This window comes from Brachybacterium sp. B718/18 (assembly GCF_055454375.1).
Genome location: NZ_JBVDDO010000001.1, coordinates 557741 through 613400 on the forward strand (window position 1 = coordinate 557741; position 55660 = coordinate 613400).

The window sequence follows — 55660 nt, forward strand, 5'->3', positions numbered from 1 at the left end:
CCCTGCCCCGTGCTCGAGCATGAGGGAGGCCGCGGCCATCCCCGTCATCAGGGAGATCTGGGCGTTGGCGTCCTCGATCGGGGCAGGCCGGCGCCAGGTGAGCCGCACCGTGTCGTCCTCGGCGATGACCTCCTGCTCGGGGACGTTGAGGCTGGCTCCGCCGCGCTCGGCCTCGAGCGCCGTGCGCAGGCCGCCGATCTCCTGCAGCAAGAGCATCGTGGGGTGGCCCTCGCCCGTCTCCAGCTCCTGCTGCACCTGGTCGTAGGCGAGCTTCGCGGTGGAGCGCACCAGCGCCCGCTCGAGGTCGACGCTCCGCACCTCACCGCGCGCGTTTAGGTCGAGCACCCACACGAAGGCGGGGCAGGTCTGGTCCGGCAGCAGCGAGGCGACACCCTCCGAGAGCACCTCGGGGTGGAGCGGGATCCGTCGGTCCGGCAGGTAGAGGGTCTCGCCGCGGCGGCGGGCCTCGTGATCGATCGGGCCGTCGAGGTCGACGAAGAACGGCACGTCGGCGATCGCGTAGAGCACCTGGAAGCCGTCGCCCTGCCGCTCGAGGTGCATCGCCTGGTCGAGGTCCGTGGACGAGGCGGGGTCGAGGGTGACGAAGGGGACGTCGGTGCGATCGACCCGCTCCTCGGCGGCGGGATCCCGGGCGGCGGCCGCCTCGGCCGCGGCGAGCACCTCGGCCGGGAAGACGAGCGGGACCTCCTCACCGTCCTGGGCAAGCAGGGCGTCGATCCCCTCGCGGATCACGTCGGCGGCGACCGATCCTCGCGGGGCGTGCACGGAGACGGGGCGATGCGGCACAGGACCTCCTGGGCGGCGGCTGGGGTGCGGTCAGTCTAGGGGCGCCGCGGCCGGTCGGTGCCGACCCCGACGCCCTGCTGACGATAGGCTCGGAGCATGTCCGTCGCAGCTGCCTCCTTCTCCGATGTCGTCGTCCGCCGGAGCGGTCGCAACATCCTCGATTCCGTGTCCCTCGAGATCCACGAGGGCGAGCGCTGGGCGGTCCTCGGCCCCAACGGCGCCGGCAAGTCGACCCTGGTGCGGCTGCTCTCCACGCGTCTGCACCCCACGAGCGGCACCGTCACCATCCTCGGCGAGCAGCTGGGGCGGGTGGACATCTTCGAGCTGCGCCCGCTGATCGGCCTCGCCAGCCAGGAGCTGGCCGACACCATCCCCGTCGAGGAGAAGGCGCTCGACGTGGTCGTGACGGCGGGCTACTCGATCGTGGGCCGCTGGCAGGAGTCCTACGACGAGATGGACACCGAGCGGGCGAGCACGCTGCTGGCCGCCTTCGGCGTCGGCCACCTCGCGGACCGCATGTTCGGCACCCTCTCCACCGGCGAGCGCAAGCGCGTTCTCGCCGCCCGGGCCCTGATGACCGACCCGGAGCTGCTGCTCCTCGACGAGCCCGCGGCCGGCCTCGACCTCGGCGGCCGCGAGGGCCTGGTGCGCTCCCTCGGGCGCCTCGCGAAGGACCCGGCGACCCCTGTGACCGTGCTGGTCACCCACCACGTCGAGGAGATCCCCCCGGGGTACACCCACGCGGCACTGGTGCGCGAGGGGAAGATCGTGGCGGTCGGCCCCATCGCCGAGACCCTCACCTCCCAGAACCTCACCCGCACCTTCGGGCTGCCGCTCGTGGTCGAGCAGCGCGGGGAGCGCTTCACCGCCCGCTCGCTGTCCCTGGACTGACCCGGTGACGGAGGACCGCAGCGAGCAGCTGCGACCGATCACCGATCTCGCCGACCCCGCCCTCGACGACTACCTGCGGATGACGGACGTCAAACTCCGCTCCCGCGTCGAGGTCGAGCGCGGCCTGTTCATGGCCGAGAGCTACGAGGTGATCTCCCGCGCGATGGACGCCGGGATGACGCCCCGCTCCTTCCTCATGAGCGAGAAGTGGCTCCAGAGGTTCGCACCGCTCTACGAGCGCTTCCCCGAGGTGCCCGTGTTCGTGGGGGAGGAGGCCCTGCTGGAGCGGCTCACCGGCTTCCACCTCCACCGCGGAGCGCTCGCGGCCATGCAGCGGCCCGAGCTGCCGGACGTCGCAGAGCTGCTGGCGCGCGCCCGCACCGTCGCCGTGCTCGAGGACATCGTCGACCACACGAACGTCGGCGCGATGTTCCGCTCCGCCGCCGCGCTCGGCGTGGACGCGGTGCTCGTGACCCCGCAGTGCGCCGACCCGCTCTACCGCCGCTCGATCCGCGTGTCCATGGGAACCGTCTTCCAGGTGCCGTGGGCCCGCCTGCCCGCCTGGCCCGGCGAGGGGATCGACGTGCTGCACGGGGCGGGCTTCGACGTGCTCGCCCTTGCGCTGACCGACGGAGCCCGCTCCCTCGACGAGGTCGATCTCGGGGCGGATCGGAAGGTCGCGCTGGTCCTCGGCGCAGAGGGCCACGGCCTGAAGCCCGCGACCCTGCGGGCCGTCGACGAGCACGTGGTGATCCCGATGGCCGGGGGAGTGGACTCCCTGAACGTCGCGGCGGCGAGCGCCGTGGTGTTCTGGCAGCGTCGGGCGATGCTGGGCCGCGCCTGAGTCGCCCGGGGGCACCTCCTCCTACGGTGCCGTCTCCGCGGAGGTCTCCTCGGACTCCGTGGACTCCTCGGGCTTCGCGGCCTTCGTCGTCACCGGGTTGAGCAGCTTCAGCCCCACGACGCTGCCGACGATGCCGGTCAGCATCAGGACCTTCAGCACGGTGACCGGTTCGGTGCCGGCGAGCATCGCCCACAGCACGGTGAAGGCGGCGCCGAGCCCGGCCCAGAGGGCGTAGGCGGTACTGATCGGCATCCGCTTCGCGACCCAGGCGAGGGAGACCATCCCCGGGATGACCGCGGCGATGAACACGAGCGAGGGGAGCAGCTTCGTGAAGCCGTCGCTCGCACCGAGCGCATTGGCCCAGACCGCCTCGAGGAAGGCGCTGGCCACGAGCACGATCCACACCATCACGCCACCGCCTTCAGGCCGACGATGGAGCCGATGAGGACAGCCAGCAGGAATCCCCGTGCGGCCCCGAGGGTCTCCTCGCCACGGAGGATCGGGTAGAGCGCGGTGAGCACCGCGCCGATGCCGACCCAGACCGCGTAGGCGGTGCCGACGGGGATCGTCTGCATGGCCAGGGACAGACCCACCATGCTCAGCACGAGCGCGACGGCGAACAGCACCGTCGGCCCCTTCTTCGTGAACCCCTCGCTCACGCCCAGGGCGCGCGCCCAGACGGCCTCCAGCATCCCGGAGGCGATCAGCACGATCCAGCTCATCGGTCCTTCACCCTCTCTCGTTCGTACGACTGTGCGACATCTCAAGAGTCGCACAGTTGTACGAGCTTCGGGAAGCTTCTGCCAGAGAGATCACCATCTCGCACGGCTGTGCGAGGATTCCCGCATGACGAGGAGACCCCGATGACCACGCGCGACGAGCTCGAGCACCGGCGGCGGGAGATCGCCGGCGCCGCCCTGAGGGTCCTCGCCCGGGACGGGCTGGGAGCCCTGTCGGTGCGCAACGTCGCCGCCGAGGCCGGGCTCGCCCCGAGCTCGCTCCGCTACGCGGTCCCCACCCAGGCGAGTCTGCGCGAGCAGGCAATGGAGCTGCTCCTCGAGCGGCTCCGGCAGCGGATAGGGGCCGCCGGGGAGCCGGCCGGGACACCCTGGGTGCGGACGGTGCTCCACGAGCTCCTGCCGCTGGATGCGACGCGCCGGGCCGAGATGGAGGTGACGCTCGAGCTCGGCACGGCGGCCATGACCGACGAGGCCCTGGTGCCCCTCCACCTCCAGCTCCACAAGGCGATCCGCGGAGTGTGCGCGGAAGCCCTGAGCGCCCTGTGCGGCGACGAGGACCCGGCCGTCAGGGCGGTCGAGACAGCCCGCCTCCACGCCCTGGTCGACGGGCTGGCCCTCCACGTGGTTCGGCGTCCGCCCGGGACCGGCGAGGACGAGGCGATCGCGGCGCTCGACCGGCACCTGGCATCCCTCGCCACCCGCTGAGCACCGCGCCGCGGACGCGGCGGCCAAGGGGGAACCGACAGGTCCTCCCTCCGGTCGTCGGGCCGACCTAGCCTGGCGGGATGAGCGAGACGCACTACGGTGCCCCCATGGACCATCGAATAGAGGTGAGCGACTTCCTGCGCACACGTCGCGATCGGATCACGCCCGAACAGGCGGGGATCCTCGGCGGCGGTAGGCGGCGCGTCCCCGGGCTGCGCCGCGAGGAGGTCGCCATGGCCGCCGGCATCAGCGTCGAGTACTACGCGCGGATCGAGCGCGGTGACCTGCGCGGCGTCTCCCCGGAAGTGCTCGAGGCGATCTCCCGCACCCTGCAGCTCGACGAGGCGGAGTCCGACCACCTGCACGACCTGGCGGAGGCCGCGGGCCCGCCGGCGCGCCGACGGGTCAGACCCGCCGAGACCGAGGTCCCGCCGAGCCTGCAGCGCTTCGTCGACGCGATCCCCGTGCCGGTGTGGATGCGGGACCGCCGCATGGACCTGATCGCCGCGAACCCCATCGGCCGCGCCCTGTACGCCCCGGTGATCAGCGACCCTGCCGCCCGGGGGAACACCGCGCGGTTCGTCTTCTTCAGCCCCGCATCCCGCACGTTCTTCCCCGACTGGGAGGAGAACGCCGCCGGCATCGTCGCCACCCTGCGCACCTATGCCGGCCAGAGCCCGCGGGACAAGCGCCTGACCGACCTGATCGGCGAGCTGGTCACACGCAGCGACGACTTCCGGGTGCGCTGGGCGGCGCACGACGTGCGCCACCATCGCACCGGCATCAAGCGCATCCGCCACCCCGAGGTGGGCGACCTCGAGCTCGGCTACGAGGCGATGGCCCTGCCCGCCCATCCCGACTGGTTCCTCTTCGGGTACACCGCCGCGCCGGACACCCCGAGCGCGGACCGGCTCCGCCTGCTGGGCAGCTTCGCGGAGACCTCACCCGCCCCGGCCTCCAACGGGAGCGCCGCGGCGGAGCGCGCCTGAGCGCCGGGGGCGGGACGCCTCGGGCCGGGTCCTGGAGCACCGGGCCGGCTCACCCGGCGGGCGCCGGCTCCGGTGGGCCCGCGAGCCGCTTCGCGAGCGGGATGAGGGCGAGGCCGGCGAGAGTGAGGACCGCGCAGATCACGAAGACTCCCCGCTGCCCGAGCAGCGGCAGCACCCCCGCGGCGATGATCGGCCCGGACAGCACCGCGCCCACGCGCCGCGCATTCATGAACAGACCCGTGGACACGCCCGCCCCGGGGATCATGTCCTGGAACAGGGCGAGGCCGATCCCCGAGATCGCGGCGAAGCCGAGGGCGTTGGGGATCTGGAGCACGAGCAGCAGCACCGGCTCGGTGACGACCACGAGGCCCGCGTAGTAGATCGCGGAGAGCACCGCGCCGGCGGCGACCAGCGTCAGGTGCGACACGCGATCGCCGAGCCGCCCGACCATCACCAGCGCCGGCACCTCGAGCGCCGCGGTCAGTCCGAGCGCCACGCCCGCCCACAGCACGGGCAGGCCCACCGTCTGGGTGATGTAGAGGGTCATGAAAGTCATCGCCGTCGCATTGGTGGCCTGGAACAGCACGAAGGCGCCGATGATCAGCAGCGTCGCGGCACGGCTGCCCGGCGGCAGGCCGTGCGGGGAGCGCGCCGGCGCGGCGACCTCACCGCTCTGCGTCCGATGGCGGCTGATCATCAGGGCGGTGGTGGCGATGTTCGCGACCGCGATCACGACGAGCGCGAGGAGGATGCCGCGCGGCCCGAGCCAGCCGATGATCGCGGTGGCGAGCGGCGGCCCGCCCATCCAGGCGGCGGAGATGATCGCGCGCGTGTTCACGATCGAGGAGGTGCTCTCGCCCGCGTCCCGCAGGTGCGCGAAGAGCATCGTCGTGCCGAGACCCGCCGGTCCGCCGAGCACCACCAGGGCGAGGGTCGCCCACGGCAGGGTGGTGGCCACGGCGAGGGCTGCGGCGAGCGCGATGGTCAGCCCCGCGGCGGCCATGAGCAGCGGCAGGTAGGCGCGGCGCCGGTCAGCCCAGGCTGGCAGCACGAGCGCAGCGAGGAAGCCGCCCGCGTTGTAGATCGCGAGGGTCCAGCCGATGTCCGCCGTGGAGGCGTCGTAGAGCGTCGCCAGGATCAGGGCGAGCGCGGGGCTCAGCAGCGAGGAGTGCAGTCCCCACAGCAGGGCCGAGGCGGGCACGAGCAGGCGGGGAGCGGGGGAGTGCCGGTGGGCGGCGGCGGTCATGGGGTCCTTCGACGGTCGGGAGGGGTCTCGGGGCACCTTAGAAGAGTTCGACCCGGCTCGGGAGGACCTGGCAGGGCACCCCTTCCTCCGGCCGTCAGGCGGGCTGTCGGTCCCGCCGCCGACGCCCGAGCAGGCTGATCGTGTTGGGCAGGCGGCCGTCCCAGGCGGCGGGTTCCTCCCCGTCCGGCTGCCAGAACGGCTCGGGGTGCTCGGCCAGGTGCAGCAGCTCGAAGCCCGCGCCCTGCACGGTCATCACCAGCTCGGCGAGGGTGCGCTGATGCTCGGTCGCGCCGCGCGCCGGGAAAGTGTCGTTGACGTGGCTCGGCGCGAAGTAGCCGCGGTCCGGTCGCACGCGGGCCTCGTCGACGTCCCAGGCCCACAGCGGCACGAGCGGATGCGCCTCGAGCACGAACAGGTGCCCGCCCGGTCTCAGCAGGCGGTGCATCTCCCGCGCCCAGGCGTCGAGGTCCGCCATCCAGATCAGCGCGCCCTTGCCGGTGTAGACGAGGTCGGCGATCCCGTCCTCGAGTCCGGTCTCCGGCAGCTCGACGACCTCGTAGCGGTAGCCGGCACCGAGCTCGTCGGCCCGGCGCTGCGCCGCCGCGACCGCCGTCGGGCTGTAGTCCAGGCCGTGCACCGAGGCGGCGCCGAGTCGCAGCAGGGCGTGGTCGTCGAGGCCATGACCGCTCTGCGGGTGGAGGACCGCGGAGCCGGGGAGCAACGGGCCGAGCATCTCCTCCTCGACCGGCAGCAGGCGCCAGGTGCGGGCCTGCTCGAGATGCTCGGCGTACTCCCGCACATGCTTCTGGGAGGCGTCCTCCCAGGCGGCGCGGGTGTGCTCGTGGGTGCTCATCGCCCGAGACTGGCACCGCCCGCCGCGCTCGTCCAGCGGATTGCACCGCCCTGGTACCGTTCCCGCCAGCGTCGCGTGCCGGTGGCAGACCGTGTCAGGCATGGAGGCGCCGAACCGAGGGAGACCGACGATGACTTCGTCGCCCCCCGTGGTCCGCGCGTGACTGAGCGCGAGACGACCCGCCTCATCGCCTGGAGCCACGAGATACGGCGCGCGCCTGCGCGAAGCCCTGCGCATCACCCGCGAGGCCGTGGATCGGGGGGATCCCGCCGAGGATCCCGCCCGGGAGCTGCTGCTGTTCTGCCACGGGTTCTGCAGCGCGCTGGATGCCCACCACCCCGGCGAGGACCGCACCCTGTTCCCGGCGATCGCGGCCGCCCATCCCGATCTCGCGCCGGTGCTGCGCGCGCTCGAGCAGGACCACTCGATGATCGGCCACCTGCTCGGCGGTCTGCAGGCGGCGGTGGCCTCGCGCTCCTCCCCGGCGGTGCTCGCGGGCCATCTCGAGGGCATCGCCGCGATCATGGAGAGCCACGTCCGCTACGAGGAGCGGCAGCTGCTCACCGTGCTCGAGGGCCTCGACCTCGACGCGGACCCGGGGGAGGCGCTGGGGACGCTGTGAGTAGCGTCGGGGCCGCTCACAGCGGCTCCGACGCCGCTCCTCGGGCTCCGCTCACGAGAGCGTGCAGGAGATCCGCCGTGGTCGGTGCGGACAGCGTCGGCTCCCACGGGTGGGGCCACGACCGCCCGTGGGTGACCCAGCCGGTCGAGAACCCCGCAGCGCGGCCTCCCTCGATGTCCGCCGTCGGATGATCGCCGATCATCCAGGTCTCGCCGCTCTGATCCATCCCGTCGACGGCGAGGGCGAAGATCCGCGGATCCGGCTTCGCCAGCCCGGCCGCCTCCGAGATCACCACCCGGTCCAGCAGGCGACCGAGACCCGTGCGCTCGAGCTTCGCCGTCTGCTGCACGACCGTGCCGTTGGTGACCAGCACCAGCTGCGCACCGATCCTGCGCAGCGCCTGCAGCGCCAGGATGATCCCCGGATAGGCGGAGATGCCCTCCACGACACCGAGGCGCAGATGCTCCTGGAGCTCCTCCGCCGTCACCTCCGGGCGTAGCCGCCGGCGGATCTCCGCCGCGAGCTCGGCGCGCGGTCGGTACCCGCCCCGATCGGCCTCCACGAGCCAGTCGAGGTCACCCGGACCGGCACCGACCCCGTCGAGGAAGGACCGCGCCCAGTCCTCGAAGGCCCGCTGCCGGTCCACCAGGGTTCCGTCCAGGTCCAGGAGGACCAGCGGCGGCCGCCTCACAGCGTGATCTGGATCTTCACGTCCGTCGGGCGGCCCTCGAGGAAGCGCTCGAAGGCGGCGACCGAGTCCTCGAAGGCGAAGGTCTCGCTGACGAAGCGGGAGATCCCTCGGGCTTGGCCTTCGATGCGCTTGAGGCGGTTGAGGTAGCGGGGTTTGTCTTGGATGTAGCCGTGAGGCCCGCTGTGGCAGGCCTGGTCTTCTGTGGTTTCCGGGACAGTGGACACGATCGATTCCGTTCGATGAGAGAGGGTCAGCTGCGAGTTCGTACGGCGGCGACTGTCGCCTCGGGACGCAGGTCGAGGCGTCGCAGGAGCTGCGCGTTCAGGGCGACGACGACGGTGGACAGGGACATGAGGATCGCTCCGACGGACATCGGCAGCACAACTCCGATGGGAGCGAGAATCCCCGCTGCCAGCGGCACGGACAGCAGGTTGTAGCCGGCGGCCCACCAGAGGTTCTGCTTCATCTTCCGGTAGGCGGCGCGGGAAAGCTCGATGACCGAGAGTACCGAGCGCGGATCGGAGCTGGCGAGCACTACGCCTGCGGAGGCGATCGCGACGTCGGTGCCGGCACCGATCGCGATGCCGACATCTGCTTGGGCAAGAGCGGGGGCGTCGTTGACGCCGTCGCCGACCATCGCGACCTTCTTGCCCTCCTTCTGGAGCTTGGCGACCTTGGAGGACTTGTCCTCGGGGCGCACGCCAGCGAAGACGCGGTCGATGCCGAGCTCGCGACCGACACTGTTCGCGACGGCCTCGGCGTCGCCGGTGATCATGACGACTTCGACCCCGAGGCCGTGCAGCGCGTCGATCGCCTCACGCGACTCGGGACGCACCTCGTCGGTGAGCTTGAGGCCGCCGATCACCTCCCCGTCACGCAGGACGTGCAAGATGATCGCGCCCTCCTCACGCCAAGCCTCGGCCTCCTCGATCTCGCCCACGCCGGTCTCCTCGAGCAGGCGGGGACCGCCGACGCGAATCTCGTGCCCGCCCACCCGGGCGCTCACGCCGAGGGCGGGGGTGGAGCTGATGTCGGAGCCCGTAGGGATCTGGATTCCGTCGGCCTGGGCCTTGGCGACGATCGCGCGGGCGAGGGGGTGCTCGCTCTCCGCCTCGGCGGCGGCCGCCAGGGCCAGCACCTCGGCCGCCTGCGCATGGCGATGGATGATCTCGACAAGGGCGGGCTCGCCCTTGGTGAGGGTGCCAGTCTTGTCGAACAGAATGGCGTCGACGGTGCGCATCGCTTCCAGTGCCAGGCGGTCCTTCACCAGGACGCCGCCGCGGGCAGCTCGCTCGGTGGCGATCGAGACGACCAGCGGGATCGCCAGTCCCAGCGCGTGGGGGCAGGCGATGACCAGCACGGTTACCGTGCGGACCACGGCGTCATCGGGCATGCCGAGCAGCGACCAGGTGATCGCGGTGATCACGGCGGCGCCGAGAGCGAACCAGAACAGCCACGCTGCTGCAGTGTCGGCGATGCGCTGAGCTCGGGAGGAGGAGTTCTGCGCTTCGGTCACCAAGCGCTGGATACCGGCCAGGGCAGTGTCATCGCCGGTCGCGGTGACCTCGATGCGAAGGCTGGAGTCGGTGGCGACGGTGCCTGCCACGACGGGGTCTCCGGTGGAGCGTGTGACCGGACGGGATTCGCCGGTGACCATGGACTCGTCCACATCGGCGCGTCCCTCGCGGATCGTGCCGTCCGCGGGAACGCTCGCCCCCGGGCGCACCAGGACCAGGTCACCGTGCCGCAGCTCGCTCGGCGAGACGCTCACGAGCTCGTCGCCCTCGATGCGCTCCGCCTCATCGGGGAGCAGCGCGGCCAGGGAGTCCAGTGCGGAGGTCGTCTGCGCGAGGGAGCGCATCTCGACCCAGTGCCCCAGCAGCATGATCACGATCAGCAGGGCCAGCTCCCACCAGAACTCCAGCTGATGATCCAGGAGCCCGAGGGTGGCTCCCCAGGAGGCGATGAACGCGACCGTGATCGCGAGGCCGATGAGGAGCATCATTCCCGGCTGGCGGGAACGGATCTCGGAGACAGCGCCGGTGAGGAACGGGCGGCCACCCCAGACATACATGACGGTGCCGAGGATCGGGGCGATCCACAGGGCGCCGGGGAAGTCGGGAACGCTGTATCCGAGGAGCATCGCGAACATCGGGGAGAAGACGACGACGGGCACCGCGATGAGCAGGTTGAGCCAGAACAGCTGCCGGAACTGCGCGACGTGGTCCCCATGACCGGCGTGCCCTGCGTGACCACCATGTCCCGAGTGGTTCTCGTGTCCGGAGTGGCCCTCATGGCCGCTGTGCGATCCATGGTCGTGGTGTGCGCCGGGGGCGTCCTGCTCGGCGATGGCGGTGGGGCTGTCGTGGGGTGCTGGGGAATGGTGGGCGTGCTGCGTGCCGGGTTCCCCGTGGTCGTGATGGTGGGTGTGGTTGCCAGCGTTCATACCCCCGAACATATACCCCTAGGGGGTATGTGTCGAGGGTGTGGATTCAGCTGTCGGAGTTGATGCGAGAGAGGTGTGGAGGCGCGGCAGGCGGTTCATCACTTTGGCGCTGGCGTCTAGGCCGCTGACGCCGACGAGTTGTCCAGCTCGCTCATGGATGAGGACCAGAGGATCTGTGGACGTGGTCTGCGCAGTCCCGGAGCGGCCGGTGTGTCCCGCGGCGAGGTAGAGATGCTGGTGGATCTGTGCGCTGTAGAGGGGCGCGTGGGCCCCGCTGGCTCATAGGTCCCCGACGTCCGCCTCCTTCGGCGTCGGGGACGAGAGCGTTCGGGGACGTCAGGAGGCGTAGTCGATGCCGGTCATCATGCCGACTTCCTGGTGGTAGGCGTTGTGGCAGTGGGCTGCCCATCGGCCGGGGTTGTCCGCGTCGACGTCGAGAGCGAACGATTCCATCGGTGCCAGCATCACCGTGTCCTTACGCAGTCCCGACGGCAGGGCGAAAGTGTGGCCGTGGATGTGGAGGGGGTGGCTCATCATCGTCTGGTTGGTCGCGATGATCCGCACCCGCTGCCCTTCACGGATACTCAGCGGAGTGTTCTGTCCGTAGGGTGCTCCGTTGATGGCCCACTGGTAGGGCTGCATCGAGCCCTGGAGCGCGAGTTCGAGCTCAGTGTCGACGGCGCGGTCCTCGAGTCGCGCGGCCTCGGCCGGTTCCAGGGTGGATCCGATGAGGATCTCCCCGTCGAGCTCTGGGACCTGGATATCCGGAGCGGGCACTTCCCCGGCACCGGACTTCAGTACGGCGAGTCCCTGGCCGCCGCTGGCCTTCCCGACGGGGCGCGCTACGAGAGGGAACATGCCGTCCTTCACGGTGACGATGACGTCGTAGCGTTCGCCCATGCCGAGGTAGACCGCTTTGGCGGTGACCGGTTGGACGGGGAATCCGTCCGAGTGGGTGATGGAGAGATCGTGGTCTCCGAGCGCGAGGGCGAAGATGGTGTCGGCGGAGGCGTTGATCAGGCGAAGGCGCACTCGCTGGCCGGGCTTCGCCTCGAAGATCTCCGGCGCTTCCGGAACCCGGCCGTTGACGAGGAAGTGTGGGTAGGCCACATCGCCGGCGTCGCCCCAGGGCTCATCGCCCATCGGCATCTCCCCATGATCCATACCGCCGGACCTACCTTCGCCCATGGGCATGTCGCCGTGGCCCATGCCCCCGCCGTCCGAGGCTCCGGCGCCGGTCAGCGCGGCCAGGACGTCGTCGGGAGTCTGTCCGGTGCCATCGATCCAGTCATCGAGAGTCACGATCCACTCGGCGTCGTAGTCACCGGGTTCTTCGGGGTCATCGATGATCAGGGGGGCGTAGAGCCCGCGGTCGAGCTGCAGGCCGACGTGGGAGTGGAAGAAGTAGGTGCCGGGATCGGGGGCGACGAACTCGTAGGTGAACGAGGTGTCCGGTTCGACTGGGTCCTGGGTCATTCCGGGTACGCCGTCGGCAGCGTTGTGCAGTCGAATTCCGTGCCAGTGGATGGTGGAGGTCTCGGGCAGGCGGTTCTCGAGCGTGATGCGCAGCAGGTCACCGGCCGTGGCTCGGATCAGCGGCCCGGGGAGATTTTCGCCGTAAGCCCAGGTCGAGACCGTCTTCCCTCCGAGATCCACCGTTGTCGGTGCCGCGGTGAGGGTCTGGGCGACGACGTTCTGACCGGTTTCCGGCGTCAGGGCAGGAGGAGGCGGGAATGCTCCTGTGTCGGGCGGGGTGGTGCGATTGCCGCATGCGGCGAGCGTCAGCGTTGCGGCTCCGAGACCTCCGGTGAACACGGTGCGGCGGGAAATTCTCTTCACAGGTGCAGTCCTTCTATGTGGAGGTTCGGGGTCGGTCCGGGAACGCGTCCAGGACAATTTGTCGGCGCTGTTCGAACTCGTCGGCCGTGATCTCTCCTCGAGCGAGGCGCAGTGAGAGTTCTCCGATCGCCTCGTTCTCGTCCCGAGCCCGTCGGGGACGTCCCGGCAGCACGGCGCGCGCCAGCAGCAGTGCGGAGGCCCAGAGGAGAATGAGGAGGATGGCGACCATCACCCACATCAGCCACTGCAACTCGTCAGTCGGCATCATCTGAGGTCTCCTTGGTGGGTCGAGTTCGTACGCGACACGGTCCCCACCAGGATCTCCGCGGCGAACGAAGGTCTCGTCGAGAGTTCCTCAAGATCTGGTCCAGATCCCCTTTGAAAACCGGGGCGGACCCCCGGCGTCCAGGATCGGAGACCACACTGGTGCTCATGAGGAGTGAAGTGGATCGGGCGGCCGCGATGGTTCTCGTCGTCGAGGATGAAGCGGCGCTGTCGGATGTGGTCCAGGCCTATCTCGTGAAGGCCGGTTACGGGACTGCGAGCGCGCGGAGCGGACCGGAAGCGGTGGAGATGGCCCGCACCTTGTCGCCGGACGTGATCGTGCTCGACCTCGGCCTTCCGGGTCTTGACGGACTGGAGGTGATGCGGAGGATCCGAGAGTTCTCCGACTGCTACGTGCTGATCACGACGGCACGATCCGAGGAGGTGGATCGGCTGGTGGGCCTGTCGGTGGGGGCCGATGATTACCTCACCAAGCCGTTCAGCGTGCGTGAGCTCGTGGCCCGCGTTCAGGCCGTGCTGCGCCGGCCGCGCGGCGAATCCGGGGGTGCGTCCATGAGCGCTGTCCGCACGTTTGGCGAGCTCGAGATCGACACGACTGCGCAGGAAGTACGGCTCGCCGGCCGCACACTTCCGCTGACTCCCACCGAGCGCGGCCTGCTAGTGACCCTGGCTCACAGCCCGGGCCAGGCGTTCAGTCGCCGCCAGCTGATGGAGGCGGTCTGGGGTGACAGCTGGGTCGGGGATGACCATCTCGTCGATGTGCACATCGCCAACCTCCGACGAAAGCTTGAGGAGACGGCCGAGACGGCACGGTTCGTCACCACGGTGCGGGGTATCGGCTACCGCATGGGAAAGGGATGAGATCGTGACCCCTTCACGTTCAGCCGTTCGACCGGTTCGCTCAGGCACCAGCTTGGCCTCCCGCCTGATGATCGGACAGCTCATCGTGCTGCTTGCCGGGGCGCTCACGATCGCGGTCCTGACGGTGCTCATCGGGCCTGCGGTCTTCCACTACCACCTACTCCAGACCGACCTCCCCGTGGGCAGTTCCGAGCTCTTCCACATCGAGCGCGCCTACCGTGACGCGCTCGCACTCGCCCTCGGGGTCGGATTGGTGGTCTCGCTTCTGGCCGCGGGTGTCGTCACCTGGAGCCTGGCGCGACGACTCCGCCAGACGCTTCACGGCCTTACCTCGGCCGTCGATGAGTTGTCCCGTGGCCACTACGCCAACCGCGTGCCGTCCGTCGGGGCCGGGGCGGAGCTGGATTCTCTGGCCGCCACGCTCAACGACATGGCGGCACGTCTGGATACGGTCGAGGAGACTCGACGCCAACTGCTCTCCGACCTCGCCCACGAGCTGCGCACCCCGATCGCCACCCTTTCTGCGCACCACGAGGCGATGGCGGACGGTGTCATCAGGCCCGAGATCGCCATGCCCATTCTCGCCGGGCAGACCGTTCGACTGTCCCGACTGGCCGACGACATCAGCGAGGTGTCCCGGGCCGAGGAAGGTCAGCTTCCGGTGGAGCTGCGACCCATCACGGTTGATGGCCTGCTGGCATCAACCCTGCAGGAATGGGGGGAGAGGTTCGAGACGGCCGGAGTGGCATTGCGACAAGACATCGACCTCCACCAACCTGCGACGATCCACGCGGATCCCGACCGCCTCGCCCAGGTGCTCGGGAACCTGCTGAGCAATGCTCTTCGGCACACCTCTCCCGGAGGCACCGTCACCGTCTCGGCAGCCGTCCACAGCGGCACCGTGGAGATCGCGGTGACCGATGACGGCGAGGGGTTCATCGCGGAGGACCGGTCCCGCCTGTTCGAACGGTTCTTCCGCGCCGACAGCTCCCGCGCCCGAGAGAGTTCCGGGTCAGGCATCGGCCTGACCATCAGCCGAGCCCTGGTCGATGCGCATGGCGGGACCATGACCGCCGCCAGCGACGGGCCCGGACAGGGTGCAACATTCACCATCAGACTTCCTCGAGCGAGCTCAGACCGCTGACGTCGTCGTCGCGCCCGGTCGGTTACGTCCTCAGACGATCGTGGTGAAGTTGCCGATCCGCACCTGCAGCAGAGCCATCCACGTTTCCCACACCCCCGTGACCAGCAGGATGCCGATCGCGATGAGCACGGACCCTCCGACGAACTGGAGCATGCGTCGATGCCTCGCCAGTGCTCGCGAGATCCCCAGAGCGCGCCGGAACACGATCGCGAAGAGGATGAACGGGATCCCGAGTCCGATCGCGTAGCCAAGAGCGAGAAGCGCGCCGCGACTGGCAGAAGCCTCGCCGAGACTGAGGGCCGCGACCGCAGCGAACGTCGGACCGATGCATGGGGTCCAGGAGAAGCCGAACGTGATCCCGAGCAGCGGGGCGCCGGCGAGCCCGGCGTCGGGGCGTTTTCGGATCCGCTTCTCCCCAGCGAGCTGCGGGAAGATGCCCACAAACACCAGGCCCATGAGAATGACCAGCACTCCGGAGACCCGATTGATCACGCTCGTGTACTGGACCATCAGTGAACCGAGAGCGCCGACGAACCCGCCGATCACCAGAAACACCGCGGTGAAGCCGCCGACGAACAACACCGCACCGGCGACTAGGCGCCACGGACGTTCCCCGGGACCGCTGGCGTCGCGCGATCCTGTGCTCTGCCCGGTGAGTCCAGTGATATATCCGAGGTAACCGGGGACTGCCGGGAGCACGCACGGGGACAGGAACGCGACCAGACCGGCCACGATCGACAACAGGTGTGCCACGGCCAGCGGCCCACTTAGAACGGTGGTAGCGAATAGCTCCCCCATCAGGCACCTTCCGCGAGAACGGTCTCCAGGAGACTCTCGAGGGTGCTCTGCTCGGCCGCGCCCGAGATCCGGGCGGCGACTCGTCCCTCGGCATCCAGGATCAATGTCGTGGGGACCGCGTTCGGTGAGACGCTGCCGTCCATGGAATAGAGCACTGCCCCATCGGGGTCCGGGATCGAGGGGTACGTGATGCCGAATGTCTCCTCGAATGCAGCGGCCGGTCCGGCCTTGTCCCGTGTGTTCACCCCCACGAACTCCACCCCCTGGGCGCCGTACCCGGCGTGTACCGCCTTCAGCGCTGGGGCTTCGACCCGGCACGGTGGGCACGAGGCGTACCAGACGTTGACCACCAAGCGGGCGCCACGCAGCGACGTGGAGTCGAAGTCGTCTCCGTCGTAGGTCGTTCCCTGGAACGCCAGGGGGTCGGCGCGACCTTCTGGGGGGATCTCGACAACGACACCGTCTCCGGAGACGTATCCGGCACTTGCATCGCTCGCTGCATCCGAGGAACCGCTGCACGCCGCAAGGAGGGGAACAGCGACGAGCAGACCCCCGCCAAGTCGGAGCACGGACCGACGACTCGCGCCGGGCTGCGCCCCGCTCCACGCATCGGGGCTGGCCGTCGAATGCCTAGAAGAGGGGGGGGGGAGAGCTCCGCCGGGTCAGGCCAGCTGGAGACTGGTCAGACAAGTCAGATCATCCTCCGCCTGGGTCGAGATGGCGGCGGACCCCGTGAGCTCGTCGAGGGTGCACGTGAGCTCCGCGGCTATGCCGCGCGGCAGCCAGAGACCGAGGAACCCGTTGTCGTGCGTGGTGCGAGTGCCTTCCTCGAGGATCTCTCCCGAGCTGCTATCGACCACGTTGACGGTGATCTCGCGGTTGCGGAGTTCCCCGCGGCACGTGGTCAGGCTGTGGAAGGCGCACTCGTGGGTGGTCTCCACGAAGGGGGCCACCGACAGGTAGAACTGGTCCGAAGGAAGGGGCAGTTCAGCTTCGCGCCCTGCATCGTCTTGGAGCTGGAGAGACGTCGCGGTGACGCTGGCGATCAGGTCCTGCGGTCGCTCGGCCACCGGGAGCGCTTCGAGCTGATCGATGATCTCGGGCCCGTCGGCGTCAGCGAATCCGTGATCCTGGAGCAGGTCCGGATCACCCGTGACGGAAGCGGACTCGGCTTCGCGGGTTCCGCAGCCGGCGATCACGAGTGGGAGCAGGCCGGCGCCGATCACGAGGGATCGTCGGGGGACTCGGGCGGCGGGCGGACGCGGTCCACCGTCGGAGAGGGCGAGCGGGCCGCGGCGGCTGGACGGGGTGGTCACTGGAGGGGCTCGATCTCGCTCTCGACGACCCACTTGTGGTTCGTCATCATCATCCCGTCGGCCTCGTAGTCGACCATGTACACGGTCTCCTCGGTAGCACTGTCGATGGTGGCTTCAGCACCCTTCATGCCCGCCATGTGATCGGCGGTGATGACTACCTCGGTGCCCTCCGCCAGCGGTGCCTCGCCCGGGTTCTCGAGCTCCTCGTGGACGACCCACTTGTGGTCAGTGACCGGCTCGCCGCCATCGGTCGGCGTGAAGCTGACCGAGTACGTCGTGGTGTCGAACGCACCGGAGATCGTCGCCGTCGCCCCCTCCATACCCTCCATGTGGTCCGCCGTGAGCGTCACCTCGGTGCCGACCGGGAACTCGGGGTCCTCGGCAGGTTCGATGCCCTCGGGTGCAGGGCCGCCATCCATCGGATGCTCCATGCCCCCGTGGCCACCACCATCGGAAGCCTCCGAACCCTCGGAGGTGCCCGGCGCCTGATCCCCGTCAGACCCGCTGTCGGTGCAGCCGGCGAAGACGATCGCACCGGTAAAGACGACGGCCGCAAGACGACTGAAGGATCGACGAGAACGCATAATTTCTCCTAGTCAGAGGACACTTTGCACCAGAGTAGGTCTGCCAGATCAAGTTCTCCTCAAGGTCAGATCTTGATTCCTTGAGCGCCTCGCTGAGCAGGCATTCCGCGCTGCCTCCGAACGTGCGGTCTACTCACTTCCTTTCATCGGTGCGACCTGGCTAACGTCGTCGGAGCGGGCTGGCATCCGCCGGTCCGTTCGGAGCGAGAAGGAGCAGGACCATGACCCATCACGTCGCATCAATGCTGCAGACCTACCCGAAGGACCTCGGCACCATCGACCAGCAGAAGCTCGCCGAATGCATCGAGGCCTGCTTCGAGTGCGCCCAGACCTGCACCGCCTGCGCCGACGCCTGCTTGGCCGAGGACATGGTGGTGGACCTGACCCATTGCATCCGCCTGAACCAGGACTGCGCCGACGTCTGCGAGACCACCGGCCGGGTCCTATCCCGTCAGACCGGGAAAAACGTCGCACTCAACCGAGCCCTGCTCAAGGCGTGTCAGGAGGCGTGCCGGTCCTGCGCCGAGGAGTGCGAAAAGCACGCCGGCATGCACGAGCACTGCAAGGTCTGCGCCGACGCCTGTCGTCGCTGCGAGAAAGCCTGTGCCGAGCTGCTGGCCTCGATGGACTGACCCGCGGCGTCGCTGCACGCAAAGGCGGAGCCCCGACCGATGGTCGCGGCTCCGCCTGCGTCAGCGCCGTGGTGTGCGGTCAGCGGAAAGTGACAAAGGTGGGATTGCCCCAGATCGTCCGCTCAGTGACGGAACCGGCACTGTTGCCAGCGTCGATGACGGTGTCGCCACCGGCGTAGATCCCGAGGTGGCCGGGCCACACCACGAGGTCACCGGGCTGGGCCTCGGACTTCGAGATCGTGGTCCCGGCCGCTTCCTGCTGCGAGGAGGTGCGGGGCAGGTCGATGCCGGCCTGCGCATACGCGTACGAGCTCAGGCCCGAGCAATCGAAACTGACGCCCGGCTTGGAGGTGCCCCACGAGTACGTGACGCCGATCTGGCTACGGGCAGCGTCGACGATCGCCTGACCCGAGCTGCTCGACGAGGATGCAGGGGCGGGCGCGGACGTGCCACCGCCCGAGAAGGTGGCGCCGCCACCGTTCAGAGCGCCCTTGGTCTCAGGGCCCACCACGCCATCGACCTGCAGGTCATGCGAACGCTGGAAGTCCTTCACCGCGCCATGGGTGAGCTTGCCGAACTTGCCGTCGACATCCAACGTGGCGCCATGTTCGTTCAGCGAGATCTGGAGCTGCTCCACTGAGTAGCCCTGCGAACCCCAGCGCAGCTTCTCGGTCCCGAACGCAGACCCCACAAGGGCGGGGGCCGGCGTCGCCGGAGCGGCAGACTGCGCAGTGACCGTGGGTGTAGCGGGTGAGACGACGGGGGCAGCCTGCGCGGGCCCCGCCAGCAGGGCAGAACCGACGACGACCGTGCCGAGCACAGCTGCCCCGCCTGTGTTCCGCAGGGCTCGTCCCGTAGTCCCGAAGGGCGTGACAGCTCGGCCGAAGGCGCGGTGGGTGTTGTTCTGGGCCATGGTTTTACTCCGTAGCTTTCCCGCTCGGTACGAGGGGGAGTCGATGATCTCTTCAGTGCCACAGCGACGGCGGGGCGAGCGTCGAAGCGCCAGCTCATGTCGTGGGCAGCGAGATCAAGGTACGGGCCGATCCGGCGGTTCTACAGACGCAAGGGCCGCCCCGTTTGAAGTTTTAGGTGCGCCTTTGCGTTTGCTCCGGGGCGTCTCCCGGCGGTAGGTCTCGTCTTTACTGGTGCGGTCGAAAGGATGACTCGAGAGATCGAATGCAGCCTCTAGGTTTCCTTTAGATTCTCAAGGTTATCTCTAGGCGTCGCTGTGCCGGTTGGCGAGTTGGTTTTGCTGAGGGATGCGGACGCACAGCGGCCCGGCACCCCGAGTTTGGGTGCCGTGCCGAGCAGGGGAGTGAGAAGTCAGTTCGCCTTGGCGTAGGCCTCGCGGACCTCGGCGGGGATGCGGCCGCGCTCAGAGACCTCGTAGCCGTTCTCGCGCGCCCACTCGCGGATCTTCGCGGCGTCGCCCGCGTTACCGGAGCCCGTGCCGCGCTTCGCACGGCCGCCGGTACGGCGAGCGAGTGCGGTCCACTTCTCGAGGTCGGAGCGCAGCTTGCTGGCGTTGTCGTCGCTCAGGTCGATTTCGTAGGCGACGCCGTCGAGGCCGAATGTGACGGTGTTGTTCGCGTCGGTGCCGTCAATGTCGTCGACGAGGAGAACTTGGGTCTTGCGAGCCATGGTGACCTCCAAAGATCGATGGAATAGCGGTGACAGTATATGCACAACTCTTTGAACGGTCCGAGAAAACTTTGTGTTCAGGTGTTGATTCGGTAGTCCGTAAAGAGTTGTCGGGAGATCGTCATGATCTCGGTGAGGTGGGTTCCGATCTCGCGGGACACCTCGGCGGCCTCGTCGACTCCGGACACTGCGAACCTTCACCGCTGGAAGAACCCATTGGTTACTTGGTCGGCGGCGTAGCGTGCATCGACGGATGAGGGGTGGATGTATCCGCGTGTGGATCTCTCCTCTGCGTGGCCGACCATCGTTTCGATGATGCTGGAATGGGTGTTCGCGCGCATCAGCTCGGTGACGAACGTGTGTCGCATCTCGTGCGTGTTCCAGCTTCGCCCTGAAGGGTGTTTCGTCTCGGCGCGTTGGAGCACCGAGACTGTGTTGACCCATGGGACCGCCGATGGCGGTGAGCAAGACGAATCGCGGGACACCGTTCCAGCTTGATGGTCGATCAGCCGCTTGCAGCTTCAGTAGATGATCAGCCAGTTCATCGACAATCGGAACCTCTCGTCGCCCGCGGGCAGTCTTTACAGGCCCCAGCACGAGTGAGCTTCGGGGGATCACCTCATACCCGAGATGCGCAGGCGCTGCGACCCACCGTTTCGGACATGACCGTGGCGTTCTGCCACAGCTCTCATCGCAGCCATGCGACCATCCGAACCTGGTGAGCTGCCGGTCAATGACGAGAACTCCACGGTCCATGTCGACCCGATCCCAGGTGAGCCCGGACATCTCGCCGCGGCGAAGGCCTGCCAGGAATCCGAGGAGGACGATGGCGCGCGCATCGTGTGACTCGAGCTTGGATGCCTCGAGGATTCTGCCCACGGTGTCTTTCGGTATGGCGATCCGGTCGTTAGCCGGCACCGGTGGTCCTTGCACGATCAGGGCCGCTGGCGGTACCTCCAAGCCCTCCAGCACGGCAGCTTTCAGCATCGCCTTCAACCGGTCGTGCAGACGCAAGACGCTGGAGGGGGAGAGCCCCTTCTTCGCTCCGAACTCATGGACGCGTCGGAAGTCAGCGGGGCGCAGTTTGGCCAGTTTCACGTCGCCGATGGCCTCGACGATGTAACTGATGGCCCAGTTGACGCTTTTCGTCGTGCTGTTGCGATTCCGCAGGGCGTGCTCGGCAAGATAGGTCGTTGACCATCCTGCGACGGTTGTCGGATCGGCGGGTGTCTTGCCGCCCGCAACTTCTCGCATCTTCGAGCGCATGCGCGAGCGTGCTTGTTGCTCGGTGCTGGCGACCACTGTGAGCCGGCGACGTTTGCCGCTCCTGGTGTGCCCGGCGGGGAAGGAGCCGATCCACTTGCCGTCGGCGCGCTGGTAGATGGAGCCGCTCCCGTACTCGCGGCGTTGTGCGCTCGTGGCCATGTGTCTGCCTCCCTCGCAGATGGCTATCCGGACACTCCCAGGCGGGGATGCGGATGGCCATTTGGATAGCGATCGTGGCACATTTCCACGCCTGTCGACGCATCTACCCGCACGGTGGGGAGCCCGTCCAGGAGGCCCGATCTGAGGGTTGAAACGCAGGATCTTGAAGGCTTCGGAGCCCCCTCAAGAGCTCCCTCAGGAGGGGCCGTACCATCACTCGGCGACCACTCCAGATGGTACCTATTTTTACAGCGTGATCTGGATCTTCACGTCCGTCGGGCGGCCCTCGAGGAAGCGCTCGAAGGCGGCGACCGAGTCCTCGAAGGCGAAAGTCTCGCTGACGAAGCGGGAGAGGTCCACGGCATCGCTCGCCGCGAGGTCGATCGCCTTCTGGTGCACGTTCGCGTAGCGGAACACCGTCTCGAGCGAGATCCCGCGGCTCTGCGCGGTCGCGATGTCGAAGGGGACGGGGTCCACCGGCATGCCCACCAGCACGATGCGGCCGCCGGGAGCGGGAAGCGACCACAGCGCCCGGTACGCGGGCGCGGCGCCGGTCGCCTCGAAGACCACCTGCGGGCCCCAGCCGCCGGTCGCTTCGCGGACCACCTCCCCGAGGTCCTGCTCCTTGGCGTTCACCGTGGTGATCCCGGCGATGCCGTCGAGCAGCGCGAGCTTCTCGGGCAGCACGTCGGAGAGGAACACGTGGCTCGCCCCGCCGGCGAGCGCGGCGAGAGCGGTCATGATCCCGATGGTGCCGCCGCCGACGACGGCCGCGACGTCCCCGGGGGAGATCTCCGCCTTGGTCGCCGCGAACATGCCCACGGCGAAGGGCTCGATCAGCGCTCCCTCCGCGAAGCTCATCGACTCCGGCAGCCGGTAGGTGTAGGCCGCGGGGTGCAGCACCTCCTCGGCGAGGCAGCCGTGCACCGGCGGGGTGGCCCAGAACTCGACGCCGGGATCGACGTTGTAGTTGCCCTCCTTGACGGCGCGGGAGGCGGGGTCGGGCACGCCCGGCTCCATGACGACGCGGTCGCCGACGGCGAGGCCAGTGACGCTTTCGCCCACCTCGAGGACGGTGCCGGCGCCCTCGTGGCCGAGGATCATCGGCGCCTCGACGACGAAGGGACCGATCTTCCCGTCGGTCCAGTAGTGCACGTCCGAGGCGCAGATGCCGACGGTGTGCATCCCGATGCGCACCTGACCGGGTCCGGGCGCTCCCGGCGCGGGAACGTCCTCGAGGGCCATCCGGCCCTTCTCGTGCAGCACCAGTGCTCGCATGCTCTTCTCCTCCATCGGGGGTGGGCGTCCGCCCATCATGGCACCGGGCGAGGCGGGGACGGCAGGACCGTCCGTCCCGGCGGGACGGCTCCTCGCCCGACGAGCGGACGCTCCCGGGCCGGTATCCGGGCGGCGCTGAGACGCTCCGACGCGTCGGCGCCCTCCCGCCTAGGATCGGGCGGTGACCACCGCTGATCCGTCCCGCTCCGCCTCTGCGGCACCCCGGGGCGCCGGCGGTGCCCGGATCACGCTGACCCTCGCCGCGCTGGGCATGCTCGGTCCGTTCACGATCAACACGATCTTCCCCGCCTTCGCCCAGATCGGCGGGGAGTTCGGCGCCTCGGACGTGGTGCTGCAGCAGCTGATCAGCGTGTATCTCGCGTCCTTCGCCGTGATGAGCGTCTTCCACGGCCCGCTCTCGGACGCGCTGGGCCGCAAGCCGGTGATGCTCACGGGGCTCGCGATCTACATCCTGGCGATGTTCGGGGCGGTGCTCGCCTCCGGCATGGGCATGCTCATCGCCCTGCGCGTGCTGCAGGGCGTCAGCGCGGGGGCCGCCACGATCGTCTCCCGCGTGGTGATCCGCGATCTCTTCGAGGGGGCCGAGGCACAGCGCCTGATGGCCCGGGTGATGATGATCTTCGCCCTCTCCCCGGTCATCGCGCCGATGCTGGGCGGCTGGCTGATGCTGCTGGGGGACTGGCGGTGGGTGTTCGCGGGCGTGGGCCTCTACGGCGTGCTCGTCCTGGTGCTGACGGCGCTCATGCCCGAGTCGCTGCCCCGCGCGCAGCGGATCCCGCTGCGGATCGGGGCGGTGCTGGGGTCACTGTGGGAGGTGGGCCGCTCGCTGATGATGGTGCGGATCGCGCTCGCGACGGCCTTCGGCTTCGCCGCCCACTTCGTGTTCGTCGCCGCTGCCCCGATCGTCGTGGTGCGCCTGCTGGGCCTCGGCGAGCAGGACTTCTGGGTGCTCTTCGGCCCCCTGATCCTCGGGATGATGGCCGGGTCCTTCGTGGTCGGTCGGGTGGCCGAGTCGATGGACCGCAGCCGTCTGATCACCCTCGGCTTCCTCGGCACGCTGATCACCACCGTGCTCAACCTGGTGGTGGTGATGCTGGTCCCGGCGCCGTCGGGCGGCCTGGACCCCTCCCTGATCCCGGTGCTCGTGGGGCCGATGCTGATGACCTTCACGGCCTCGCTGTTCTTCGCCCCGATGCAGCTGGAGATCCTCGACCTGTTCCCGCACCAGCGCGGCGCCGCGGCCTCGCTGGGCACCTTCTTCACCCTGGTGATGAACGCGCTGCTCTCCGGAGTGGTCGCCCCGCTGGTCACCGGCAGCCTCACCGTGCTGGCGCTCGCGGCGCTCGGCTATGTGGTGGTGGGCGCGCTGCTGTGGGGCTGGCACCTGCTGGACCGGCGGCGCCTGCTCGACGCCCTCTGACGGGCGCGGGGTCGAGCTCCGGCCTGTTCCGCCCCTGACGGCTCAGCGGACCAGTCGCAGCTCCTCCAGGTCGAGCACGGCATCCCGGACCTGCACCCCGTCGGGGGCGAAGCCGTTGCGGGCGTAGAAGCGTCGGGCGCGAGGGTTCTGCTCGGCGACCCACAGCTGGGCCGGGGTGCCCGCCGGGAGGGCGGCCTCCAGCAGGGCCTGACCCGCGCCGCCGCCGTGATGCGCGGCCAGCACGTAGATCGAAGAGGCTCGGGACGCATCCCCCGATCCTGCCGCAGGCGCCCCCGGCTCGTCTGTCGGACCCCTCCCACAGACTTCGTACATACGTTCGACGTCACGACCAGGACACCTTGAGAGCCACCCCTCCGGGGCGTACAGTTCGAATCCCTGTTCGAACAAGTGTGCGAGGAACTGGCGCATCCGGGAGGAGGAGCACGATGAGCACCGCCCTGCAGAGCGAGGACCGGGAGCAACGGCTCTCCCGGGCCCGTGCCGCGCTCAGCGCCGCAGAGCGCTCCGCCGCCCGCTGGGGCGGGCGGATCGACCGCACCGCGCTGCAGCCCGCGGCGCCGTCCGTCCCCGGCGCGTCGGCTCCCGTCGGCCCCGCGACGGTGGGGGAGAGGCCGACGGCGGGGGAGACCGACGGGTCCGCCGCGGGCCTCACCGCCGCCGATCCCACCGGCACCCGGCTGCCGGTCCCCGCCCCGCTGGCCCCGTTGTTCCCGCGCACCGGTCTGCGCGCGGGCAGCTCGGTCGCGATCGAGGGCGCGGGGAGCACGTCGCTGCTGCTCGCCCTCGCGGCCGCCGCCGCGGGGGAGGACTCCTGGTGCGCGCTCGCGGGCCTGCCGGACCTCGGGCTGCGCGCCGCCCTGGACGCCGGACTGGATCCTTTCCGCCTCGCCCTCGCCCCGGCCGACGGGGACCGCGCCCCGCAGGTGCTCTCGGCCCTCGCCGACGGCGTGGGGGTGCTCGTGCTCGGCCCCGGCGCGCTGCCCACCCCCGCCCTGTGGCGCACCCTCCAGGGCCGCGCCCGCACCGCCGACACCCTGCTGCTGGCCGCCTCCCCGCCCGGACGGGCGGATCTCGTGCTGCGCACCGAGAGCCGCGGCTGGACCGGTCTCGGCCAGGGCTCGGGACGGCTGCGTCGGCGGCGCCTGGCGGTCACCGCGAGCGGGCGGGGGATCGGCGCGGGCCGCGGCGTGGAGGTGCTGCTGCCCGAGGTCCGCGGGCTCCTCTCCGCGATCCCCGGCCACTCCGCGGCCGGCCGCGTCACCGCCTCCGGCAGGGCCGATCGGGCCGCCTCCGGCTCCGTCGCGGCGGAGGCACGCCCGCTGCAGATGATCCCGAGGGCCGGCTGATGAGCGGCCCGACCCCCACCGCCGCGGCCCTGGCCGCCCCGATCCTGCCGGACACCGGCTCCGCCCCGTCGGCCGCACCCCTCGATGCCACCCGCACGGTCGCCGTGACCGTGCCCGATTGGCCGCTGCTCGCGGCGCTGGAGCGTCACCAGCGCCGCGCGGAGGCGACCGCCTCGGGAGCGTCCCCCGAGGGATGCTCCGCCGACGCGGGAGCGAGCGCCGTCGCACCGTCCACCGCCACGGCGCCGCCCGCGGCCGGGGCGGGGGAGGAGGGCGCGGGCCCGCCGGGGCCGGTCGACCCGTCGGCCGTGCCGGTGCTGCTGCTCGAGAACCATCGCGTCACCCACGTCGGTCCCGCCGCCCGGGAGGCAGGGGCGCGGCCCGGCATGACCCGTCGCGCGGCTCGTGCCGCCTGCCCCGAGGCGCTCGTGCTGGAGACGGACCGTGACGCCGAGTCCGCCCTGTTCGAGCTGGTCGCCGCCGCCGTGGACACCATCGCCGCGGGGGTCGACGTGCTCCGCCCCGGAGTGCTGCTGATGTCGGCCCGCGGGCCCGCCCGGCACCAGGGCGGGGAGGCGGCGCTCGCGGAGCGGATCCTCGACGCGGTCGCCGAGCTGACCGGCTGGGAGTGCACCGTGGGCATCGCCGACGGCCCCTTCGCGGCCCTGCTCGCCGCCCCGGCCGGGAGGGTCATCCGCCCCGGCCGCAGCGCCGACTACCTCGCCCCGCACCCGATCGAGGCGCTGCGGCACGCCCCCGTCGGCCCCGGCTGGGGGCACCGCGGCCAGCCCTCCGCGACGCGGCCCGAGAAGCGTCTCGAGCTCGCCGAGACCGTCGACCTGCTGCAGCGGCTGGGGATCCGGACCCTCGGCGATCTCGCCGCCCTGCCCGCGGCCTCGGTCGCCGACCGCTTCGGCCCGGACGTGGCCGCCCTGCACCTGCTCTCCCGCGGCGGCGAGCCGACCCCGCCGGCCGCCCACCACCCCACCCAGCCGGTGCTCGCCGAGACCGCGCTGGAGACCCCGCTGGTGCGCACCGACCAGGCGGCCTTCGTCGCCCGCCCGCTCGCTGAGCAGCTGCACGCGATGCTCACCGAGCGGGGACTGGTGTGCACGCGGCTGCGGATCGTGGCCCGCACCGAGAGCGGGGAGGAGATGGAGCGCACCTGGCGGCACGACGGAGCCCTCGGCGTCGCCGACGTGGTCGACCGCATCCGCTGGCAGTGCGACGGCTGGATCACCCGCGCGCGCCTCGGCGGGCCCCGGACCGGGGCGATCGTGCACCTGGGCCTGCACCCCCTGCAGCTGGCCCCGGCCGGGGAGGCCGCGCCCGCCCTCTGGGGCAGCTCGGGGGAGGCCGCGCAGCGGGCCGCCCGCGCCTTCGCCCGTGCCCAGGGTCTCGCGGGGGAGGACGCCGTGCAGATCCCCGTCCCCGTCGGGGGCCGGCTGCTCGCAGACGAGGTGGTCGCGGTGCCCTGGCGCACCGAGCGGCCCGCCCGTCGCGAGGGCCCCTGGCCGGGCTCCCTGCCCCGTCCCGTGCCAGCCACCGTGTTCCGCACCCCGCCGCCGGTGCGGCTCGAGGACGCCGCAGGCGAGCCGGTGGTGGTCACCGCCCGGGGCCTGCTGAGCGCCCCGCCCGCGCGCCTGCTGGTCCCCGCCCCGGGGGCGCCCGCGCTGCAGGCGCTCGGGCTGCGGGTCGGTACGGCCCATCCCGTGCTCTCCCACGGCGCGCCGACGGTGCTCGACGAGCGCTGGTGGACACCCGCGGGCACCCGCGCCGCCCGCCTGCCGCTCGTGCTGCGCACCGCCACGGGGGAGGAGACCGCGGCGCTGGCCCTCTCCCGCACCGGCGCCTGGACCCTGGAGGGGATCTATGACTGACCCCTCGACTATCGCAATAATGGATAATATCCTCCGTTATATGAGAACACAGGCTCCGCTGCTCGCCCCGATCTTCCGCTCCGACGGACAGGCCCGACTGCTGTCCGCCCTCCTGCTCGACGGAGAGGAGCGCAGCCTCAGCGCGCTCGCGGCGACGACCGAGCTCGCCTATCCGACGGTCCACCGCGAGGCGGCCCGCCTGGTGGAGGCGGGCATCCTCGCGGAACGACGAGTGGGGCGCACGCGTCTGCTCCGGTCCGATCCGAGCAGCCCGCTCACGGCACCGCTGCGGCAGATCCTGCTCGTCTCCACCGGGCCGGTCGTGCTGCTCGCCGAGGAGCTCGCGTCGATCGCCGGCATCGAATCGGCCTTCCTCTACGGATCGTTCGCCGCCCGGGCGCGAGGCGTCGAGGGCGCGGCTCCACAGGACATCGACGTGATGGTCGTCGGCGACCCTGATCCGGAGGCGGTCTACGAGGCCTGCGAGCGGGTCGAGGACTCGGTGGGCCGTCCGGTCAACCCCACCATCACCACTCGTGAGCAGCTCCTGCAGGAATCCGGCTTCATCACCCGCGTGAGAGAGAGCCCGACCGTCCAGATCATCGGAGAGACGCCATGGCCATGACCCCGCTGACCGGCGAGCAGAGCCGGAAGTTCGACGAGCTCGTCGCCGCCGGACGGCTCGAGCGCGTGCCCGTGGACCTCCGACGCGCAGCGCTGTTCCTCGAGAAGGCATGGCGCCGACTGCACGACGTCGACAACCTCACCTGGCCGGAGAGCCGTCATGACTTCGCGTACGACGCCGCCCATGACGTGGGCGAGGCACTCCTCGCGGCGTACGGGCTGAGGACCACCCACGGCACGGGCCAGCACGAGGTCGTCGGGCGCTTCCTGCGAGCGCTTCTGACCACCCCGCCCGGACAGCTGGGCGCCCGTCGCTTCGATCAGATGCGACGCTCCCGCAATCAGCAGCGCTACCAGGAGCGCATCGTCGGAGCCGCCGACGCCGATGTCGCGGTCGCCGCCGCTCACCATCTCTACGACGGCGCACGTGCCCTCGGCCTGGACCCCCGCTGATGGCCGGCTGGTTCCTGGGCCCGCCCGCCTGGTCGGACATCGAGGCGATCCTCTCGGACCGTCCCGCGGAGCTGGTCTCCCCGCCGATCATCGTCGAGCACACCGGGAAGGTCGCCGAGGACGGCTACCGGCCTGCACAGCGCGTCGGCTACGCGGAGCTGCACGCCCACTCCCACTTCAGCTTCCTCGACGGCGCCTCGAGCCCCGAGGACATGGTCGCCCAGGCCGCCCGGCTGGGCCTGGACGCCCTCGCCCTGATCGACCACGACGGCCTGCCCGGGGCGGTGCGCTTCGCCCAGGCCGCCCGGGAGGCGGGGATCGCGACCGTCTTCGGTGCGGAGCTGACCCTGGGCCTCGAGACCGGCGGGCACCGGGCCGGGGGCGCCCCGATGATCGCCGCGCCCCGCACCGGCATCCCGGATCCCGACGGGGAGCACCTGCTGGTGCTGGTCCGGGACCAGGAGGGCTACCGGATGCTCTCCGCCGCGATCGCCCGCGCCCACCTCGACAGCCGCCGCAAGGGCACGCCCCGCTACCGCCTCGCCGAGCTCTCCCGCCTGGCCGCCGAGGGGCACTGGCAGATCCTCACCGGCTGCCGCAAGGGCGCCGTCACCCGCGCCGCGGGCGCCCGTCTCGCCGCGGGGGACCTCGAGGGCGCCGCCCAGGCCGCCGCCGAGGAGATCGGCCGCCTGGTCGAGCTGTTCGGGGTGGGGAACGTGGCCGTCGAGCTCGTCGCCGGGGGCGGCGGGGAGGCCGACGAGCTGCACGACGCCCTCGCTCAGGGCGCCCGCCTGGTGCGCGAGTCCCACGGTCTGGACGCGATCACCCTCCCGCTGGTCGCCACCACCAACGCCCACTACGCCCGGCCCGCGGACAAGCGCCTGGCCGACACCCATGCCGCGCTGCGCGCCGCCGTGCCGCTGTCCGAGGCGGACCCCCACCTCGCCTCCCGCCCCGCGCACCTGCGCAGCGGGGAGGAGATGGATCGCCTGCTGCCCCGCTACCCGTCGGCCCTCGCCGCCGCCGCGCGCCTGGGCCGGGACTGCGCCGTCGACCTGCGCCTGCTCGCCCCCGACCTGCCGCCCTTCCCCGTCCCGGCCGGGCACGACGAGGCGAGCTGGCTGCGGGAGCTGGTGGAGGTCGAGGGCCGCGAGCGCTACGGGCCCCGGCCGAGTGCGGGCCCGGGGGCCGGCGCCGACGAGCGGATCCCCGGGGCGTGGGCGCAGATCGACCACGAGCTGCAGGTCATCACCGACCTGCACTTTCCCGGCTACTTCCTCATCGTCCACGACCTGGTCGCCTTCTGCCGCCGCGAGGGGATCCTCGCGCAGGGACGCGGCTCCGCCGCCAACAGCGCCGTCTGCTACGCGCTGGGGATCACCGCCGTCGAGCCCGTCGGCCACCACCTGCTGTTCGAGCGCTTCCTCGCCCCCGAGCGGGACGGCCCGCCCGACATCGACGTCGACATCGCCTCGGACCGCCGCGAGGAGGTCATCCAGTACGTCTACGAGCGCTACGGGCGGGAGAACGCGGCGCAGGTCGCGAACGTCATCACCTACCGCGGCAAGCTCGCGGTGCGCGACGCGGCCCGGGCGCTCGGCCACGACGTCGGCGCGCAGGACGCCTTCTCCCGTCGGCTCGAGCACTCCCACTCCTCGATCGAGGGGGAAGGGATCCCCGAGGACGTGCTGACCCTCGCCCGGCAGCTGCGCGACACCCCCCGCCACCTCGGCATCCACTCCGGCGGCATGGTGCTGTGCGACCGGCCCGTGATCGAGGTGTGCCCCGTGCAGTGGGCGGCGATGGCGGACCGCTCGGTGCTGCAGTGGGACAAGGACGACTGCGCCGATGCGGGACTGGTCAAGTTCGACCTGCTGGGGCTGGGGATGCTCACGGCGCTGGACCATGCCCTCGCCCTCGTCGCCGAGCACCACGACCAGCACTTCGAGCTGCGCACCCTGCCGCAGGAGGACCCGGCCGTCTACGACATGCTCTGCACCGGCGACAGCGTGGGCGTGTTCCAGATCGAGTCCCGCGCCCAGATCTCCACCCTGCCCCGGCTGAAGCCGCGCGTGTTCTACGACCTGGTGGTGGAGGTGGCGCTGATCCGCCCCGGTCCCATCCAGGGCGGCAGCGTCCACCCCTACCTGCGCCGCCGCACCGGAGAGGAGGAGGTCACCTTCCTCCACCCGCGGCTGGAGAAGTCGCTGCGCCGCACCCTGGGGATCCCCCTCTTCCAGGAGCAGCTGATGCAGATGGTCGTGGACATCGCCGACTTCACCCCCGCCCAGGCGGACCAGCTGCGCCGCGCCATGGGCTCCAAGCGCTCCACCCAGAAGATGCTCGACCTCTCCGACGCCCTGTTCAGCGGGATGGCGAAGCACGGCATCACCGGGGAGGACGCCGAGGCGGTGCACCGCAAGCTGCTCGCCTTCGCCAACTACGGCTTCCCCGAGTCGCACGCCTACTCCTTCGCGTACCTCGTCTACGCCAGCTCCTATCTCAAGTGCCACTACCCGGCCGCGTTCACGGCGGCGCTGCTGCGCTCCCAGCCGATGGGCTTCTACTCGCCGCAGTCCCTGGTCGCCGACGCCCGCCGCCACGGCGTGCTCACCCGCGGCCCCGACGTGCTGGTCAGCGCGGCCCGCACGGGCCTGGAGACCGATGCGGAGCATCACGGCTACCGGGTGCCCTCCGACGCGGAGGACGCCGCCGGGGCCGCCCGCGAGCAGGTGCAGGGCCGGGCCGCCGCGGCCGGGCCCGCGATCCGGCTGGGTCTGGACCAGGTGCGCTCGATCAGCACCGAGACCGCGGAGGCGATCGTCGCCGCCCGCGAGGAGGGCGGTCCCTTCGCCTCGGTCCCGGATCTCGCCCGCCGCGTGCGGCTGAGCGCCCGCCAGCTCGAGGCGCTCGCCACCGCGGGGGCGCTCGACGCGCTCGCCCCGTCGCGTCGGCAGGCGCTGTGGGCGGCGGGCGCCGCGGCCCAGGAGTCCCCCGAGACCCTCCCGCACCTCGCGGTGGGGGCGCGGGCGCCGATGCTGCCGGGGATGAGCGATGCGGAGCTCGCCGACGCCGACGCCTGGGCGACCGGCATCACCCTCGACGACCACCCGATGGCGCTCGTGCGGGAGCGCCTGCAGTCCGACGGGGTGCTCAGCATCGGCGGGACCCGAGCGGCGGAGGACTCCACCCGGATCCGGGTCGCGGGGGTGATCACCCACCGACAGCGCCCCGCGACCGCCGGGAACATCACCTTCCTCAGCCTCGAGGACGAGACCGGGATCCTCAACGTCATCTGCTCGCAGGGCTTCTGGCAGCGGAACCGGGCGCTGCTGCGCACCACCCGGGCGGTCGTGATGCGTGGGATCGTGGAGAACGCGACGGGAGCGGTGAACCTGGTGGCCGACGGGGTCGAGCCGCTGGACCTGCCGGCGGCGGGCAGGTCCAGGGACTTCCGCTGAGCGGTGCGGCGGGCCGCCGCGCTCGGGCGGGCCGCCGCGCTCGGGCCGGGGCCCGGGAGGCTCAGGCGATCGCGGGCACCGTCGCGAACCGCAGCCGGTCCGAGCGCTCGGCGCGGCGGGCCGTACGGGCCGCGAGCAGCGTCGCGATCAGCGACACCGCCGCCCACGCGAGGATCGACAGCAGGATCCCCGAGGTGGAGACCAGCGAGCCGCCGAGAGCCGCGTGCACCAGGCCCTCGGTGACGATCGAGAGCGGCATCAGCGAGCTCACGGCCTGCAGCGCCGGGGGAGCGGTCGCGATGGGGAGGATCCCCACCAGCGCCACCACCTGCAGCACCATCACCAGGATCGAGGCGATCCGTCCGATCCGGTCACCGAGCACCGCGAGCAGCGCCTGGTGCAGGACGACGAACATGACCGACCCGGTCAGGGCCACGACCCCCACCGCGAGCGGCGACACCGGGGCGATGCCCACGGCCGTCAGCACGGCGAGGACCGCGACGGTCTGCACGAGCGCGATCAGCAGGGCCGGGGCGAGGGACCGCAGCACCACCTGCCACATCGGCACCGCCCGGTCCAGGAGACGCCGAGACAGGGCGGGCAGCAGCAGGAAGGTCGCGAACGCCCCCAGCCACAGAGCGAGCGCCGCGACGAAGGGGAAGGTCGCGGTGGTCGCGCCGTCGGCCGCGTTCTCCCGCTGGGCGGAGATGCCGACGGGGTCGGCGGCCATCTCGCTCATCCGCTCCCGCTCCGACTCGGAGTAGGTGGGGATGCCGTCGGCGCCCTCGCGCAGGCCGGTCGCGAGCTCGTCGCTTCCGGTGGCGAGCTCCTCGGTGCCGCCGGCGAGCTCCTCGGTGCCGGTGGCGAGCTCGTCGGTGCCGTCGGCGAGCTGCCGGCTGCCGGTGGCGAGCTGGTCGCCGCCCTCGCCGAGCTCGGTCGCGCCGGCGGCCAGCTGATCGGTGCCGTCGGCGAGCTGCCCGGCGCCGTCGGCGCTGGAGCGGGTGCCGGCGGCGAGCTGCTCCATGCCGGTCGCGAGCTCGCCCGCACCGTCGGCGCTGCTGCGGGCCCCGACCGCGAGCTGTCCGGTGCCGGTGGCGAGCTCGTCGACGCCGTCGGCGTACTCGGCCAGCCCGTCCCGCAGCGCGGTGACCCCGTCGACGAGGGCGGGGGCGGAGTCGGCGCTCGTGCGGGTGCCCGCGGCGAGCTGCTCGGCCCCGGAGACCAGGCCGGGGTTCTCGGCGGTGCCGTCGCCGGCGAAGGCGGTGCCCACGCCCTCGGCGTAGGCGAGGGTGCCCTGGGCGCCCTGCACCAGTCCGGGCTGCTCCTCGGTGCCCTGGATCCCGTCGGCGATCTGCTCGGTGCCCTGCACGATCCCGGGCTGCTCGGCGGTGCCGTTGAGGCCGTCGGCCACGCCCTGCGCCCCGGCGGCGAGGCCGGGGTTCGCGGCGGTGCCGTCCCCGGCGAGCGCGGTGGAGATCTGCTGGGTGCCGGCGACGAGGCCCGGATTCTCCGCGGTGCCGTCCCCGGTCAGGCCGGCCTCCACCCCCTCGGCGTAGGCGACGAGGCCCTGGGCCTGGGCGCAGTCGACGGAGGCCAGGTCCTCGGCGCAGAGGCTCGCGGCGAGGTCTTCGGCGGTGGCCAGGAGGCCGGGGTTCGCGGCGGTGCCGTCCCCGGTCACGCCCGCGGCGAGCTGCTCGGTGCCGGAGGCGAGCTCCTGGGCCCCCGGGGCGAGGGCGGCGGTGCCGTCGGCGACCTGCTGGGCGCCCTCGCCGAGCTGCGCGGCGCCGTCGGCGGTCTGCCGCGCGCCCTCGCCGAGCTGGACCGCGCCGTCGGCCACGGACCGGGCGGTGGGGACGAGGCCGGGGTTCTCGGCGGTACCGTCCCCGGAGACGGCCGCTCCGGCCTGCGCGACGCCGTCGGCGTAGGTCTCGGCGCCGCTCGCGAGCTGCTCGGCGCCCGCGACGAGGCCCGGGTTCTCGGCGGTGCCGTCGCCCTCGACGCCAGCGGCGAGCTGCTCGGCGCCCGTGAGCAGACCGGGCTGGGTGTCGGTGCCGCGCATGCCCGTCTGCAGGGCGGCGACGCCGGTGTCGAGGTCCTCGGTGCCGCCGGCGAGGGTGTCGAGCCCGGTGGCGAGCTCGCCCGTCCCCGTCGCGGCGCCGTCGGCCCCGGTCGCCAGCTCGTCCAGGCCGCCGGCGAGCTGCCGGGTGCCGATCGCGGTCTGGTCGGCGCCGTCGGCGAGGCTCCAGACGCCGCCCGCGAACTCCTGGGTGCCGTCCGCCGCGGCGTCCGCGCCGTCGGCGAGCTCGCGGGTGCCGTCGGCGAGCTCCTGGGTGCCGTCGTCGAGGGTCGAGGTGCCTTCGGCGAGCTGCTCGGCACCGTCCGCGGCGTCGCTGAATCCGGTCTGCAGGTCGTTGAAGCCGAGGTAGAGGCCGTCGAGGTACTGCTGCGCCATCTGGCCGCCCATGGTGGTGGCGGAGGCGTCCGCGACGGCGGTGCCGACCAGGGCGTTGATCTGGCCGCTCGCGTCGTTCGTGGTGACCTCGAGGATGGCGCGGGACGCCTCGGGGGTGCCGATCGTGGCGAGGTGCGCGGAGAAGTCCTCGGGGATCACGACCACGGCCGCGTACTTCCCGCTGCGCAGACCCTCCTCGGCATCCTCCTCGCTGGTCAGCTGCCAGTCGAAGCCGGTCGTCTCCGGGGCCTCTTGACCGTCGACGGTGCCCGGCTGGGTGAGGGCCCCGGCGAGCAGGCGGCCGAAGGGGACGGTCTGCGTGTCCCCGTCGGCATCGGTGATCTCGGCGCCCTCGTCGAGGTTGACGACGGCGGCGGGCACGGTGTCCAGCCGGTCGACGCGGCCGCTCAGCGCCCACAGGCCGACGCCGACCACGAGCAGGGGGAGCAGGAGGACGACGACCAGGGTGCGGGGGTGGGCGAGGCGGGTCATGCCAGGGCTCCTTCGTGCTGAGGGGCGGGGGAGCTGTCAGGGAGAGCGTGGTGGCGCCGCACGTCGAGGGCGAGCAGTCGATCGGGTTCGCGCAGGGTCGCCCGGAGGCGGCGCTCGGCGTCCGTCGACGCGGCGGAGCGGGAGCCGACGACGACGGTGGCGCCCGCGGCGAGGAGGGCGTCCAGCCGTTCGACGAGGGTGTCGTCGCGGACCTCGGCGGCGTGGGCGAGGTCGGCGAGCTGCTCGATCACGATCACGCTGCGGGAGACCCCGTGCCCCTCGATCTGGCGCAGGCGACCGGCGACGTCCTCGCCGGCGCCGATCCACTGCGCCCGCGACTGGATCGCGCCGAGGTCGTCGGGGGCGAGCCGGTCGTGCGCGGCGAGGATCCCGGAGCTGGGCTCGACGCGCCCGGCGGCGAGGGCGAGGAAGGTCGCGCGGTCCACGTCGTCGGGCGCGCGGACCACGAGCAGCGTCCCCGGCACCACGGAGCCGGTGAGCGGGCCGAGAGCACCGCGCTCCCCGACCAGCGGGACCACCGCCTCCTCGAGGCGCAGGGCGTGCACACCGTGCTCCTCGCTCCAGCGACGGTGCTCGAGCACCCCGGCGAGGCCCTCGCCCTCGACGTCCACCCGCGGCAGCAGGCGGTCGAGCCAGCGGGGGAGCCACCAGGCGCGGGCGCCGAGCAGCGCGAGGACCGCGGGCACGAGGGTCATGCGCACCACGAAGGCGTCCACGAGCACGCCCACGGCGAGGCCGATCGCGATCGGCTGGAGCATGAACCAGCCGGAGGAGATGAACCCGCCGAAGACGGCGACCATGATCAGGGCGGCGGCGACGACCACGGGGGCGCTGCCGACGAAGCCGCGCTCGATCGCACCCTTCGCGTCACCGGTGTGGACGAACTCCTCCCGCATCCGGGTGACCAGGAACATCTCGTAGTCCATGGCGAGTCCGAAGAGCACTCCCATGACCATGATCGGCATGAAGGCGACGACCGGCCCGTTGACGCTCACGTTGAGCGCACCGTTGAACCAGCCGTACTCGAAGACCATCGCGGTCACCCCGAAGGCCGCGCCGACCGAGAGCAGGTAGCCGAGCGCCGCCTTGAGCGGCACCCACACGGAGCGGAACACGAGGGCGAGCAGCACGAGGCAGAAACCGACCACGAGGACGCCGAAGGGGATCAGCGCCCCGGACAGCTTGTCCGTCACGTCGATGCCGACGGCGGTCGCGCCGGTCACGGTGACGTCGGAGATACCCAGCTCGTCCTCCCACTCGGCCGCGCTGCCGCGCAGCTCGGCGACGAGGTCCTTGGTGGACTGCTCGGTGGGGCCGCCCTCGGGGATCACCGAGATGACGGCGAGGTCCGCACCCCGGTTGGGGGTCGCGATCTGGATCTCCCGCACGCCGTCGAGCGCGGCGATGTCCGCCTCCAGCTCGTCGACGACGCCGAGCGGGTCGGTGGTGTTGATGATGTCGGCCGTGACCAGGAGGGGGCCGTTGTACCCGGGGCCGAACTGCGCATCGACGAGGTCGTAGGTGTCCCGGGCCGCGGTGCCGGGCTCCTCGGTGCCGAGGTCCGGCAGCGCGAGGGCGAGGTCCTTCGCGGGGATCGCGAGGGCGCCGATGCCGACGACCACGACGAGGATCGTCAGGAGCGGCACCTTGGTCACCAGGCGCACCCAGGTGAGCCCGAGGCCGCGGCGCGGGGCGGCGTGGTCGCCGTCGACCGGGGCGGGCAGGACCCCGCCGTTCTCGGCCAGGGCGCGGCGCACGGCGCGCGGCCGCAGCCGCTCGCCGAGGATGCCCAGGATCGCCGGCAGCATCGTGAGCGCGACGACCACGCTCAGGGCCACGGTGCCGGCCGCCGCGACGCCCATGATCGTGAGGAAGGGGATGCCGGTGACGAACAGGCCGACGAGGGCGACGATGACGGTCAGACCCGCGAAGATCACGGCGCTGCCGGAGGTGGCGAGCGCGGCGCCGATCGACTCCCGCACGTCGTCCCCGCGGCGGAGCTGGTCGCGGTGGCGGGAGAGGATGAACAGCGCGTAGTCGATGCCGACGGCGAGGCCCAGCATCGCGCCGAGCGAAGTGGTCACCGACGGGATCTCCATGCCGGCGGAGAGGGCCATCACCGCGAGCATGGAGACGCCCACGCCGACCACGGCGGTGATGATCGGGACGGGGGCCGGCACGAACGAGCGAAAGACGACGGCGAGGATGATCAGCGCGAGGAGGATGCCGAGGATCTCCCCGGCGCTGAAGGGGATCTCGGCGCTCTGCAGGACCTGGCCGCCGAGGTGCGCCTCGAGGCCGTCGGTCGAGGCCGCCTCGACGAGGTCCGCGATCTCGTCGACCGACTCCGCGGGGTACTCGCCGATCTGTCCGTCCATCTGGAACTGCGCGATCAGGGCGGTGTCCGTGGCATCGCGCGTGCCGGGGGAGAGGTCGTCGAAGGGATCCGGAGCGGCGCTGACGCCCTCGACCTCGGCGATGTCCGCCATCAGGGCGACGATCTGCTCCTGGTGCTCGTCGATGTCGGAGCCGTCCTCGGTCACCAGCACCACCTGGCCGGCGGTCCCGGCCATCTCGGGGAAGCGGGTGGCGAGCTGGTCGATGCCGCGCTGGGCCTCGGTGCCGGGGATCTGGAACTCGGTGGAGAAGGAGCCGCCGAGGCCGACGGCGAGTCCGCCGATCGCGATCAGCAGGACCGTCCACGCGGCGACGACCTTCCAGCGGAGGGCGGCCATGGACAGACCGAGGCGGTACAGGGACGAGGACACGCGGCCTCCAGCAGGGGAACAGGAGCGGGCAGGGCGGTCGGCGGCCCGTCGCTCGAGACGCCTGCGCATTCGATACACGAATGCATCCAGTGGGATACTATCCACCTGTCCGCAGAAGCTTCAACGTTCCCTGAGCCGGTGAGACGGCGAGCACTGCGACGCCCCGCCGCACGTCCCGAGGAGACCTGACCGCGCCATGAGCGACCTGTTCGACCCGCTGCCGGAATCCGCGGGCACTCGACGCAAGGAGAACACCCGCACCAAGCTCGTGCGCGCCTCCCTCGACGTCTTCGTGGACAAGGGCATCGACGGGGCGACCGTGGACGACCTGGTGAAGGCGGCCGGCTTCACCCGCGGGGCGTTCTACTCCAACTTCTCGACGAAGGAGGAGGTCTTCGTCGCCCTCTTCGCCTCGGTGACCGAGGAGGTGCTCGCGATCGCCGACAGCTCCGTCGAGTCCGCGGTCCAGGAGGCCACCGCCCGCGGAGCGGGTACCGGCCTCTGCGCCTTCCAGGACGCCGAGGTGATGGTCGCGGTGTTCGAGGGGATCCGCCCCTTCGGCCGCCAGTGGTACCTGCTGTACTCCGAGGCCGTGGCTCGCGCCCTGCGGGACGAGACGATGCGCCTCGAGGTCGCCGCCCAGCGCAGCCGCCTGCGCGCTCAGATCGGTGCGCTGCTCGCCGTGCGCATGGAGGCGATGGGGGAGCGGCCGCTCCTGCCGCCGGAGGATCTCGCCCAGCTGCTGATCGGTGTCTTCGTCGACCTCATGGTGCGCGAGCAGATGGACGGACGGGACATCACCGATCTCGCCGCGACCACCATCCTCGGCACACTGCGCGCCTTCGTGGAGCCGCTCGATCGGGTCGCACCGTCGGCCCCAGCGGCCGCGCCGTCCGCCTCGTCGGCCTCTCCGGCGGCGGTGCCGTCGGCCTCTGCGGCGATCTACGACGTAACCCACGACACGCCGAGCACCAGGGAAACCCCCGGTTCGCCCCCAGCGAACTCCTAGGGTCGACGCAGGTGCGGAGGACGCCGCACCGTCCTTCCCCACGTCCCCTCTTCCCCGGGAGACCTCCATGGCCTCACTGCGTCTGTCCCCCTATCGCCCCAAGCATCTGGCCGAGCCCCCGGCCACGAGCACCGATCCCGGGCGTCGCTCGCTCCTGCGGGGAGGGGTCCTCTCGGCCGCCGCGCTCGGCGTCGGCGCCTCCGCCCTCGCCGCCCCCGCGGCGCAGGCCGCGGGCATCCACGGCCAGGACGTCTCCGGCTGGCAGGGAGAGGTGGACTGGGCCGCTCAGGCCGCGGCCGGCTCCCGCTTCGCCTGGGTCAAGGCCACCGAGGGCCGCACCTATCGCAGCCCCGCCTTCGACCATCAGTACCGCGGCGCCGGCGATGCGGGCCTCGTCCGCGGCGGCTACCACTTCGCCCGCCCCGACTCGGGCGGCCCGGAGGAGCAGGTCGACTTCTTCCTCGCCAACGGCGGTGGCTGGAGCGACGACGGCCGCACCCTCCCGGGAATGGTCGACTTCGAGGGCTACGAGGGCCTGCCCGCGGACTACGGGCTCGGGCAGCAGGAGATGCGCGAATGGATCGCGACCTTCTCCAGCCGGTACCGTGAGGCCACCACCCGGCGCCCCGTGATCTACACCAACTACTACTGGTGGCGGGACGTGGTGGGGGACTGGACCCCCAAGAACTCTCCGCTCTTCCTGGCCGCCTACCAGGACGCCGCCCCGACCCGCCTGCCGGGCCGCTGGTGGGCCTGGGAGCTGTGGCAGTACTCGGACTCCGGCCCCTTCGCGGGGGACTCCGTGCGCTGGTACGGCGGCGAGGACTCCTTCGCCCGCTTCGTCGGCGAGAAGGACTACGGCGCCGAGGGCATCTGATCGCGCACTGCGGGCCGGGTCACCTCGACGGGGGAGCGACCCGGCCCGCTGTGTAGCCTGCCCCGGTGAACATCACAGAACACACCTCAGCACCGTCCCCCGCCCCCGTGTCTGGGCGCCCGGCCGGCGCCGTCTACGCCGACCGGGGCTCCTCCCACTTCGACATCCTCCTCGCCGCCATGGTCACGGTCGTGATCCTCTCCGGCATCGGCGCCGCCAAGGGCGTCAGCTTCGGCACCGTCCCGGGCACCGGATTCGAGATCATCACCGACGGCGGCTTCTTCCTCTTCCCCCTCGCCTACGTCCTCGGCGACATCGTCACCGAACTCTTTGGCCCGCGTGCCGCGCGCCGCGCCGTGATCACCTCCTTCACCGTGAGCGTGATCGCCTCCCTCAGCTACTTCGTGATCATCGCGCTGCCGCCCTTCCCCGATGAGTACGGCCTCGCGAAGCAGGCCGCCCTCGAGCTCGCCCTGGGCCCGGTGTGGATCGTGGTCCTGGCCGGCCTCGCAGGCTTCGCCGCCGGACAGACCCTCAACTCCCTCGTCGTCGCGCGGATGAAGCAGCGCATGGGGGAGCGGGGCCTGATCGGGCGCCTGTTCACCTCGAGCGGCCTCGGCGAGCTCGTCGACACGATCATCTTCTGCACCATCGCCGCGGCGGCGATCGGCATCACCACGATCGAGCAGTGGGCCGAGTACACGATCCTCGGATTCGCCTACAAGGTCGCCGTCCAGTACGCAATGATCCCCGTGACCTCCGCGGTCATCCGCTTCCTCAAGCGCACCGATCCCACCTACCAGGCCCGACTCGCGGCGCTCCCGGCCCGCGACTGACGGCGAGGGCGGGGGCCGCGCCGGGCCGACGAAGGTCGGGCACGCCCCTCGCCTCCCCGAGCTGTCGCGGGGTGCATGACGTGGACCACAGTGACCGCATGAACACCACAGCTCCCGCTCCCGTCCCTCCTCCCGCACCCGCCTCCGCCGTCAGCGCCGGCGACGCGGCCGCGGCCCCGAACGGCCCGGGGACCGCCCCGGCACCGCGCCCGAGCGCCGTCGATGCGTCCCGCCGCTTCGGAGCGCACCTCCGCATGGCCTGGTGGAAGCCGCTGGTCATCATCGTCCCGATGGGCGTGATCATGCTGCTCTCCCAGATCGTGCTGATGACCGTGGCCGTATTCGTCGAGATCCTGGCGCTCGGCCGTGACCCGCAGGACTTCCTCTCCATCGGACCGCTGGGCCTGTTCGCCCTGAACCTCTCGCTGGTCGTCGCGGCCGTCGTCGGCCTGCTGCTGACGAGGTTCGTGGGCCGCGTGCCACTGCGCTCCGTCCTCAGCCATCCGCGAGCCTTCAGCTGGGGCCGACTCGGCCTCTATGCGGCCGCTTTCGTGCTCCCGCTCGGGCTCGTGCTCGGCGGGACCTCGCTGCTCGACCCGTCCGTACAGATCACCGTCACCGGCACCACCATCGCCCTGGTGGTCGTCGCCCTGCTGAGCACGCCCCTCCAGGCCGCCGCCGAGGAACTCATGTTCCGCGGCGTCATGACCCCCGCGATCGCCTCGTGGATCCGCCCCGAGCGGCTCGCCCTCGCCGTCGGCATCACCCTCTCGAGCATCGTCTTCGGCCTCTCGCACGGCGCGGGGGACCTCTGGCTCATGGCCTACTACGTGGCCTTCGGCCTGTGCGGGGCGCTGATGGCGCTGATCAGCCGCGGCCTGGAGGCTCCCATCGCCTTCCACGTGGTCAACAACCTGCTCGCCATGGTCCTCGGCGCGCTGATGACCGGCGGCGGCGGCATGGTCATCGACCGCTCTGCCGGCGCCGGCGGGCCGATCATGCTGCTCATGATCGGGGTCGATCTGCTCCTCGTCGGCATCGTGTGGCTGCTCGAGCGGCGCCGCTCGCGCGTCGAGCGCAGCGCGCCGCTCCCGACGGAGCAGATCCGCAACGATGTGGAGTCGCAGCCCACGGTGTGACTCCCGCGTGGGAATCTCGCCCGATGGACCCCTTCCTCGTCGGGCCGGGACGGGCATAGCATCGTGTCCTCGAGCCGGGTCGGATCCACGGATCCCTCCCGGCTCGCCCGCGCCCGCCCGAAAGGACCCCCGTGGCACCCGCCGCCCCTTCCCCCCGCCCTGACGACGCCGACGAGCCGCTCTCCCGCACCGCCGAGGTGCCGGTCACCACCGGTCAGGTGCCGACCGTCACCGGTCAGATCCCTACGATCACCGGCGCGATCCCGGTCCTCGAGGACCCGGCCGACCACGACATCGCCCACCTCCCCACCGAGGAGGAGCTGCGGCGCACCCGATCCAAGGTCACCGTCCTGGTGATCGTCGTCCTCACCACCCTCAGCGCGATCGGTCCGCTCGCCACGGACATGTACATCCCCGCCTTCCCCGACGTCGCCGACGACCTCGGCACGACGGCGACCCGGATGCAGCTGACCATCACCGCCTTCTTCCTGGGCACCGCGACCGGCCAGGTCGTGGCCGGTCCGCTCTCGGACCGGCTCGGACGGCGCACCCCTCTGCTCATCGGCATCGTGCTGTGCCTGCTGGCCTCGATCGGCTGCGCCCTCGCCGACAGCGCCGAGCTGCTCATGGCGATGCGGGTGCTGCAGGGCATCGGCGGCGGCTTCGGCATGGTGCTGGGCCGCGCCGTGCTCATCGACATGACCGACGGCCCCGAGCTGTTTCGGATCATGAACCTCATGCAGGGCATCGGCGGCATCGCCCCGATCGTCGCGCCGCTGCTCGGCGGGCTCATCCTGCTCGTCGGCCAGTGGCGGGAGATCTTCCTGATCATCGCCGCGATGTCGCTCATCTCGCTGCTCGGGACCATCTTCCTCATCCCCGAGTCGCTGCCGCCGAGCCGCCGTCACGCCGGCGGCTTCCGCACCTTCCTGCACAACTGCCGGGTGCTCCTCGGCCGACGCCAGTTCGTCGCGTACCTGCTGGTCAACGCGTTCTCGGCCTTCGCCGTGATGGCCTACGTCTCGGCGTCGAGCTTCGTGGTGCAGGAGATGCTGGGCTTCAGCTCGACCGCCTACTCGATCAGCTTCGCGATCAACTCGGCGGGCATGATGGCCGGCTCGCTGCTCTCGGCGCGGCTCACCCGCACCATCCATCCGCGCTCGATCATCCGCGTGGGCCTGATCATCGTGATCATCGCCAGCTCCGTGCTGCTGATCGGCAGCCTCTTCCTGGGGTCGCCCGCATGGATCGTGCTGCCGGCGTTCTTCTTCACCGTCGCCCCGCAGGGCCTGATCCTCGGCAACGGCGGTGCGCTCGCGAGCGACCAGGCGCGGGAGTTCGCGGGCACCGGCTCGGCGATGCTCGGCCTCGGCTTCTCGTTCTCGGCCTCGATCGCGGCGCCCCTCGTCGGCCTCGCCGGCACCCACTCCTCGCTGCCGATGGCTCTCGCGATCCTCCTCGGCGCCCTGGTCTCGAGCGCCTTCTTCGTCGCCGCCGGGCGAGGGGCAGGGGCGCGCGCGACCGCCTGACGCCCGCAGCTCAGACGAGCGCGGACGGCACCCCCGGGAACATCCCGGGAGCGCCGTCGTCGTTCCGGCGGGTGCCGGGGCGGGGACTGATCAGGCCGGGAGGTTCGGCTCGATCTGCGCGTCGTAGATGCCCTGGAGGGTCGCCTGCAGGTCGGTCAGGGCCTGCTCCACATCGCCCTCGGCGGTGAGCATCGTGCCGACGGCGTTGGCCATCTCCTGGTCGGCACCCGGGAGGAACACGCGCGCGTAGTCCTGGGTGCGGGTGACCTCGAGCTGGTCGATCGCGGTCTGGATCTGCGGGGTGGTCTCCAGCAGCTCGGTGACGTCGGCGCTCTTGCGGATCGGCATGTAGCCGGTCGCACCGGAGAAGGCGACGGTGGACTCGGGGCGCCCCATGAACTCGATCAGCATCGCCCCGGCGAGCTGCTCCTCCGGGGTGATGGACGCGGGCACGCCGAGGCCCGCGCCGCCGGTGGGGCAGACGGGCCCGTCGACCGGGCCGGCCGGCAGGAAGCCGACGCCGACCTCGAAGGAGCTGGCCTCGAGGACGCCCACGAGGGAGCCGGTGGAGGCGATCGTGGTGGAGCAGACGCCCGCCGCGAAGGTGTCGGCCGAATCGCCCGAGGACACCTGGGCCCAGCCGTTCGAGTACACGGAGTCCTGCACCCACTGGAAGGCCTCGACGTTCTCCGGCGAGGTGATGGCGGCGAGGTCCCACTCCTCGGACCAGGCGGTGCCGCGGCCCCAGAGGACGTTCTGGAGGGTCCAGCCGGCGTAGCCCGCGAGGTCGGGGTACATGTAGGCGACATCGCCCTGGGTCAGCTTCGGTGCCCACTCCTCGAACTCGGCCCAGGTCTCCGGGGCGCGGTCCGGGAGGCCCGCGGCGGCGAAGTGGTCCTTGTTGTAGTAGAAGAGCGGGGTGGAGCGGCCGTAGGGGAGCGCCCACTGCTTGCCGTCGTACTGGTAGTCGGCCACGAGCGAGTCGCGGTAGTCGGCGACGTCGATGCCGAGCTGCTCGATCATCGGGTCGAGCGCAGCGATGTTGCCGTTGATGAAGTAGCGGAACCACCACACGTCCGAGAGGACCACGACCGCGGGCAGGTCGTCCTGCGCGGCCTGCGCGGTCTGGAAGCGCTGCGCGATCTCCTCGTAGTTGGAGCCCGCGGTGACGTGGTTGACGGTGATGCCGGTTTCCTCGGTGAAGGCCGCGATGAGCTCGGCCTCGACGTCCTTGGAGCCGCCGGGGTGGTTGGTCCAGAAGGCGATCTCGGTCGCGGGCTCGATCGCGGAGAAGTCGACCTCCTCGCCGCCGGCGTCGCTCGCGGCCGAGTCGCCGCCGCCGACGGAGGGGCCGCCGCAGGCGGCGAGGGCCAGGGCGCCGGCGCCGGCGGCACCGAGGCCGAGGAGGGCGCGTCGGGACGCGGTCAGCTGCTGCGGGGTGCGGGGCAGACGGGTCATGGGGTGTCCTTTCGGGACGGGTGGGGGTGGGTCCTGCGGGAGGAGTGCGGCGCCGCAGGGGAGCGGTGCCACGGGGGCTCGGGCCCGCGGATCAGCCGGTGACGCTGCCCTGGGTGAGGCCCGAGACGATGTAGCGCTGGAGCGCGGCGAAGACCACCAGCACGGGGACGATCACCAGGACCGTGCCGGCCATGAGGATCCCCCAGCCCGATCCCGTGTTGCTTTCGGAGTTCTGCAGGGCTGTCAGTCCCACGGGGAGGGTCATCATGTCGGAGCTCGTGGTGATGATCAGCGGCCAGATGTAGTCGTTCCACTCGCCGACGATGGTCACGAGCGCGACCGTGGCGATGGACGGCAGGGAGATGGGCACCACGATCCGCCACAGGGATCGCCAGTGACCGGCGCCGTCGAGGCTCGCGGCCTCGAGGATCGAGGGTGGGATCGTGAGGAAGTGCTGGCGCAGCAGGAAGGTGCCGAAGGCCGTGCCGAGGCCCGGAAGGATGATGCCCCAGTAGGTGTTCACACCACCCCAGCCGGCGACCAGCACGTAGTTGGGCAGGATCGCGACCTGCGGCGGCACCATGAGAGCGACGAGGATGCCGAGGAAGATCCAGTTCTTGCCGGGGAAGCGCAGGAACACCAGCGCATAGGCGGTCATGATCGCGAGCACGACCTTGAGCGCGGAGCCGACGCCGGTGACGATCACCGAGTTCAGGAAGAAGCGGGGGATCGGCACCGTCGTCACGGCCACCCGGTAGTTGTGCAGCGTCGGCTCCGAGGGCAGCACCACGAGGTCCTTGGTGAGGATCTCGGTGGGCGCCTTGAAGGAGCTGATCACCATCCACAGCAGCGGCAGCACCACGACGGCGGTCGACAGGATCAGCGGCACGTAGCCGGTGGTGATCGTCGCGACCAGGTTCTGCGCGGAGAACGGCCCGTTCGCGCGGCGGGGGAGCACGGCCGACGGGGCGGTCGAGCCGCCCTGCGGGGCGACCGAGGGAACCGAGGCGGGGGCGGTCGCGGGAGCGCTCATGCGTAGTGCACCTTCTTCTCGACGAAGCGGATCTGCACCACGGTGATCACCAGGAGCATGACGAAGAGGACCACGGAGATCGCCGCCGAGTACCCGGCGCGGGAGTAGCCGCCGAAGGCCTGCAGATAGCTCTCGAAGATCATGGCGTTGGTGCCGCGGCCCGTGGGGGTCATGACGCGGAGGATGTCGAAGGCCTGCAGGCTCGACAGCATTGTGGTGATGAGCAGGAAGAACGTCGTGGGGGAGAGCAGCGGGAGGCTGATCGACCAGAAGCGGCGCAGGGGACCGGCGCCGTCGAGGGAGGCCGCCTGCATGACCTCCAGGGGCAGCGACTGCAGGCCGCCGAGGTAGACGATCGCGCAGTAGCCGAGGTTCTTCCAGACGTACACGATCATCACCATGATCAGCGCCATGTCCGGGTCGAGGACCCACTGGGGGCTGGCCAGCCCGATCTGCCGCAGGAACCAGGCGAGCACGCCGAAGTTCGGGTCGAAGATGAACAGCCACACCAGACCGACGCCGACGCCGGAGAGCACGTACGGGGCGAAGGCGGCCGAGCGGGCGAGCGAGGTGCCGGGGATCTTGGTGTTCAGGGCGAGGGCCAGCAGCAGGCCGAGCACCATCGAGCCGCCGACGGTCACGAGGGTGAAGACGATCGTGATGCGGATCGAGTCGAGTCCCTGCGGCGAGGAGAAGAACTCGACGTAATTGGCGAGGCCGATGAAGCTCGCGCTGGTCGAACCGAGGGTCCAGTCGAGCATCGAGTAGTACACGTTGGTCAGCAGCGGCCGGTACGTGAACAGGATGATCAGGGCGATGTTCGGCAGTGCGAGGACCAGGAACCACAGCGCCTCGCGGCGGCGGCGGGAGGACAGCCGGGGCCGGAGCCGGACATCCCGAGCGGCACTCGTGCTGGACATGCGCACCTCGTTCTCGGAAGGCAGAGGCCGTTCCGCTGAACGGCCGTGGACCATCCCAGGTGACGTCCGTGTCGGGCCGACGACCCGCCGGTGTCCGAGGCGCCGCGGTTCGGCGAACGCCCGGTGAACTCGTCCCCAGCACTGTGACCCGTGCGACACACTCCGCCCGCGGCGGCGCTCGACGCTCCGAGTGCGCTGGTCAGCGCGCGCTGCGCAGTTCTCCGCCCGCCTCCCACATTCCGTCTCCGCCGACCCTCCACACCCCGTCCGCGCCCACCTTGCGCGCGCCGCCGATAATGTACGTTATGTAAAGTCGACCGTGGAAGACGTGGTTGTGCCGCAGCGCAGCCCCTCCCCGGTCTCGCCGCCCTCAAGCACGCAGTCCTCGACGCCGCAGACCTCGAGCGCGCCGTCCTCGACGTCGAGACGACACCGAGTGCTGCGTCTGGACCGCTACGAGCCCGCTAGAGCGGTCCAAAGGCAACACTCGACGCCAGCAGGCGGTCCGAAGGCAGCACTGGGCGCCAACAGGCGGTCCGGAGCCAGCGTTCGTCAATCCTCAGCGGCGAGACTCTGCGCTCAGCACGCGGCGACGACGCCCTCACCGTCGGCCCAGCGGGCCACCAGGCGCACAGCACCGTCGAGATCACCGATCGTGCGGGCGATGGTGAACGGCTCGCCGTCCTCGAGCGACTGCAGGCTCGGCGGCTGTTCCCCCTCGTCGACCTCGAGGCGCAGCTGCACCGTCTGCTCGCGGCGCGTCGTCGTGCCGTCGGGCGCATGCACCTCGAGCTCGGCCTGCTGCTGCTCCCCGGCGAGCGCCCGGGCGAAGCACTCCAGGGCGACCTCGTCGGCGAGGCCGTCGTAGACATAGCGGGTGCCGAGCACCGAGTGCTCCATGGTGCCCACGAGCGCGTCCTCGCCGGCCTCTGACAGCGGCGCCGCACGGTAGGTCAGCGGCAGGTGGAAGATGGTCTCCCCGACCTCCACCAGGTGGCACTCGACACCCACCTCGCCCTCGGGATCGTCGAAGCGGTACGCGCCGAACAGGCGCAGCTCCCCCAGCTCGCCCCAGGATCGAGTGGTCAGCAAGTCGGCCAGGAGCTCGGCCTTGGACGGATGCAGGGTCGCGGGGTGCAGGATTGCCATGGCCACCACGCTACCGGCGCGGGCCCGCGCCGTCTCGCTCCCCCGCCGGGAGCTCCTCCAGCAGCTCGCGCAGCCCGTCGATCCGCCGCGCGCCCGGGGCGTGCAGCGGCACCCCCGGGGTGCCGAGCAGCACCCCGCAGATCCCGGCGGCCTGCGCGGCGGCCACGTCCACCGGCCGGTCCCCCACGGCGAGGACTGCGGCCGGATCGAGGCCGTGCCGCTCCAGGAGGGCCAGGTGCATCGCCGGATCGGGTTTGCGCGGGAAGCCGTCGGGCGCGCACACCATGTCGTCGACGTCGAGATCGAGACCCTCCAGCAGAGTCAGCGCGCTGTGCCGGTCGCGGTGCGTGGCGACGAGGTTCAGCCCTCCCCCGGCGTGCACCGCGGCGAGCACCTCGCGCGCCCCGTCCATCACCGGGGCGGGCTGCACCCGCCAGGTCTCCTTGGTTGCGTCGTACGCCGCCTGCAGCGTCTCCTCCGGCACGCCGTAGCGCTCGGCGAGAACCGAGATCGCATGGGCGCTCGACATGCGCGTCAGCAGCGCCACCTCGTGCAGGCGGGCCGGGGTGAGCGGCTCCTCGAGGGCCCGCACGAGGGCCCGGTCCACGTCCGGATAGGTGTCCACGAGGGTTCCGCCGAGGTCCCAGATGATGCTCGTCGCTGCCATGCACCGATGGTGCCAGGCCCGCGTTGTCGAGCGCAGCAGGTCACGCACAGCGATCGACGGCCGACGGGGACCCCGCCCGCAGGCGGTCCCCCGTCGGCCGTCGACCCGGTGCTCAGGCGCGCGGCTTGAGGCTCCCGCGGAGGTCGGGAACATCCGCGAGCAGACGCTTGGTGTACTCGGCCTGCGGCGAGAAGATGACCTCCTCGGTGCTGCCCCTCTCCACCACCTTGCCGTGCTCCATCACCGCGACCCGGTCGGCCAGGTAGGTGGCCTGCCCGATGTCGTGGGTGATGAAGAGGACCGTGAGGCCCAGCTCGGCCCGCAGGTCGTGCAGCACGTTGAGCACGTTCACGCGCAGCGTCGCATCCAGCATGCTGGTCGCCTCGTCGGCCAGCAGCACCTTGGGGCGCATCATCAGCGCGCGCGCCACCATGACGCGCTGCCGCTGTCCGCCGGAGAGCTGATGCGGATACTTGTGCAGCGCCTCCTTCGGGGTGAGCCCCACGTAGCCGAGGCACTCCTCGATCAGGGCGTCGCCCTCGTCCTTCCCCACCTGGGCCAGCTTGAGGCTGCGGCGCAGCAGCGAGCCGACGGTGAAGAACTGGTTGAAGGACGAGAACGGGTCCTGGAAGACGGCCTGCACCTCGGACCAGTAGTGACGCAGCTCGGCCCCGCGCAGGGTCGTGACGTCCTGGTCGCGGAAGGTGATCGTGCCGGAGGTGACCGGCATCAGCCGGAGCAGCATCCTCGCCAGGGTGGACTTGCCCGAGCCGGACTCCCCCACCACGGCGAGCACGCTCGCCTCGGGGAAGTCGAGGCTGACGTCGTCGACCGCGGTGATGTGACCGCCGGCCACCGAGAACCGCTTGGTGACGTTGTGGCAGGACAGCAGCGGCGACTCGGTGGAGACGCTGCGGGTGATCATCCCGCCGTCGTCGGGTGAGGTCGTGCTCTCGCTCATGAGTTCTCCCCTGCCGTGGTGACGGTCCGTGCTGCAGCGGCGGGCCGCACGACCTTGCCGCTCCCCCGGTCCCTGCCGCGGTCCCGGGTATCCTTCGTCGGGTCGAGCACGGAAGACAGCAGCTTCTTGGTGTAATCGTGCTGTGGATCCTCGACCAGCTGCCGCGTGGGCCCGGTCTCCATGATCGAGCCGCCGTACATGATCGCGAGCTTGTCCGAGACCTGCGAGAGGACGGGCAGGTCGTGGGTCACGAAGACCACGCCGGACATGATCCGCTGCTCGACCATCGCCAGCAGCATCTCGACGAGCATGCGCTGGCTGGACACGTCCAGGGCGCTCGTGGGCTCGTCGGCGATCAGCAGGCGCGGGTTCAGCAGGGTCGAGATGACCGTGATGACGCGCTGCTTCATGCCGCCGGAGAGCTGGTGCGCGTACGAGTCCAGCACCCGCACGGGAAGCTCGAGCATCTTCAGCCGGTCCCGGGCGAGGTCGAGGGACTCGTCCTTCGTGGCCCGGGGGTCGTGCGCCCGCATCACGTCGTGGACCAGGCTGCGGATCCGCACCGTGGGGCTGATCGCGTTCATCGCTCCCTGCGGGAGCATCGAGACGGTCTTGCCGCGATAGGGCCGATGACGCTTGACGTCCGCCGGCGAGAGGGTCGAGAGGTCGATGACCTCGTCGTCGATCTCGAGGGTGCCGGACAGGACGTACAGGGGCGGGGTGGCGATCATGGCGAGCGTGTTGCCGAGCGTCGTCTTGCCGCAGCCGGACTCCCCGGCCAGGCCCAGTATCTCCCCCTCCCCCAGCTCGAGGCTCACGCCGTCCACGGCGGTGAAGTCCTTCTCGCCGCCGCCGTAGACGGAGCGCACGTCGGTGGCGCGGGCGAGCAGGGGCGCCGAGCGCGGATGCTCGGTCGGGTCCTGCGGGATCATGCGGCACCTCCCGGGCCGGTGGGGACGGCGGAGCCGGAGGCGGCCGACGGGGTCGCGGCGGCGAGGGCCGCCGCCTCCTTCGCCCGGCGCGCCGCGGCGGCCTTCATCTGCTTCTTCTTGCCGCGCCGCAGGCGCGGGTTGAAGACCTCGTCGAGGCTGGCCTGCAGGAGCAGGAAGCCGAAGGAGACGAGAGTGAGCACGATCGTCGGCGGCAGGAACGCCCACCAGGCACCGGAAGCGACCGCCTGGAAGGCGAGCGCCCAGTGGAGCTGGGTGCCCAGCGAGTCGGTGCCCGAGGGGCCGAGGCCCAGCATGGACAGGGCCGACTCGGCGAGGATCGCGCCGGAGACCTGCAGCACGAAGGCCATCACCGCGTAGGACAGGATGTACGGGAGCACGTCGACCAGCAGGATGCTGGGCAGGCGCGCCCCGGAGAGCCGGGCGACGTCGATGTGCTCGCGCGTCGCCACGGAGGACGCCTGGGCCCGCACCGCGCGGGCCGTCCACGGCCAGGACGTGATGCCGATGACCACCGCGAGCGACCAGATGCTGCTCTGCGGGAGCGAGATCGAGATCAGGATCAGCACGATGATCGAGGGGATCGCGAGCACCACGTTGGTGATGCCCATGAGCAGCTCCTCGATCCAGCCGCCGACGAATCCGGCGACGAGACCCACGGTGACGCCGATGAGGGTCGCGATGAGCCCGGCGACCAGGCCGATGATGAGAGACGTACGGGTCCCCGCCATGAGCACGGCGAGCACGTCGTGCCCGAAGTTGTCGGTGCCCAGGATCAGCCCGTTGCCGGGCGCGTCGTAGAGCGAGCCGACCTTCTCCCCGGACCCGGTCGGGTAGACCAGGCCCGCCAGCCCGAGCAGCACCACACCGGCGACGAGCACCAGGGAGATCCAGAAACGGGTGGAGAAGTTCATCGTGCGGAAAGGGTTGGAGCGGGGGGCGGTGACCTCGTCGGTCACCGGGGCGTTCGGAGTCGACATCTCACTTCTCCCCGCTCTTGGCCGCACGGATGCGCGGGTCGACGATGCCGTACACGATCTCGACGGCGAAGTTCGCCGCGAGCACCGCCACGGTGATGATCAGCGTGATCGCCTGGATCACCGGGTAGTCGTTCTGCGCGATCGCGTTGAACAGCAGGGTGCCGACGCCGGGGTAGTTGAACACCAGCTCCGTGATCAGCGCGCCGCCGACGAGGGTGCCGATGGACAGCGCCAGACCGGTGATCTGCGGGAGCATCGCGTTGCGGAAGATGTACGTGGTGATGGTGTTGTCCTTGATGCCCATCGCCCGCGCGTAGTTGACGTAGTCGCCGCCCAGCTCGTAGATGGCCATCGAGCGCATACCGACCGCCTGGCCGCCGATGAACACGATCACCAGCGACAGGAACGGCAGCCAGTAGTAGCTGATCGCGTCCCAGAGGAACTCGACGCTCAGCTCTGGGGTGAGCCCGAGCGAGTAGGCGCCGCCCACCGGGAACACGCCGGCCACGACCGCGAGCCCGTAGAGCAGCAGGATCGAGAGGCAGTAGTAGGGCATCGAGGACAGGAACAGCGACGAGGTGAACACGCTGCGGTCCCAGTTGCCGCCGCGGAAAGCGGCGACCGCGCCCACCAGGTTGCCCACGATCCAGCCGATCAGGATCGCCGGCAGCTGGACCGCCACGGACCAGGGCAGCGCCTGGCCGACGAGGTCGTTCACCGAGGCGGGATAGTTGGCGAAGGAGGTCCCCAGGTCCCCGGTGAACACCTTGCCGAGGTACGTGAGGAACTGCTGCCAGAGGGGAGCGTCGAGCCCGAACTCGGCGACGAAGCTCTCGTAGATCGCCTTCTGCTGCTCGCCGGTGACGGATCCGCCACGGGCGAGGTTGGAGACGATGACGTCGACGGGGTTGCCCGGGACGAGCCGGGGCAGCAGGAAGTTGAGACTCACTGCTGCCACCAGCGCGACCAGGTACCACCCTGTCTTCTGCAGGATGTAACGGCCGAGAACCACGGGTAAGTCAGCCGCCGATCTTCTGCAGCTTGAAGATCCACTCGTTGCCCGCGCCGCGGAACATCGGCGGCGCGTAGTCGTTATCCTCGGCGGGCCAGTTCGCCCAGTTCGTGGCGTTGAACTCGAAGAACTCGTCGGGACGGTACATGAGCGGGAAGGCCGGGACCTCCGCACGGTACAGGTCATCGAGGGCGGTGAGGGCCTCGAGCTTGGTGGCGTCGTCCGCGGCGGCCGCGGCGGCCTGCAGCAGATCGTTGACCTCGGCGTTCTCCCAGCGGCCGTAGTTGCGGTAGGCCGTCTGGCCCGCCGGGGCCATCTCCACGTTGCTCATGACGTCGCTGAAGCGCAGCCACGGAGTGGACGGGCCGGTGCCGGCGACGTACCAGCAGGCCATGTCGAAGTCGCCGTTCTGGATGGCGGACTGCGTCTGTGCCTGCTGCGGGAAGTTGGTCGCCGCGTCCACGCCGATGGCCTGGAGGTTCTTGGCGACGATCTCGAGCGCCGCGTTCCAGTCGGTCCAGCCCTGGGGGGTGATCAGCTTCCAGGGGCCGAGCTTCACGCCGTCCTTGGCGTAGAAGCCGTCGCCGCCTTTGGCGTAGCCGGCCTCCTGCAGGAGCTGCTCGGCCTTGGCCGCGTCGTAGGTCCACCCGTCGGCAGAGGCCTTGTCGCGGTCGAGCCACTGGTCCTCGGCGCCGTCGGGGATGATCAGCGAGGCGAGCACCTGGGAGGAGTACCCGGACATGGCGGTCTCGGAGATCGAGGCGTAGTCGACGGCGTGGGCGAGGGCCTTGCGCACGGCGGGGTCGTCGAGGCCGGGGCGAGCAGTGTTCATGAGCAGCATCGGCATCGAGCCGGGCGTGTAGTAAGGCGCCTCGCGGAGGTAGGTGCCGACCGGCTTGCCGCTCTCCCACATCTTCCAGATCTGCGGGACGAACTGCTGCATGACGTCCAGCTCGCCGTTCTGGAACTTGAGGTTGCCGTCCTCGTTGGACTTGAAGATCGGGTGGATGATCTTGGTCATCGCGGGCAGGCCGCCGTAGAACTCCTGGCCCCAGTAGGAGTCGTTGCGGGCGAGGATGATCTGGGTCTGGTCGGCGAGCTCAAGGGTGAAGGGCCCGGTGCCGATCGCCTCGGTGGTCTCCCAGGAGGCGATCTTGTTGCCGGTCTCGGCGGCGGCCTTCTCGAAGACGGCCTTGGGGACGATGAACTGGGTGGCGAGGGAGTTCAGGACGGTACCGACGTTCTTGCGGTCCTGGTTGATCGCGACGGAGATGGTGTTGCCGTCGGCGGTCATCTCGTCGACCTCGACCCAGAAGGAGGCGACGCCGAGGCCCGGGTCGATCTTGCCGAGCTCGAAGGTGTAGAGCACGTCGTCGGCGGTGAACTCGCTGCCGTCGTGCCAGGTGATGCCGTCCTGGAGGGTCAGGGTGATGGTGCTCGTGCCGTCGACCTCGTGCGAGGCGGCGAGACCGGGCTTGAGCTCGCCGGTGACGATGTTGAAGCGGAGCAGGGTCTCGTAGATGTACTGCGCGACGTTCGCGGAGGCGGGCCAGGCGGGCGAGCCGGCGAAGGTGTTGAAGTTGGTGGGCGGGCTCCACTGGAAGCCGGCGATGAACAGCTGATCCGCTCCGTCGCCCTTGCGGCCGCTGCCGGCCGCACCGTTGTTGCCGACGCCGGGCAGGTCTCCCCCGGCGTCCGAGCCGCCGGAGTTGCCGCCTCCGCCGGTGGCACCGCCGCAGGCCGCGAGAGCCGCGACACCGCCGACGGCTCCGGTGGCGGCGAGGAAGCCGCGCCGGGTCGAGGGAAGGGAGGGGAGCGTGATGCGAGGGGACTCGCCGGGAGTACCGCGGTGGGACATGGGACCACTGCCTCTCAGGAAGGGCTCCACCGTTGGAGCCGCGGATCAGCTCTGATCCGTTGACAGCAGAAATTAGTCCCTCGTCACCATTAACAGGACGCGGTACGGGTCACGAACTCGTAACGATCGAAACCGGTTTTCGTCGGCGTCGAGAGCGTGAACGTTCCCGCTCGCGCACGCCCTCTGGGCGGCTTTCCCGCGGACGGTCCCGACCGCTCAGCCGCTCCCCCGCCGGCGCAGCGTCCCGATCTCCGACGGGACCACCTCGGCCGGGCCGTCGATCCGGCGCAGCAGCATCTGCGCGAGCTCCCGTCCGGCCCACGGGATGTTGCGGTGCAGGGCGGTGAGCGGGGGGCTCGTGACCGTGCACAGGTTCGAGTTCTCGAAGGCGAGGATCGCGAGGTCCTCCGGCACCCGCACCTCGGTGCGGGCCAGTTCGACCAGCAGCTGGGCGGCGAGCAGCTCGTTGTCCACCAGGACCGCGCGGGCCCCCGTGCTCGCCCGCAGCGTCAGCAGCCGGTGTGCCCAGCGCGCCACATCGGCCTGGAGGTAGTCGGAGTGCAGCACGGTGCCGCCGATCCCCTGCTCCGCGCACACGGCCCGGAAGCGCCGCGCTCGGTGCTCGACGTGGAGGAACTCCGCGGGTCCGCCGAGATAGACGAGATGGCGGTGCGGCACGGCCGCGGCGAGGAGGTGGTCGAGCATCACCTGCATCCGCCCCTCCTCGTCGGCCAGCAAGGTGGACAGCTGCGGCGAGAGGACCTCGCAGCTCATCGTCGCCCCGGGCATCCCGGTCGCCTCGAGGACGGCCAGGCGCGGGTCGTCGCGGCGCGGGTCGAGCAGCACGACGCCGTCGACCCGCCGCTCGGCCGCCCAGCGCCCGAGCAGCTCGGCCTCGGCGCCGGCGTCGGGGACGAGCTGCATCAGCAGGCCGTGGTCGGTCGCCGCGAGCTCCGCCTCGATCCCCGCGACCATGGCCATGAAGAAGCTGTCCGCGCCGACCACCTCGGGGGTGCGGGCGAGGGCGAGGCCGACCACACCGGTGCTCGAGCGGGACAGGGCGCGCGCGGCATAGGACGGGGTCCAGCCCAGCTCCTCCGCCGCTGCGGCGACCCGGGCGCGGGTGGCCGCGGAGACGCCGGGCACGTCGTTGAGCGCCTTGGAGGCCGTGCCCTTGGAGACTCCGGCGCGTCGGGCCACGTCCAGCAGGGTGGGAGTGGACATGCCGATCCCTCCTCTCCGCGGTGTCTGGGGCTCACGGTAAGGGATGACCGCACCGTGCCGGCCCGATCCTGCCCTGTTGCCGGGCGCCGAGGGAGGCACTGGCAGTCCGCCCGTCGCCTACAGTGCTCGGGTGCCCCTCCCCGACCAGCTCGCCGCTCTCGGCGCGCTCACCCTCGTGCTGCTCCTCGCGGCGGCCTTCCTCGCGGGGTGGGTGGACGCCGTCGTGGGCGGCGGCGGCCTGATCCAGCTGCCGGCCCTGCTCACGGGGCTTCCCGCGGAGACGTCGGCGTCGACCGTGCTGGGCACCAACAAGATCGCCTCCGCCGCCGGCACCGCCGTCTCCTCGCTGACCTACGTGCGGCGGATGCTCCCCGTCGCCGAGACGGTGATCCCGCTGGTGCTCTGCGCGCTGCTGGGGAGTGCAGCCGGAGCCGGACTCGCCTCCCTCATCCCCCGCCCGTG

The 55660-nt window shown here is 71.0% G+C and carries 53 protein-coding genes (2 of these 53 cut by a window edge); 21 read left to right on the forward strand and 32 right to left on the reverse strand.

What is annotated here, in order from left to right; translation table 11 throughout:
• Positions 1 to 807, reverse strand: partial view of an RNB domain-containing ribonuclease gene (locus tag ACZCAH_RS02720; protein ID WP_464339599.1) — the 5' portion only. 750 nt of this gene lie to the left of the window's left edge; only the first 807 of its 1557 coding nucleotides appear in the window; its start codon is at positions 805 to 807; the stop codon falls past the left edge of the window.
• Between the two features lie 96 nt (positions 808 to 903).
• Between ACZCAH_RS02720 and ACZCAH_RS02725 the strand changes: the two genes are divergently transcribed.
• Positions 904 to 1698 (forward strand): ABC transporter ATP-binding protein, encoded by a 795-nt coding sequence (locus tag ACZCAH_RS02725; protein WP_464339600.1) that lies wholly within the window; start codon positions 904 to 906, stop codon positions 1696 to 1698.
• 79 nt (positions 1699 to 1777) lie between these two features.
• A complete protein-coding gene (locus ACZCAH_RS02730) occupies positions 1778 to 2542 on the forward strand; it encodes a TrmH family RNA methyltransferase (protein WP_464339803.1) in 765 nt (254 codons plus the stop codon).
• 21 nt (positions 2543 to 2563) lie between these two features.
• Here the strand turns inward: ACZCAH_RS02730 and ACZCAH_RS02735 are convergent, their stop codons facing one another.
• Both ACZCAH_RS02735 and ACZCAH_RS02740 read right to left on the reverse strand, forming a co-directional pair.
• On the reverse strand, positions 2564 to 2950 hold the full coding sequence (locus ACZCAH_RS02735; RefSeq protein ID WP_464339601.1) for a DMT family transporter: 387 nt from the start codon (positions 2948 to 2950) through the stop codon (positions 2564 to 2566).
• Positions 2950 to 3264, reverse strand: coding sequence for a DMT family transporter (locus ACZCAH_RS02740; protein ID WP_464339602.1), 315 nt, complete (start codon positions 3262 to 3264; stop codon positions 2950 to 2952). Before ACZCAH_RS02740 ends, ACZCAH_RS02735 begins: the two co-directional genes overlap by 1 nt.
• A 141-nt stretch (positions 3265 to 3405) precedes the next feature.
• Between ACZCAH_RS02740 and ACZCAH_RS02745 the strand changes: the two genes are divergently transcribed.
• Positions 3406 to 3987, forward strand: coding sequence for a TetR/AcrR family transcriptional regulator (locus tag ACZCAH_RS02745; RefSeq protein ID WP_464339603.1), 582 nt, complete (start codon positions 3406 to 3408; stop codon positions 3985 to 3987).
• A gap of 107 nt (positions 3988 to 4094) precedes the next feature.
• The gene (locus tag ACZCAH_RS02750; RefSeq protein WP_464339804.1) at positions 4095 to 4976 is read left to right on the forward strand and encodes a helix-turn-helix domain-containing protein; all 882 of its coding nucleotides are present in this window, start codon (positions 4095 to 4097) and stop codon (positions 4974 to 4976) included.
• Positions 4977 to 5025: 49 nt separating this feature from the next.
• Here the strand turns inward: ACZCAH_RS02750 and ACZCAH_RS02755 are convergent, their stop codons facing one another.
• Positions 5026 to 6222 (reverse strand): MFS transporter, encoded by a 1197-nt coding sequence (locus ACZCAH_RS02755; protein WP_464339604.1) that lies wholly within the window; start codon positions 6220 to 6222, stop codon positions 5026 to 5028.
• A 94-nt stretch (positions 6223 to 6316) separates the two neighbouring features.
• Positions 6317 to 7075: a class I SAM-dependent methyltransferase gene (locus ACZCAH_RS02760; protein WP_464339605.1), complete on the reverse strand. Its 759-nt coding sequence runs from the start codon at positions 7073 to 7075 to the stop codon at positions 6317 to 6319.
• A gap of 250 nt (positions 7076 to 7325) precedes the next feature.
• Between ACZCAH_RS02760 and ACZCAH_RS02765 the strand changes: the two genes are divergently transcribed.
• Positions 7326 to 7697: a hemerythrin domain-containing protein gene (locus ACZCAH_RS02765; RefSeq protein ID WP_464339606.1), complete on the forward strand. Its 372-nt coding sequence runs from the start codon at positions 7326 to 7328 to the stop codon at positions 7695 to 7697.
• Between the two features lie 16 nt (positions 7698 to 7713).
• Here ACZCAH_RS02765 and ACZCAH_RS02770 read toward each other — a convergent pair whose 3' ends face one another.
• From ACZCAH_RS02770 to ACZCAH_RS02790, 5 genes are all read right to left on the reverse strand, one after another.
• Positions 7714 to 8388, reverse strand: a complete 675-nt coding sequence (locus tag ACZCAH_RS02770) for an HAD family hydrolase (protein ID WP_464339607.1) — start codon at positions 8386 to 8388, stop codon at positions 7714 to 7716.
• Positions 8385 to 8612, reverse strand: coding sequence for a metal-sensing transcriptional repressor (locus tag ACZCAH_RS02775; RefSeq protein ID WP_464339608.1), 228 nt, complete (start codon positions 8610 to 8612; stop codon positions 8385 to 8387). Before ACZCAH_RS02775 ends, ACZCAH_RS02770 begins: the two co-directional genes overlap by 4 nt.
• A 26-nt stretch (positions 8613 to 8638) precedes the next feature.
• The gene (locus ACZCAH_RS02780; protein ID WP_464339609.1) at positions 8639 to 10834 is read right to left on the reverse strand and encodes a heavy metal translocating P-type ATPase; all 2196 of its coding nucleotides are present in this window, start codon (positions 10832 to 10834) and stop codon (positions 8639 to 8641) included.
• A gap of 336 nt (positions 10835 to 11170) precedes the next feature.
• Positions 11171 to 12673, reverse strand: a complete 1503-nt coding sequence (locus ACZCAH_RS02785) for a multicopper oxidase family protein (RefSeq protein WP_464339805.1) — start codon at positions 12671 to 12673, stop codon at positions 11171 to 11173.
• Positions 12674 to 12686: 13 nt separating this feature from the next.
• A complete protein-coding gene (locus ACZCAH_RS02790) occupies positions 12687 to 12941 on the reverse strand; it encodes an SHOCT domain-containing protein (protein ID WP_464339610.1) in 255 nt (84 codons plus the stop codon).
• A 164-nt stretch (positions 12942 to 13105) separates the two neighbouring features.
• On the opposite strand from ACZCAH_RS02790, the gene ACZCAH_RS02795 reads away from it, so the two are divergent.
• Together ACZCAH_RS02795 and ACZCAH_RS02800 are read left to right on the forward strand one after the other, a co-directional pair.
• Positions 13106 to 13819 (forward strand): response regulator transcription factor, encoded by a 714-nt coding sequence (locus ACZCAH_RS02795; protein WP_464339611.1) that lies wholly within the window; start codon positions 13106 to 13108, stop codon positions 13817 to 13819.
• Between the two features lie 67 nt (positions 13820 to 13886).
• A complete protein-coding gene (locus ACZCAH_RS02800) occupies positions 13887 to 14963 on the forward strand; it encodes a sensor histidine kinase (protein WP_464339612.1) in 1077 nt (358 codons plus the stop codon).
• A gap of 30 nt (positions 14964 to 14993) precedes the next feature.
• Here ACZCAH_RS02800 and ACZCAH_RS02805 read toward each other — a convergent pair whose 3' ends face one another.
• The 4 genes from ACZCAH_RS02805 to ACZCAH_RS02820 all read right to left on the reverse strand — a co-directional run bounded on the left by ACZCAH_RS02805 (position 14994) and on the right by ACZCAH_RS02820 (position 17661).
• The gene (locus ACZCAH_RS02805) at positions 14994 to 15761 is read right to left on the reverse strand and encodes a cytochrome c biogenesis CcdA family protein (RefSeq protein ID WP_464339613.1); all 768 of its coding nucleotides are present in this window, start codon (positions 15759 to 15761) and stop codon (positions 14994 to 14996) included.
• A complete protein-coding gene (locus ACZCAH_RS02810; RefSeq protein WP_464339614.1) occupies positions 15761 to 16330 on the reverse strand; it encodes a TlpA family protein disulfide reductase in 570 nt (189 codons plus the stop codon). The genes ACZCAH_RS02805 and ACZCAH_RS02810 overlap by 1 nt, the downstream gene beginning before the upstream one ends.
• A 93-nt stretch (positions 16331 to 16423) precedes the next feature.
• A complete protein-coding gene (locus ACZCAH_RS02815) occupies positions 16424 to 16987 on the reverse strand; it encodes a CueP family metal-binding protein (RefSeq protein WP_464339615.1) in 564 nt (187 codons plus the stop codon).
• A gap of 86 nt (positions 16988 to 17073) precedes the next feature.
• Entirely contained in the window at positions 17074 to 17661 is a 588-nt protein-coding gene (locus ACZCAH_RS02820; RefSeq protein ID WP_464339616.1) for a YdhK family protein, read from the reverse strand.
• A gap of 221 nt (positions 17662 to 17882) precedes the next feature.
• Between ACZCAH_RS02820 and ACZCAH_RS02825 the strand changes: the two genes are divergently transcribed.
• A complete protein-coding gene (locus ACZCAH_RS02825) occupies positions 17883 to 18293 on the forward strand; it encodes a four-helix bundle copper-binding protein (protein WP_464339617.1) in 411 nt (136 codons plus the stop codon).
• A gap of 79 nt (positions 18294 to 18372) precedes the next feature.
• Here the strand turns inward: ACZCAH_RS02825 and ACZCAH_RS02830 are convergent, their stop codons facing one another.
• From ACZCAH_RS02830 to ACZCAH_RS02840, 3 genes are all read right to left on the reverse strand, one after another.
• Positions 18373 to 19206, reverse strand: a complete 834-nt coding sequence (locus tag ACZCAH_RS02830) for a C40 family peptidase (protein ID WP_464339618.1) — start codon at positions 19204 to 19206, stop codon at positions 18373 to 18375.
• 410 nt (positions 19207 to 19616) lie between these two features.
• Positions 19617 to 19934, reverse strand: a complete 318-nt coding sequence (locus ACZCAH_RS02835) for a histone-like nucleoid-structuring protein Lsr2 (RefSeq protein ID WP_464339619.1) — start codon at positions 19932 to 19934, stop codon at positions 19617 to 19619.
• 197 nt (positions 19935 to 20131) lie between these two features.
• Complete coding sequence (locus ACZCAH_RS02840; RefSeq protein ID WP_464339620.1) at positions 20132 to 20359, reverse strand: tyrosine-type recombinase/integrase; 228 nt, start codon at positions 20357 to 20359, stop codon at positions 20132 to 20134.
• A 274-nt stretch (positions 20360 to 20633) separates the two neighbouring features.
• On the opposite strand from ACZCAH_RS02840, the gene ACZCAH_RS02845 reads away from it, so the two are divergent.
• Positions 20634 to 20780 carry a hypothetical protein gene (locus ACZCAH_RS02845; protein ID WP_464339621.1) on the forward strand — a complete coding sequence of 49 codons (147 nt, stop codon included), beginning with the start codon at positions 20634 to 20636 and terminating at the stop codon, positions 20778 to 20780.
• Positions 20781 to 21605: 825 nt separating this feature from the next.
• On the opposite strand, the gene ACZCAH_RS02850 is transcribed toward ACZCAH_RS02845, so the two are convergent.
• On the reverse strand, positions 21606 to 22637 hold the full coding sequence (locus ACZCAH_RS02850; RefSeq protein ID WP_464339622.1) for an NAD(P)-dependent alcohol dehydrogenase: 1032 nt from the start codon (positions 22635 to 22637) through the stop codon (positions 21606 to 21608).
• Positions 22638 to 22818: 181 nt separating this feature from the next.
• On the opposite strand from ACZCAH_RS02850, the gene ACZCAH_RS02855 reads away from it, so the two are divergent.
• On the forward strand, positions 22819 to 24078 hold the full coding sequence (locus tag ACZCAH_RS02855) for a Bcr/CflA family efflux MFS transporter (protein ID WP_464339623.1): 1260 nt from the start codon (positions 22819 to 22821) through the stop codon (positions 24076 to 24078).
• A 42-nt stretch (positions 24079 to 24120) separates the two neighbouring features.
• On the opposite strand, the gene ACZCAH_RS02860 is transcribed toward ACZCAH_RS02855, so the two are convergent.
• Positions 24121 to 24507 carry an N-acetyltransferase family protein gene (locus ACZCAH_RS02860; RefSeq protein WP_464339624.1) on the reverse strand — a complete coding sequence of 129 codons (387 nt, stop codon included), beginning with the start codon at positions 24505 to 24507 and terminating at the stop codon, positions 24121 to 24123.
• A gap of 17 nt (positions 24508 to 24524) precedes the next feature.
• Here ACZCAH_RS02860 and ACZCAH_RS02865 point away from each other — a divergent pair, with 17 nt between their 5' ends.
• Genes ACZCAH_RS02865 through ACZCAH_RS02885 form a run of 5 tightly spaced genes read left to right on the forward strand, consistent with a single transcriptional unit; the run spans position 24525 to position 31863 of the window.
• A complete protein-coding gene (locus tag ACZCAH_RS02865) occupies positions 24525 to 25445 on the forward strand; it encodes a hypothetical protein (RefSeq protein ID WP_464339625.1) in 921 nt (306 codons plus the stop codon).
• Positions 25445 to 27325 (forward strand): DNA polymerase Y family protein, encoded by a 1881-nt coding sequence (locus tag ACZCAH_RS02870; protein WP_464339626.1) that lies wholly within the window; start codon positions 25445 to 25447, stop codon positions 27323 to 27325. Before ACZCAH_RS02865 ends, ACZCAH_RS02870 begins: the two co-directional genes overlap by 1 nt.
• 40 nt (positions 27326 to 27365) lie before the next feature.
• Complete coding sequence (locus ACZCAH_RS02875; protein ID WP_464339627.1) at positions 27366 to 27950, forward strand: ArsR family transcriptional regulator; 585 nt, start codon at positions 27366 to 27368, stop codon at positions 27948 to 27950.
• Positions 27947 to 28402, forward strand: a complete 456-nt coding sequence (locus tag ACZCAH_RS02880; RefSeq protein ID WP_464339628.1) for a hypothetical protein — start codon at positions 27947 to 27949, stop codon at positions 28400 to 28402. The genes ACZCAH_RS02875 and ACZCAH_RS02880 overlap by 4 nt, the downstream gene beginning before the upstream one ends.
• A complete protein-coding gene (locus tag ACZCAH_RS02885; RefSeq protein ID WP_464339629.1) occupies positions 28402 to 31863 on the forward strand; it encodes an error-prone DNA polymerase in 3462 nt (1153 codons plus the stop codon). The genes ACZCAH_RS02880 and ACZCAH_RS02885 overlap by 1 nt, the downstream gene beginning before the upstream one ends.
• A 61-nt stretch (positions 31864 to 31924) precedes the next feature.
• Here the strand turns inward: ACZCAH_RS02885 and ACZCAH_RS02890 are convergent, their stop codons facing one another.
• Both ACZCAH_RS02890 and ACZCAH_RS02895 read right to left on the reverse strand, forming a co-directional pair.
• Positions 31925 to 34807: a YhgE/Pip domain-containing protein gene (locus ACZCAH_RS02890; protein ID WP_464339630.1), complete on the reverse strand. Its 2883-nt coding sequence runs from the start codon at positions 34805 to 34807 to the stop codon at positions 31925 to 31927.
• Positions 34804 to 37596, reverse strand: coding sequence for an MMPL family transporter (locus tag ACZCAH_RS02895; RefSeq protein WP_464339631.1), 2793 nt, complete (start codon positions 37594 to 37596; stop codon positions 34804 to 34806). The genes ACZCAH_RS02890 and ACZCAH_RS02895 overlap by 4 nt, the downstream gene beginning before the upstream one ends.
• Positions 37597 to 37792: 196 nt before the next feature.
• On the opposite strand from ACZCAH_RS02895, the gene ACZCAH_RS02900 reads away from it, so the two are divergent.
• From ACZCAH_RS02900 to ACZCAH_RS02920, 5 genes are all read left to right on the forward strand, one after another.
• Positions 37793 to 38605, forward strand: coding sequence for a TetR/AcrR family transcriptional regulator (locus ACZCAH_RS02900; RefSeq protein ID WP_464339632.1), 813 nt, complete (start codon positions 37793 to 37795; stop codon positions 38603 to 38605).
• A 67-nt stretch (positions 38606 to 38672) separates the two neighbouring features.
• Positions 38673 to 39482, forward strand: coding sequence for a GH25 family lysozyme (locus ACZCAH_RS02905; protein ID WP_464339633.1), 810 nt, complete (start codon positions 38673 to 38675; stop codon positions 39480 to 39482).
• Between the two features lie 71 nt (positions 39483 to 39553).
• Entirely contained in the window at positions 39554 to 40318 is a 765-nt protein-coding gene (locus tag ACZCAH_RS02910) for a queuosine precursor transporter (RefSeq protein WP_464339806.1), read from the forward strand.
• A 98-nt stretch (positions 40319 to 40416) separates the two neighbouring features.
• Positions 40417 to 41457: a lysostaphin resistance A-like protein gene (locus ACZCAH_RS02915; RefSeq protein WP_464339634.1), complete on the forward strand. Its 1041-nt coding sequence runs from the start codon at positions 40417 to 40419 to the stop codon at positions 41455 to 41457.
• 131 nt (positions 41458 to 41588) lie between these two features.
• Entirely contained in the window at positions 41589 to 42986 is a 1398-nt protein-coding gene (locus ACZCAH_RS02920; RefSeq protein WP_464339635.1) for a multidrug effflux MFS transporter, read from the forward strand.
• A gap of 90 nt (positions 42987 to 43076) precedes the next feature.
• Here the strand turns inward: ACZCAH_RS02920 and ACZCAH_RS02925 are convergent, their stop codons facing one another.
• The 11 genes from ACZCAH_RS02925 to ACZCAH_RS02975 all read right to left on the reverse strand — a co-directional run bounded on the left by ACZCAH_RS02925 (position 43077) and on the right by ACZCAH_RS02975 (position 55198).
• Complete coding sequence (locus ACZCAH_RS02925; protein ID WP_464339636.1) at positions 43077 to 44444, reverse strand: ABC transporter substrate-binding protein; 1368 nt, start codon at positions 44442 to 44444, stop codon at positions 43077 to 43079.
• A gap of 91 nt (positions 44445 to 44535) precedes the next feature.
• Entirely contained in the window at positions 44536 to 45477 is a 942-nt protein-coding gene (locus tag ACZCAH_RS02930) for a carbohydrate ABC transporter permease (RefSeq protein WP_464339637.1), read from the reverse strand.
• Positions 45474 to 46397, reverse strand: a complete 924-nt coding sequence (locus tag ACZCAH_RS02935; RefSeq protein WP_464339638.1) for a carbohydrate ABC transporter permease — start codon at positions 46395 to 46397, stop codon at positions 45474 to 45476. Before ACZCAH_RS02935 ends, ACZCAH_RS02930 begins: the two co-directional genes overlap by 4 nt.
• Positions 46398 to 46976: 579 nt before the next feature.
• Positions 46977 to 47546, reverse strand: coding sequence for a maltokinase N-terminal cap-like domain-containing protein (locus tag ACZCAH_RS02940; RefSeq protein ID WP_464339639.1), 570 nt, complete (start codon positions 47544 to 47546; stop codon positions 46977 to 46979).
• Positions 47547 to 47556: 10 nt separating this feature from the next.
• The gene (locus ACZCAH_RS02945) at positions 47557 to 48213 is read right to left on the reverse strand and encodes an HAD-IA family hydrolase (protein ID WP_464339640.1); all 657 of its coding nucleotides are present in this window, start codon (positions 48211 to 48213) and stop codon (positions 47557 to 47559) included.
• A 112-nt stretch (positions 48214 to 48325) separates the two neighbouring features.
• On the reverse strand, positions 48326 to 49174 hold the full coding sequence (locus ACZCAH_RS02950) for an ABC transporter ATP-binding protein (RefSeq protein ID WP_464339641.1): 849 nt from the start codon (positions 49172 to 49174) through the stop codon (positions 48326 to 48328).
• A complete protein-coding gene (locus tag ACZCAH_RS02955) occupies positions 49171 to 50106 on the reverse strand; it encodes an ATP-binding cassette domain-containing protein (RefSeq protein WP_464339642.1) in 936 nt (311 codons plus the stop codon). The genes ACZCAH_RS02950 and ACZCAH_RS02955 overlap by 4 nt, the downstream gene beginning before the upstream one ends.
• Positions 50103 to 51104, reverse strand: coding sequence for an ABC transporter permease (locus ACZCAH_RS02960; RefSeq protein WP_464339643.1), 1002 nt, complete (start codon positions 51102 to 51104; stop codon positions 50103 to 50105). Before ACZCAH_RS02960 ends, ACZCAH_RS02955 begins: the two co-directional genes overlap by 4 nt.
• 1 nt (position 51105) lies before the next feature.
• Entirely contained in the window at positions 51106 to 52062 is a 957-nt protein-coding gene (locus tag ACZCAH_RS02965) for an ABC transporter permease (RefSeq protein WP_329746723.1), read from the reverse strand.
• Positions 52063 to 52123: 61 nt separating this feature from the next.
• Positions 52124 to 53974 (reverse strand): ABC transporter substrate-binding protein, encoded by a 1851-nt coding sequence (locus ACZCAH_RS02970; RefSeq protein WP_464339644.1) that lies wholly within the window; start codon positions 53972 to 53974, stop codon positions 52124 to 52126.
• 216 nt (positions 53975 to 54190) lie between these two features.
• Positions 54191 to 55198, reverse strand: coding sequence for a LacI family DNA-binding transcriptional regulator (locus tag ACZCAH_RS02975; RefSeq protein WP_464339645.1), 1008 nt, complete (start codon positions 55196 to 55198; stop codon positions 54191 to 54193).
• A gap of 130 nt (positions 55199 to 55328) precedes the next feature.
• Between ACZCAH_RS02975 and ACZCAH_RS02980 the strand changes: the two genes are divergently transcribed.
• On the forward strand, positions 55329 to 55660 hold the beginning of the coding sequence (locus ACZCAH_RS02980) for a TSUP family transporter (protein ID WP_464339646.1). The gene runs 472 nt beyond the window's last position; 332 of the gene's 804 nt are visible here — the first part of the coding sequence; the start codon lies at positions 55329 to 55331; its stop codon lies beyond the right edge, outside the window.

Excerpts from the sequence above, each read along its gene's own strand:
- ACZCAH_RS02725 (WP_464339600.1), top strand. The coding sequence starts at position 904 with ATGTCCGTCGCAGCTGCCTCCTTCTCCGATGTCGTCGTCCGCCGGAGC.
- ACZCAH_RS02730 (WP_464339803.1), top strand. The coding sequence starts at position 1,778 with ATGACGGACGTCAAACTCCGCTCCCGCGTCGAGGTCGAGCGCGGCCTG.
- ACZCAH_RS02735 (WP_464339601.1), bottom strand. The coding sequence starts at position 2,950 with ATGGTGTGGATCGTGCTCGTGGCCAGCGCCTTCCTCGAGGCGGTCTGG.
- ACZCAH_RS02740 (WP_464339602.1), bottom strand. The coding sequence starts at position 3,264 with ATGAGCTGGATCGTGCTGATCGCCTCCGGGATGCTGGAGGCCGTCTGG.
- ACZCAH_RS02745 (WP_464339603.1), top strand. The coding sequence starts at position 3,406 with ATGACCACGCGCGACGAGCTCGAGCACCGGCGGCGGGAGATCGCCGGC.
- ACZCAH_RS02750 (WP_464339804.1), top strand. The coding sequence starts at position 4,095 with ATGGACCATCGAATAGAGGTGAGCGACTTCCTGCGCACACGTCGCGAT.
- ACZCAH_RS02755 (WP_464339604.1), bottom strand. The coding sequence starts at position 6,222 with ATGACCGCCGCCGCCCACCGGCACTCCCCCGCTCCCCGCCTGCTCGTG.
- ACZCAH_RS02760 (WP_464339605.1), bottom strand. The coding sequence starts at position 7,075 with ATGAGCACCCACGAGCACACCCGCGCCGCCTGGGAGGACGCCTCCCAG.
- ACZCAH_RS02780 (WP_464339609.1), bottom strand. The coding sequence starts at position 10,834 with ATGAACGCTGGCAACCACACCCACCATCACGACCACGGGGAACCCGGC.
- ACZCAH_RS02790 (WP_464339610.1), bottom strand. The coding sequence starts at position 12,941 with ATGATGCCGACTGACGAGTTGCAGTGGCTGATGTGGGTGATGGTCGCC.
- ACZCAH_RS02795 (WP_464339611.1), top strand. The coding sequence starts at position 13,106 with ATGAGGAGTGAAGTGGATCGGGCGGCCGCGATGGTTCTCGTCGTCGAG.
- ACZCAH_RS02800 (WP_464339612.1), top strand. The coding sequence starts at position 13,887 with ATGATCGGACAGCTCATCGTGCTGCTTGCCGGGGCGCTCACGATCGCG.
- ACZCAH_RS02805 (WP_464339613.1), bottom strand. The coding sequence starts at position 15,761 with ATGGGGGAGCTATTCGCTACCACCGTTCTAAGTGGGCCGCTGGCCGTG.
- ACZCAH_RS02820 (WP_464339616.1), bottom strand. The coding sequence starts at position 17,661 with ATGCGTTCTCGTCGATCCTTCAGTCGTCTTGCGGCCGTCGTCTTTACC.
- ACZCAH_RS02825 (WP_464339617.1), top strand. The coding sequence starts at position 17,883 with ATGACCCATCACGTCGCATCAATGCTGCAGACCTACCCGAAGGACCTC.
- ACZCAH_RS02830 (WP_464339618.1), bottom strand. The coding sequence starts at position 19,206 with ATGGCCCAGAACAACACCCACCGCGCCTTCGGCCGAGCTGTCACGCCC.
- ACZCAH_RS02835 (WP_464339619.1), bottom strand. The coding sequence starts at position 19,934 with ATGGCTCGCAAGACCCAAGTTCTCCTCGTCGACGACATTGACGGCACC.
- ACZCAH_RS02845 (WP_464339621.1), top strand. The coding sequence starts at position 20,634 with ATGCGACCATCCGAACCTGGTGAGCTGCCGGTCAATGACGAGAACTCC.
- ACZCAH_RS02850 (WP_464339622.1), bottom strand. The coding sequence starts at position 22,637 with ATGCGAGCACTGGTGCTGCACGAGAAGGGCCGGATGGCCCTCGAGGAC.
- ACZCAH_RS02860 (WP_464339624.1), bottom strand. The coding sequence starts at position 24,507 with ATGCGCCAGTTCCTCGCACACTTGTTCGAACAGGGATTCGAACTGTAC.
- ACZCAH_RS02865 (WP_464339625.1), top strand. The coding sequence starts at position 24,525 with ATGAGCACCGCCCTGCAGAGCGAGGACCGGGAGCAACGGCTCTCCCGG.
- ACZCAH_RS02870 (WP_464339626.1), top strand. The coding sequence starts at position 25,445 with ATGAGCGGCCCGACCCCCACCGCCGCGGCCCTGGCCGCCCCGATCCTG.
- ACZCAH_RS02875 (WP_464339627.1), top strand. The coding sequence starts at position 27,366 with ATGAGAACACAGGCTCCGCTGCTCGCCCCGATCTTCCGCTCCGACGGA.
- ACZCAH_RS02880 (WP_464339628.1), top strand. The coding sequence starts at position 27,947 with ATGACCCCGCTGACCGGCGAGCAGAGCCGGAAGTTCGACGAGCTCGTC.
- ACZCAH_RS02885 (WP_464339629.1), top strand. The coding sequence starts at position 28,402 with ATGGCCGGCTGGTTCCTGGGCCCGCCCGCCTGGTCGGACATCGAGGCG.
- ACZCAH_RS02890 (WP_464339630.1), bottom strand. The coding sequence starts at position 34,807 with ATGACCCGCCTCGCCCACCCCCGCACCCTGGTCGTCGTCCTCCTGCTC.
- ACZCAH_RS02900 (WP_464339632.1), top strand. The coding sequence starts at position 37,793 with ATGAGCGACCTGTTCGACCCGCTGCCGGAATCCGCGGGCACTCGACGC.
- ACZCAH_RS02905 (WP_464339633.1), top strand. The coding sequence starts at position 38,673 with ATGGCCTCACTGCGTCTGTCCCCCTATCGCCCCAAGCATCTGGCCGAG.
- ACZCAH_RS02915 (WP_464339634.1), top strand. The coding sequence starts at position 40,417 with ATGAACACCACAGCTCCCGCTCCCGTCCCTCCTCCCGCACCCGCCTCC.
- ACZCAH_RS02925 (WP_464339636.1), bottom strand. The coding sequence starts at position 44,444 with ATGACCCGTCTGCCCCGCACCCCGCAGCAGCTGACCGCGTCCCGACGC.
- ACZCAH_RS02930 (WP_464339637.1), bottom strand. The coding sequence starts at position 45,477 with ATGAGCGCTCCCGCGACCGCCCCCGCCTCGGTTCCCTCGGTCGCCCCG.
- ACZCAH_RS02935 (WP_464339638.1), bottom strand. The coding sequence starts at position 46,397 with ATGTCCAGCACGAGTGCCGCTCGGGATGTCCGGCTCCGGCCCCGGCTG.
- ACZCAH_RS02940 (WP_464339639.1), bottom strand. The coding sequence starts at position 47,546 with ATGGCAATCCTGCACCCCGCGACCCTGCATCCGTCCAAGGCCGAGCTC.
- ACZCAH_RS02945 (WP_464339640.1), bottom strand. The coding sequence starts at position 48,213 with ATGGCAGCGACGAGCATCATCTGGGACCTCGGCGGAACCCTCGTGGAC.
- ACZCAH_RS02950 (WP_464339641.1), bottom strand. The coding sequence starts at position 49,174 with ATGAGCGAGAGCACGACCTCACCCGACGACGGCGGGATGATCACCCGC.
- ACZCAH_RS02955 (WP_464339642.1), bottom strand. The coding sequence starts at position 50,106 with ATGATCCCGCAGGACCCGACCGAGCATCCGCGCTCGGCGCCCCTGCTC.
- ACZCAH_RS02960 (WP_464339643.1), bottom strand. The coding sequence starts at position 51,104 with ATGTCGACTCCGAACGCCCCGGTGACCGACGAGGTCACCGCCCCCCGC.
- ACZCAH_RS02970 (WP_464339644.1), bottom strand. The coding sequence starts at position 53,974 with ATGTCCCACCGCGGTACTCCCGGCGAGTCCCCTCGCATCACGCTCCCC.
- ACZCAH_RS02975 (WP_464339645.1), bottom strand. The coding sequence starts at position 55,198 with ATGTCCACTCCCACCCTGCTGGACGTGGCCCGACGCGCCGGAGTCTCC.